The 56,393-nt window shown below is 59.1% G+C and carries 54 protein-coding genes (2 of these 54 cut by a window edge); 26 read left to right on the top strand and 28 right to left on the bottom strand.

Translation table 11 applies throughout. The features are described from left to right. A protein-coding gene (gene hemJ / locus AC5YUO_RS08025; protein WP_496152924.1) for a protoporphyrinogen oxidase HemJ crosses the window boundary here: on the bottom strand, positions 1-481 show its 5' portion. It extends 65 nt beyond the left edge of the window; the window shows 481 of its 546 coding nt (coding positions 1-481); it begins with the start codon at positions 479-481; its stop codon lies beyond the left edge, outside the window. Then, positions 478-1,512 (bottom strand): uroporphyrinogen decarboxylase, encoded by a 1,035-nt coding sequence (hemE, locus tag AC5YUO_RS08020; RefSeq protein WP_496152923.1) that lies wholly within the window; start codon positions 1,510-1,512, stop codon positions 478-480. Before hemE ends, hemJ begins: the two co-directional genes overlap by 4 nt. 408 nt (positions 1,513-1,920) lie before the next feature. Here hemE and AC5YUO_RS08015 point away from each other — a divergent pair, with 408 nt between their 5' ends. From AC5YUO_RS08015 to dnaQ, 5 genes are read left to right on the top strand one after another with little or no spacing between them, the layout of a single operon-like run. Beyond that, positions 1,921-2,742, top strand: coding sequence for a pyruvate, water dikinase regulatory protein (locus AC5YUO_RS08015; RefSeq protein WP_496152922.1), 822 nt, complete (start codon positions 1,921-1,923; stop codon positions 2,740-2,742). Positions 2,743-2,773: 31 nt separating this feature from the next. Continuing rightward, complete coding sequence (locus tag AC5YUO_RS08010) at positions 2,774-3,373, top strand: Maf-like protein (RefSeq protein ID WP_496152921.1); 600 nt, start codon at positions 2,774-2,776, stop codon at positions 3,371-3,373. After that, a complete protein-coding gene (locus AC5YUO_RS08005) occupies positions 3,366-4,226 on the top strand; it encodes a shikimate dehydrogenase (RefSeq protein ID WP_496152920.1) in 861 nt (286 codons plus the stop codon). Before AC5YUO_RS08010 ends, AC5YUO_RS08005 begins: the two co-directional genes overlap by 8 nt. Beyond that, a complete protein-coding gene (coaE, locus tag AC5YUO_RS08000) occupies positions 4,226-4,834 on the top strand; it encodes a dephospho-CoA kinase (RefSeq protein WP_496152919.1) in 609 nt (202 codons plus the stop codon). The genes AC5YUO_RS08005 and coaE overlap by 1 nt, the downstream gene beginning before the upstream one ends. After that, on the top strand, positions 4,827-5,525 hold the full coding sequence (gene dnaQ / locus AC5YUO_RS07995; RefSeq protein ID WP_400817331.1) for a DNA polymerase III subunit epsilon: 699 nt from the start codon (positions 4,827-4,829) through the stop codon (positions 5,523-5,525). The genes coaE and dnaQ overlap by 8 nt, the downstream gene beginning before the upstream one ends. 102 nt (positions 5,526-5,627) lie before the next feature. On the opposite strand, the gene secB is transcribed toward dnaQ, so the two are convergent. Both secB and AC5YUO_RS07985 read right to left on the bottom strand, forming a co-directional pair. After that, positions 5,628-6,110: a protein-export chaperone SecB gene (secB, locus tag AC5YUO_RS07990; RefSeq protein ID WP_003521154.1), complete on the bottom strand. Its 483-nt coding sequence runs from the start codon at positions 6,108-6,110 to the stop codon at positions 5,628-5,630. A 103-nt stretch (positions 6,111-6,213) separates the two neighbouring features. Then, entirely contained in the window at positions 6,214-6,762 is a 549-nt protein-coding gene (locus tag AC5YUO_RS07985) for an FxsA family protein (protein WP_496152918.1), read from the bottom strand. Positions 6,763-6,902: 140 nt separating this feature from the next. Here AC5YUO_RS07985 and AC5YUO_RS07980 point away from each other — a divergent pair, with 140 nt between their 5' ends. From AC5YUO_RS07980 to gyrB, 5 genes are all read left to right on the top strand, one after another. Then, positions 6,903-7,601 (top strand): Tim44/TimA family putative adaptor protein, encoded by a 699-nt coding sequence (locus AC5YUO_RS07980; protein ID WP_400817327.1) that lies wholly within the window; start codon positions 6,903-6,905, stop codon positions 7,599-7,601. Next, entirely contained in the window at positions 7,598-8,707 is a 1,110-nt protein-coding gene (gene mltA, locus AC5YUO_RS07975) for a murein transglycosylase A (RefSeq protein WP_496152917.1), read from the top strand. The genes AC5YUO_RS07980 and mltA overlap by 4 nt, the downstream gene beginning before the upstream one ends. After that, positions 8,707-9,276 (top strand): Smr/MutS family protein, encoded by a 570-nt coding sequence (locus tag AC5YUO_RS07970; RefSeq protein WP_496154827.1) that lies wholly within the window; start codon positions 8,707-8,709, stop codon positions 9,274-9,276. The genes mltA and AC5YUO_RS07970 overlap by 1 nt, the downstream gene beginning before the upstream one ends. Further along, entirely contained in the window at positions 9,273-9,638 is a 366-nt protein-coding gene (locus AC5YUO_RS07965; RefSeq protein ID WP_400817323.1) for a helix-turn-helix domain-containing protein, read from the top strand. The genes AC5YUO_RS07970 and AC5YUO_RS07965 overlap by 4 nt, the downstream gene beginning before the upstream one ends. A gap of 157 nt (positions 9,639-9,795) precedes the next feature. After that, positions 9,796-12,231, top strand: coding sequence for a DNA topoisomerase (ATP-hydrolyzing) subunit B (gene gyrB / locus AC5YUO_RS07960; RefSeq protein WP_400817321.1), 2,436 nt, complete (start codon positions 9,796-9,798; stop codon positions 12,229-12,231). A gap of 98 nt (positions 12,232-12,329) precedes the next feature. Here gyrB and AC5YUO_RS07955 read toward each other — a convergent pair whose 3' ends face one another. Continuing rightward, positions 12,330-12,932 carry a nitroreductase family protein gene (locus tag AC5YUO_RS07955; RefSeq protein ID WP_496152916.1) on the bottom strand — a complete coding sequence of 201 codons (603 nt, stop codon included), beginning with the start codon at positions 12,930-12,932 and terminating at the stop codon, positions 12,330-12,332. A 128-nt stretch (positions 12,933-13,060) separates the two neighbouring features. Between AC5YUO_RS07955 and AC5YUO_RS07950 the strand changes: the two genes are divergently transcribed. From AC5YUO_RS07950 to AC5YUO_RS07915, 8 genes are all read left to right on the top strand, one after another. Further along, positions 13,061-13,903, top strand: a complete 843-nt coding sequence (locus AC5YUO_RS07950; protein ID WP_496152915.1) for a fumarylacetoacetate hydrolase family protein — start codon at positions 13,061-13,063, stop codon at positions 13,901-13,903. 123 nt (positions 13,904-14,026) lie between these two features. After that, entirely contained in the window at positions 14,027-15,259 is a 1,233-nt protein-coding gene (locus AC5YUO_RS07945; RefSeq protein ID WP_496152914.1) for a polyhydroxyalkanoate depolymerase, read from the top strand. Between the two features lie 68 nt (positions 15,260-15,327). Further along, complete coding sequence (locus AC5YUO_RS07940; protein WP_496152913.1) at positions 15,328-16,095, top strand: M48 family metallopeptidase; 768 nt, start codon at positions 15,328-15,330, stop codon at positions 16,093-16,095. 102 nt (positions 16,096-16,197) lie between these two features. Next, on the top strand, positions 16,198-16,860 hold the full coding sequence (locus AC5YUO_RS07935) for a phosphoribosylanthranilate isomerase (protein ID WP_496152912.1): 663 nt from the start codon (positions 16,198-16,200) through the stop codon (positions 16,858-16,860). A 1-nt stretch (position 16,861) separates the two neighbouring features. Beyond that, a complete protein-coding gene (gene trpB / locus AC5YUO_RS07930; protein ID WP_496152911.1) occupies positions 16,862-18,082 on the top strand; it encodes a tryptophan synthase subunit beta in 1,221 nt (406 codons plus the stop codon). A 4-nt stretch (positions 18,083-18,086) separates the two neighbouring features. Continuing rightward, the gene (trpA, locus tag AC5YUO_RS07925) at positions 18,087-18,926 is read left to right on the top strand and encodes a tryptophan synthase subunit alpha (RefSeq protein ID WP_400817308.1); all 840 of its coding nucleotides are present in this window, start codon (positions 18,087-18,089) and stop codon (positions 18,924-18,926) included. A gap of 27 nt (positions 18,927-18,953) precedes the next feature. After that, positions 18,954-19,850 (top strand): acetyl-CoA carboxylase, carboxyltransferase subunit beta, encoded by an 897-nt coding sequence (accD, locus tag AC5YUO_RS07920; protein ID WP_400817306.1) that lies wholly within the window; start codon positions 18,954-18,956, stop codon positions 19,848-19,850. An 87-nt stretch (positions 19,851-19,937) separates the two neighbouring features. Continuing rightward, entirely contained in the window at positions 19,938-21,317 is a 1,380-nt protein-coding gene (locus AC5YUO_RS07915; protein WP_496152910.1) for a bifunctional folylpolyglutamate synthase/dihydrofolate synthase, read from the top strand. Positions 21,318-21,364: 47 nt separating this feature from the next. On the opposite strand, the gene trxA is transcribed toward AC5YUO_RS07915, so the two are convergent. The 12 genes from trxA to chvI all read right to left on the bottom strand — a co-directional run bounded on the left by trxA (position 21,365) and on the right by chvI (position 38,976). Next, entirely contained in the window at positions 21,365-21,685 is a 321-nt protein-coding gene (gene trxA / locus AC5YUO_RS07910) for a thioredoxin (protein ID WP_269347108.1), read from the bottom strand. A 77-nt stretch (positions 21,686-21,762) separates the two neighbouring features. After that, entirely contained in the window at positions 21,763-25,320 is a 3,558-nt protein-coding gene (gene addA, locus AC5YUO_RS07905) for a double-strand break repair helicase AddA (protein ID WP_496152909.1), read from the bottom strand. Next, positions 25,310-28,495, bottom strand: a complete 3,186-nt coding sequence (gene addB / locus AC5YUO_RS07900; RefSeq protein WP_496152908.1) for a double-strand break repair protein AddB — start codon at positions 28,493-28,495, stop codon at positions 25,310-25,312. The genes addA and addB overlap by 11 nt, the downstream gene beginning before the upstream one ends. Then, positions 28,492-29,229 carry a nucleotidyltransferase family protein gene (locus tag AC5YUO_RS07895; RefSeq protein WP_496152907.1) on the bottom strand — a complete coding sequence of 246 codons (738 nt, stop codon included), beginning with the start codon at positions 29,227-29,229 and terminating at the stop codon, positions 28,492-28,494. Before AC5YUO_RS07895 ends, addB begins: the two co-directional genes overlap by 4 nt. Before the next feature lie 14 nt (positions 29,230-29,243). Then, complete coding sequence (gene tsaE / locus AC5YUO_RS07890) at positions 29,244-30,755, bottom strand: tRNA (adenosine(37)-N6)-threonylcarbamoyltransferase complex ATPase subunit type 1 TsaE (protein ID WP_496152906.1); 1,512 nt, start codon at positions 30,753-30,755, stop codon at positions 29,244-29,246. After that, positions 30,752-33,397: a sensor histidine kinase gene (locus AC5YUO_RS07885; RefSeq protein ID WP_496152905.1), complete on the bottom strand. Its 2,646-nt coding sequence runs from the start codon at positions 33,395-33,397 to the stop codon at positions 30,752-30,754. The genes tsaE and AC5YUO_RS07885 overlap by 4 nt, the downstream gene beginning before the upstream one ends. Positions 33,398-33,605: 208 nt before the next feature. Further along, positions 33,606-35,006 (bottom strand): adenosylhomocysteinase, encoded by a 1,401-nt coding sequence (gene ahcY, locus AC5YUO_RS07880; RefSeq protein ID WP_400817292.1) that lies wholly within the window; start codon positions 35,004-35,006, stop codon positions 33,606-33,608. A gap of 128 nt (positions 35,007-35,134) precedes the next feature. Then, a complete protein-coding gene (locus tag AC5YUO_RS07875) occupies positions 35,135-35,410 on the bottom strand; it encodes an HPr family phosphocarrier protein (RefSeq protein WP_003492846.1) in 276 nt (91 codons plus the stop codon). Positions 35,411-35,421: 11 nt separating this feature from the next. After that, a complete protein-coding gene (locus AC5YUO_RS07870; protein WP_003505374.1) occupies positions 35,422-35,823 on the bottom strand; it encodes a PTS sugar transporter subunit IIA in 402 nt (133 codons plus the stop codon). A gap of 125 nt (positions 35,824-35,948) precedes the next feature. Continuing rightward, positions 35,949-36,413 (bottom strand): HPr kinase/phosphorylase, encoded by a 465-nt coding sequence (locus AC5YUO_RS07865; RefSeq protein WP_496152904.1) that lies wholly within the window; start codon positions 36,411-36,413, stop codon positions 35,949-35,951. Then, positions 36,403-38,193 (bottom strand): two-component system sensor histidine kinase ChvG, encoded by a 1,791-nt coding sequence (chvG, locus tag AC5YUO_RS07860; protein WP_496152903.1) that lies wholly within the window; start codon positions 38,191-38,193, stop codon positions 36,403-36,405. Before chvG ends, AC5YUO_RS07865 begins: the two co-directional genes overlap by 11 nt. 57 nt (positions 38,194-38,250) lie before the next feature. Beyond that, positions 38,251-38,976, bottom strand: a complete 726-nt coding sequence (gene chvI, locus AC5YUO_RS07855; RefSeq protein ID WP_003505377.1) for a two-component system response regulator ChvI — start codon at positions 38,974-38,976, stop codon at positions 38,251-38,253. A 338-nt stretch (positions 38,977-39,314) separates the two neighbouring features. Here chvI and AC5YUO_RS07850 point away from each other — a divergent pair, with 338 nt between their 5' ends. The 3 genes from AC5YUO_RS07850 to lysM all read left to right on the top strand — a co-directional run bounded on the left by AC5YUO_RS07850 (position 39,315) and on the right by lysM (position 42,023). Continuing rightward, positions 39,315-40,925 (top strand): phosphoenolpyruvate carboxykinase, encoded by a 1,611-nt coding sequence (locus AC5YUO_RS07850; RefSeq protein WP_496152902.1) that lies wholly within the window; start codon positions 39,315-39,317, stop codon positions 40,923-40,925. 127 nt (positions 40,926-41,052) lie between these two features. Next, complete coding sequence (gene arfB, locus AC5YUO_RS07845; RefSeq protein WP_496152901.1) at positions 41,053-41,487, top strand: alternative ribosome rescue aminoacyl-tRNA hydrolase ArfB; 435 nt, start codon at positions 41,053-41,055, stop codon at positions 41,485-41,487. 86 nt (positions 41,488-41,573) lie between these two features. Continuing rightward, entirely contained in the window at positions 41,574-42,023 is a 450-nt protein-coding gene (lysM, locus tag AC5YUO_RS07840) for a peptidoglycan-binding protein LysM (RefSeq protein ID WP_496152900.1), read from the top strand. 49 nt (positions 42,024-42,072) lie between these two features. Here the strand turns inward: lysM and coaA are convergent, their stop codons facing one another. From coaA to hisB, 7 genes are read right to left on the bottom strand one after another with little or no spacing between them, the layout of a single operon-like run. Continuing rightward, a complete protein-coding gene (gene coaA, locus AC5YUO_RS07835; protein WP_496152899.1) occupies positions 42,073-43,074 on the bottom strand; it encodes a type I pantothenate kinase in 1,002 nt (333 codons plus the stop codon). Beyond that, the gene (locus tag AC5YUO_RS07830; protein WP_496152898.1) at positions 43,071-43,394 is read right to left on the bottom strand and encodes a phosphoribosyl-ATP diphosphatase; all 324 of its coding nucleotides are present in this window, start codon (positions 43,392-43,394) and stop codon (positions 43,071-43,073) included. The genes coaA and AC5YUO_RS07830 overlap by 4 nt, the downstream gene beginning before the upstream one ends. 15 nt (positions 43,395-43,409) lie before the next feature. Further along, positions 43,410-44,186 carry an imidazole glycerol phosphate synthase subunit HisF gene (gene hisF / locus AC5YUO_RS07825; protein WP_496152897.1) on the bottom strand — a complete coding sequence of 259 codons (777 nt, stop codon included), beginning with the start codon at positions 44,184-44,186 and terminating at the stop codon, positions 43,410-43,412. Beyond that, positions 44,183-44,926 carry a 1-(5-phosphoribosyl)-5-[(5-phosphoribosylamino)methylideneamino]imidazole-4-carboxamide isomerase gene (gene hisA, locus AC5YUO_RS07820; RefSeq protein WP_496152896.1) on the bottom strand — a complete coding sequence of 248 codons (744 nt, stop codon included), beginning with the start codon at positions 44,924-44,926 and terminating at the stop codon, positions 44,183-44,185. Before hisA ends, hisF begins: the two co-directional genes overlap by 4 nt. Before the next feature lies 1 nt (position 44,927). Further along, on the bottom strand, positions 44,928-45,578 hold the full coding sequence (gene hisH / locus AC5YUO_RS07815; RefSeq protein WP_496152895.1) for an imidazole glycerol phosphate synthase subunit HisH: 651 nt from the start codon (positions 45,576-45,578) through the stop codon (positions 44,928-44,930). A 1-nt stretch (position 45,579) separates the two neighbouring features. Beyond that, positions 45,580-46,074 carry a DUF2628 domain-containing protein gene (locus AC5YUO_RS07810; protein ID WP_496152894.1) on the bottom strand — a complete coding sequence of 165 codons (495 nt, stop codon included), beginning with the start codon at positions 46,072-46,074 and terminating at the stop codon, positions 45,580-45,582. Positions 46,075-46,096: 22 nt separating this feature from the next. Then, on the bottom strand, positions 46,097-46,693 hold the full coding sequence (gene hisB, locus AC5YUO_RS07805) for an imidazoleglycerol-phosphate dehydratase HisB (protein WP_496152893.1): 597 nt from the start codon (positions 46,691-46,693) through the stop codon (positions 46,097-46,099). A gap of 200 nt (positions 46,694-46,893) precedes the next feature. On the opposite strand from hisB, the gene hslV reads away from it, so the two are divergent. The 4 genes from hslV to AC5YUO_RS07785 all read left to right on the top strand — a co-directional run bounded on the left by hslV (position 46,894) and on the right by AC5YUO_RS07785 (position 52,247). Further along, on the top strand, positions 46,894-47,418 hold the full coding sequence (hslV, locus tag AC5YUO_RS07800) for an ATP-dependent protease subunit HslV (protein WP_003521197.1): 525 nt from the start codon (positions 46,894-46,896) through the stop codon (positions 47,416-47,418). 74 nt (positions 47,419-47,492) lie between these two features. Further along, on the top strand, positions 47,493-48,800 hold the full coding sequence (gene hslU / locus AC5YUO_RS07795) for an ATP-dependent protease ATPase subunit HslU (protein WP_262516248.1): 1,308 nt from the start codon (positions 47,493-47,495) through the stop codon (positions 48,798-48,800). A gap of 195 nt (positions 48,801-48,995) precedes the next feature. Next, entirely contained in the window at positions 48,996-49,958 is a 963-nt protein-coding gene (locus AC5YUO_RS07790) for a DUF1402 family protein (RefSeq protein WP_496152892.1), read from the top strand. Positions 49,959-50,078: 120 nt separating this feature from the next. Beyond that, positions 50,079-52,247 carry a malate synthase G gene (locus AC5YUO_RS07785; RefSeq protein WP_496152891.1) on the top strand — a complete coding sequence of 723 codons (2,169 nt, stop codon included), beginning with the start codon at positions 50,079-50,081 and terminating at the stop codon, positions 52,245-52,247. 79 nt (positions 52,248-52,326) lie between these two features. Here the strand turns inward: AC5YUO_RS07785 and AC5YUO_RS07780 are convergent, their stop codons facing one another. Beyond that, a complete protein-coding gene (locus AC5YUO_RS07780) occupies positions 52,327-53,040 on the bottom strand; it encodes a L,D-transpeptidase (protein WP_269347083.1) in 714 nt (237 codons plus the stop codon). A gap of 183 nt (positions 53,041-53,223) precedes the next feature. On the opposite strand from AC5YUO_RS07780, the gene AC5YUO_RS07775 reads away from it, so the two are divergent. Further along, positions 53,224-53,709: an MmcB family DNA repair protein gene (locus tag AC5YUO_RS07775; protein WP_004444350.1), complete on the top strand. Its 486-nt coding sequence runs from the start codon at positions 53,224-53,226 to the stop codon at positions 53,707-53,709. Between the two features lie 6 nt (positions 53,710-53,715). Here the strand turns inward: AC5YUO_RS07775 and AC5YUO_RS07770 are convergent, their stop codons facing one another. The 3 genes from AC5YUO_RS07770 to hrpB form a co-directional block, all read right to left on the bottom strand. After that, on the bottom strand, positions 53,716-54,303 hold the full coding sequence (locus AC5YUO_RS07770) for an ActR/PrrA/RegA family redox response regulator transcription factor (protein WP_149741945.1): 588 nt from the start codon (positions 54,301-54,303) through the stop codon (positions 53,716-53,718). Positions 54,304-54,376: 73 nt separating this feature from the next. Next, a complete protein-coding gene (gene actS, locus AC5YUO_RS07765) occupies positions 54,377-55,684 on the bottom strand; it encodes a two-component system sensor histidine kinase ActS (RefSeq protein ID WP_496154826.1) in 1,308 nt (435 codons plus the stop codon). A gap of 29 nt (positions 55,685-55,713) precedes the next feature. Then, positions 55,714-56,393, bottom strand: partial view of an ATP-dependent helicase HrpB gene (gene hrpB / locus AC5YUO_RS07760; protein WP_496152890.1) — the end only. The gene runs 1,807 nt beyond the window's last position; only the last 680 of its 2,487 coding nucleotides appear in the window; its start codon lies off the right edge, out of view — the gene reads right to left on this strand; its stop codon occupies positions 55,714-55,716.

The following is a 56,393-nucleotide window of genomic DNA, read 5'->3' as shown; positions in this document are numbered from 1 at the left end:
TCATCAACCGCCAGTGACGGGCTGGTCGCGTATTTTCATCCCGCGCGAAACGTTTTGCACTGCGCGTGAAATAAACATGGGTCACGGTCAGAAGCACCACCAGCGCGATCTTGGCATGCAGCCAGCCACCGGAAAAACCATAGACCGACCAGGCGAGATAAAGACCCAATATCCAGGATATCATCATCGCCGGGTTCATGATCACCCTGATCAGCCGCTGCTCCATTACCTTAAAGGTTTCGGACTGCTGCGAACCGGCGGGTGCATCGGTGTGATAGATGAAGAGCCTCGGCAGGTAAAAAATCGCTGCCATCCAGGAAATGACGGCGATGATATGCAGCGCCTTGATCCAGAGATAGAGATCGGCCGGATCGGCATAAAATAACAGGGCGACGAAGGCAGCAAAGACACCGAGCGCGATACCGGCGCGCAAAGCCGCCCGGTTTCCGGAACGGGCGGAGGTCTGTTTTTCCTCGCTCATGCTCCCGCTCCGCCGGCACGCACCCGCTCCACAAGCCGGGTGACGTTTTCCGGGTCAGCCTGCGGGGTGATGCCATGGCCAAGATTGAAGATCAGCGGACCCTCTCCCAGAGCCTGCAGCACGGCATCTATACCATCCTGCAGCGCCTTGCCACCCGCCACCATCAGCATAGGGTCGAGATTGCCCTGCACGGGCCCTTCCTTCTGCAAATCCCTAGCAAAGCTCAGCGGCACCGACCAGTCGAGCCCGATGGCGTCTGCGCCCGTCTTGCGGCGATAATCTTTGAGAAGATAACCAGCCCCCTTGGCGAACGCGATGATCTTTGCCGAAGGCCGGCGGGCGCGCACCGATGCGATAATGCGGGCAACGGGTTTTATCGCATAATTATCAAATTCCTTCTCACCGAGCACGCCGGCCCAGGAATCGAAGATTTGAACCGCGTCGGCTCCGGCGTCGATCTGCGCAACCAGATAATCGGCGGAAACATCCGCCAGGAAAGCGAGCAGCTTTTCCATGGCGGCCGGCTCCTGATAACCGAACAGCCGCGCCGGGGCCTGATCCGGCGTTCCGTGTCCCGCAATCATATAGGTCGCAACCGTCCAGGGCGCGCCGCAAAAACCGAGAAGCGTCGTTTCATCGGGCAAAGAGGTGCGCAGACGGGAAACGGTTTCAAAAACGGGAGAAAGATGCGCCATGACATTTGCGGCATCCAGCGTCCCGATACCGCTGACATCGATCGGGTCCATAGCCGGACCCTTTCCTTCGCTGAAAGACACGTTGCGGTGAAGCGCGTCGGGTATCACCAGAATATCGGAAAAGAGAATGGCGGCATCGAGCCCGAACCGGCGAATGGGTTGGAGAGTGACTTCCGTCGCCAGTTCGGGATTATAACAGAGATCGAGGAAACTACCGGCGCTCCTGCGCGTTTCCCTGTACTCGGGAAGGTAACGACCGGCCTGCCGCATCAGCCATATAGGCGGCGGTGTGACCGTCCGCCCGTTCAACACCGTCATAACCTTGCGTTCGCTCATGGCACCCAGCTTCTAAAAAATAAAATCAAAGAGATTTAAAAGATTTTCTATTTCTTAGAGTCTGTGGGTAGCAAGGATTAAAATCATTCCAGTCGAAATGCCGCAGCCATAAAGTTTGGAACCTGCTTGCGGATATCATTGGCGGACTTACTCCGGAATAGTCTGTAAAACCAAAATTTTATCAATTATTTCAATTATTTATGTAATAACCGGAAAACGGTATGCCTGTGGATAGTCCGGGGAAAATTTTGGACAGTTTCCCATTCTTCCAACAATTCACAGCCGCGCCAGGGACGATTGAAGCCACTTGCGGATTGTGGAAAAACACCACCTTATTCACGTCGCGGTTTGGCCCGCAGGACAATTCGGGAATTTGTCCCGGTTTATCAACAGCGGGAGAAAAACAGCGTGGAGAACAAAAAAAGCTTCTTCCATCTGCACCTGATTTCGGACTCAACGGGAGAGACTCTGATGTCGGCCGGCCGCGCGGTCTCGGCCCAGTTTCATGCTTCCATGCCGGTAGAGCATGTCTATCCGATGATTCGAAACCAGAAGCAGCTCACGCAGGTCGTTGATCTCATCGACAAGGAACCAGGCATCGTTCTCTATACAATCGTCGATCAGCAGCTCGCGGAGTTTCTGGACCTGCGGTGCCATGCTATTGGGGTACCCTGCGTCAATGTCCTTGAACCGATTATCGGCATCTTCCAGACCTATCTCGGAGCGCCTTCCCGACGGCGGGTAGGTGCGCAGCATGCGCTGAATGCGGATTATTTTGCCCGGATCGAGGCGCTCAATTTCGCCATGGATCATGATGACGGGCAAATGCCGGAAACCTATGACGAGGCGGATATCGTCATCATCGGTATCAGCCGCACCTCAAAAACGCCGACCAGCATCTATCTCGCCAATAGGGGAATAAAGACGGCCAATATACCGGTCGTTCCCAATGTGCCTCTGCCCGACAGCCTCTATGCGGCCACCCGGCCGCTGATCGTCGGTCTCGTCGCAACATCGGATCGCATATCCCAGGTGCGCGAAAACCGGGAACTGGGCGCAACGGGCGGATTTGACAGTGGCCGCTACACGGATCGCGCCACCATCATGGAAGAGCTGAAATATGCACGTGCGCTCTGCGCCCGTAATAATTGGCCGCTGATCGATGTCACCCGCCGCTCCATCGAGGAAACGGCTGCAGCCATCCTTGCCCTCCGCCCAAGGACACGTTAATCCGAATCGCACCATTCGGAGCAGACAGTCGATGAAACAGGAACTGATCCTCGCCTCGTCCAGCGCATCCCGCCAGATGTTGATGCGCAATGCGGGGCTGACATTTTCGGCCATCCCGGCGGATATTGACGAGCGCGCGCTCGACGAGAAGCTGGAGAAAGAGGGAGCCAGCCCGGAAGAGGTGGCACTGGAACTCGCCAAGGCCAAGGCTCTTGCGGTCGGCGCGCTTTATCCGGATGCGCTGGTGCTCGGCTGCGACCAGACCATGGCGCTTGGCGCCCGCGTCTATCACAAGCCGAAAACCATGGCGGATGCGCAAGAGCATTTGCTGTCTTTGTCCGGCAAGATTCATCGCCTGAACAGCGCTGCCGTTCTCGTCCGACATGGCGAGGTGGTGTGGCAGATCGTTTCCAGCGCCGAGCTAAGCGTTCGGACCTTGAGTGCCGAATTTGTCTCCCGTCACCTGCAACGGGTGGGAGAAAAGGCCTTGAGCAGTGTCGGTGCGTACCAGCTCGAAGGGGAAGGAATCCAGCTATTCACCTCGATCGAGGGCGATTATTTCACGATTCTCGGCCTGCCGCTTCTACCGCTTTTATCGAAACTGCGCGACATGGATGTCATCGATGGCTGATTCACGTGAAACATTAACCATAAATGCCTTCGTTGTCGGCTATCCGATCAAGCATTCGCGATCGCCTATTATCCATTCCTACTGGTTGAAGAAATTCGGCATTGCCGGTTTCTACAAGGCCGTGGAAGTTGCCCCGGATGATTTTGCGAATTTCATGGCAATGCTGAAGCAAGGCAAACCGGGCACGGCCGTCGGCGGCAATGTCACCATTCCCCATAAGGAAGCGGCTTATCGGCTGGCAGACAGGCCCGATGTCCTGGCGGAAGAACTCGGTGCCGCCAACACTGTGTGGATGGAGGAGGGCGAACTCCGCGCCACCAATACGGATGGTTATGGTTTCGTCTCCAATCTCGATGAGCGGCATCCGGGCTGGGACAGGACCGACAGGGCAGTGGTTCTGGGCGCCGGCGGTGCAAGCCGTGCGATCATTCAGTCGCTGCGTGATCGCGGTATTGCCGAAATCCATGTCCTCAATCGTACCGTCGAACGGGCGCGCGAACTGGCCGACCGTTTTGGACCGCGAGTCTTTTCCCATCCCCAAGCAGCGCTTCATGAGGTCATGCAGGATGCCGGGCTTTTCGTGAATACGACGTCGCTCGGCATGGATGGAACGGAAGCACCGCATCTTGATTTTTCGCCGTTGGCCGCTCAGGCCGTCGTGACCGATATCGTCTATGTGCCGTTGAAAACCCCGATCCTGAAAATGGCGGAAGAGCAGGGCGTCGCAACCGTCGACGGGCTCGGCATGCTGCTTCATCAGGCAAAACCCGGTTTCAAGCGATGGTTCGGCAAAACGCCTGATGTCGATGAGGCCCTGCGTTCTCTCATCATTGAGGATATGGAGAAACATTGATGATCGTCATCGGTCTCACCGGCTCGATTGGAATGGGAAAAACGACGACGGCGAATTTGTTTGCGGGAGAAGGGGTTCCGGTTCTCGATTCGGATGAGGTCGTGCACGGGCTTTACCGGGCGGAAGCCGTTCCGCTGATCGAAGCAGCCTTTCCGGGTACGACCGTTTCCGGGGCAGTGGACAGGCAGAAACTCGGTGAGGTCTTGCGGGAGAATCCGGCTAATTTCAGCAGACTGGAGGAGATCGTGCATCCGCTGGTGCGTGTAAGGCAGGAGGCTTTTCTGGCGCAGGCGAGGAAGGACGGTCTGCAATTCGCCCTCCTCGATATTCCCCTGCTTTTCGAAACCGGGGCGGAAAGCCGCGTCGATAAAGTCGTGGTGGTCAGTTGTGCGCCGGAGATTCAGCGAGAGCGGGTTATGTCCCGTCCTGGCATGACGGAAGAGAAATTCGAAATGATGCTGGCCCGGCAGATGCCCGATGCAGAAAAGCGCCGGCGTGCCGATTTTATCGTCGATTCCGGAAATGGTGTCGAAGCGGCACGTGATCAGGTAAGAGAGATTTTGCAGAAACTGGCCGCTGAGTCGCGCCGCGGAGAGATGAATGCGTGAGATCATTTTCGATACGGAAACCACGGGCCTGGAATCGAAGCTGGACCGCGTGATTGAAATTGGTGGTATCGAGCTGATCAACCACTTTCCTACCGGTCGTACGCTGCATCTCTATATCAGCCCGGAAGACCGCAAGGTTCATCCTGATGCGCTTGCCGTTCACGGGATTACCGACGAGTTTCTGAAAGACAAACCCAAATTCGCCGAGGTCGTCGACCAGATTCGTGACTTCTTCGACGGCGCGCGCTGGGTGGCGCATAATGCCACATTCGACATGGGCTTCATCAACGCGGAATTCGCCCGTCTCGGTATTGAGCCCGTTGCCGCCGATCTGGTGACGGATACGCTTTCGCTCGCTCGCCGCAAGCACCCCATGGGACCGAACTCGCTGGACGCGCTCTGCCGACGTTACGGCATTGACAATTCCCACCGTACCAAGCACGGCGCGCTTCTCGACTCCGAGCTGCTTGCCGAGGTTTATATTGAAATGATCGGCGGGCGCCAGACGGCGCTCGGTTTTGGTTCGGCGGCCAAGCAGGAAACCATCATCGTCGAGGAAGACGTGCCGCTTGAGCCGCTGCAAAGGCCGCGGGCTTTGCCCTCGAGGCTGGATGCGGAAACGGTCGCTGCCCATGGCAAACTCGTTCTCGGCATGGGCGACAAGGCGATCTGGAACCGCTACCAGAATTGATGCCGGTCCAGGCACCTGAAATGATAAGCGCTGTCAAAGAAAAACCCGGGCATGAACCCGGGTTTTGTTTTGTCTGAATTCTGCAGCGCAGAGCCGCGTCATTTAGTTCGGTACGGCCTGAACCTTGGCCTTGGCCTGTTCCTCGGCAACGCGCTGGGCGAACATCTGCGCGAAATCGATCGGATCGATCATCAGCGGCGGGAAGCCGCCATTGCGGGTAACGTCCGCAATGATCTGGCGCGCGAAGGGGAACAGCAGGCGCGGGCATTCGATGAACAGCACCGGCAGCATATGCTCCTGCGGGAAGCCGGCAATGCGGAACACGCCGCCATAAACCAGCTCGGCCGCGAACAGCACCTTGTCGCCATCCTTGGCTTCCGCGTTCAGCGTCAGGACAACATCGAAATCCGAACCGGAGATCGGGTTTGCGTTGACGTTGACATTGATGTTGATCGACGGCGCATTGTCACGGGCCTGAAGCGAGCGAGGAGCCCCCGGATTTTCGAAGGAAAGATCCTTGATGTACTGGGCAAGAATATTGAGGGAAGGACTTACTGCGCCCTGTGCACCATTTTCAGCGGTCATTACGTTTCCTCACGGCGTGAATTCGTGGAAGGCGGTCTATCATTTCGACCGGGGCCTTACAACCCTTCGTGATCGGCTCTTCGTCACCCATTCCGCCCGGGGGTCAAGGTTTGGGCAGGTCGCGATCATCAGGTTTGCGCGACCATGGGGAGCCCTTCGGCTCCTCGCGGTGAAACTCCTCTTCGTCCAAGTCTACCACCTTCGAATTGCCCGCTTGTCCCGGGCCGTTGCGAAAGCCGGAAAAATCACCGGGGTTAGGATCGGATTGCCGGCCAGATTGCCGAAACGAGCCCGCCACGACGACACGCGGTCCGAAGGCTTTCCAGATAAACCGCCGCACGGCCGGCGACAGAAGCAGAAGGCCGAGAATGTCGGTAATGAAGCCCGGGATGAAAAGCAGGATTCCGGCAACGACGCGCATGGCGCCATTCACCAGCTCATCCGCCGGCTGCGCACCGCTTCGGCCTGCATCCTGAAGGTTTCTTACCATGCCGATGCCGCCCAGCCGCAGGATGAGCAACCCCAGAAACGAGGTGAACAGGACAAGCGCCAATGTCAGCCACAAGCCGATCGCCTTGCCGACGATGATAAAACCGGCAATTTCGAGGATGGGCATCATCAGGATGACGATGGGGAGAAAGGAAAAACGCATCTTCTAGCCTTGCGTGTGCATCTCTGGCAGATTGCCGGTTCCCGGGACACCGATGATTGAATCTGCACATTTGAATGATGATAAGATGCAGACTATATGAGGGTGTGGTTTTCGAATTTAAATGGCGGTTTTGGTAAAAGATGGGCTTCAGCGACTTTATCACATTGTTTTTTCTCGTTGCAGCGGTGCTGATCTTCTTTCAGCTGCGCAGTGTCCTCGGCCGTCGCACAGGCAATGAAAAGCCGCCATTCGACCCCTATAGCCCGCGCGACGTGGCAAAAGGCCCCGTCACGGAGGATAACAAGGTCGTGACCCTGCCGCGGCGCAATGAGGCCGACGACGAAAATCGTTTCGCCGAGGCGGATGCGCTTGCGCCCGTCGATACGCCGCTCAACGCTTCGCTGCGTGAGGTGATGACCAGGGATCCGTCCTTCGGGCCGAAGGAATTCCTGAACGGTGCGCGTATGGCCTATGAAATGATCGTCATGGGCTTTGCCGATGGCGACCGCAAGACGCTCAAGAACCTTCTGTCGAAGGAGGTCTTCGATGGTTTCGAAGCGGCGATTTCCGAGCGGGAAGGTCGCGGCGAGGTGGTGAAGTCCACCTTCGTGGGCATCGAGAAGGCAGATATTACCCAGGCCGGTGTGCGCGATTCCGAAGTGCAGATCACGCTGAGGATCGTCAGCCAGCTGATTTCGGCCACCTATGACAAGGATGGCAAGCTGGTGGATGGCGATCCGGATGCGGTTGCGGAGGTGGACGACATCTGGACCTTCTCGCGCGATATTCGCTCGCGCGATCCGAACTGGAAGCTGATCGCTACCGAATCCGAGCAATGACCGCGCCCTTTTCGATCGAAGAAGTTTCTTTCAGCGACCTGCCCGGATGGCGGCAAGACGATCCGGGCAAGCTTTTTCCGGCGATGGCGACGATCCTGTCGCATCTTCGGAGCGCAAAACCCTACAGGACCGGCGCGCTCGGGGTCACGGCGGCGGAACTGATCTCGCTTCTGGAAGTCGCTGAGAAGAGCGATGCAAACAGTCCTGAAATGGCGCGCCGGTTTTTTGAAACCAATTGCGTGCCTTTCAGGATTTCTCCATCTGAGGGAAAAAGCGGTTTCGTGACCGCCTTTTACGAACCCGACCTGGAAGTATCGTCTAAGCCCGACGACACCTGGCGTTATCCTATTTACCGGCGGCCGCCGGAACTTATCGATATCGACGATGCCAATCGGCCCTCCGGCTTTGATACGTCCTATGCTTTCGGCAGGGCGGATGAAAACGGTATTTCCTATTTTCCCGACCGCCGGGAGATCGATGAAGGGTATCTGGAGGGAAGGGGCCTTGAGATTGCCTGGGCAAGATCGAAGGTCGACCTGTTTTTCGTTCATGTCCAGGGTGCGGCGCGTCTGGTGTTTCCGGATGGTGCGGTAAAGCGCATCACCTATGCGGCCAAGGCCGGACATGCTTTTTCGCCGATTGGCCGTCTGCTGCTCGATCGTGGCGAACTCGATCCGAAAACCGTGTCGATGCAGACGATCCGCAAATGGCTTGCCGAACACCCGGACGAGGTGGATGGGGTGCTATGGCATAACCGCTCCTACATTTTTTTCCGGGAGGCGGATGTCGCCGATCAGGATATGGGACCGATTGCCGCCGCCAAGGTGCCGCTTGTCGCCGGGCGATCACTTGCCGTGGACCGGCTCATTCATACGTTCGGGCTTCCCTTCTTCATCCATTCACCGTCGCTCACCCATCTGGACGAGGGAAAGCCTTTTACCCGGCTGATGCTGGCGCTCGATACGGGGTCGGCGATCGTCGGCCCGGCGCGTGGTGATATTTTCACCGGCTCGGGTTTCGAAGCGGGAGAGCTTGCCGGCACGGTGCGCAATGAGGCCGAGTTTTATATATTGATACCGCGGGTTGCTGCGCAGAGGTATCGGTGATGAAGGGCAGTCGCAAGCTCGGTAAGGAAGAACGCATTCTGTGGGGAAAGGTCGCAAAAACCACGCGTCCGATCTCCGGCAGGCTGGAAGACTTGCTGGCTTTCGATGGCATGGAGGAACCTCTGGCGGAATCCGAGGTTTCGCAGGCAGGCAAAAGCACATTTCCGCGCATGCTTGTGGAGCCGGCCGAACCAACGCCGCTGGCGCCGGACAAAAAGCCGAAAATTCATCAGCCGATGGAAAAACCGGTCAAGCGCAAGCTCACCCGTGGCCGGCTGCCGCTGGAAGGGCGGATCGATCTGCACGGCATGTTCCAGAGCGAAGCCCATGCGGTGCTGCTTGATTTTCTGTTGCGCGCGCATGAACGCGGTTTGCGGCATGTGCTTGTCATAACGGGCAAGGGGCGTTCCATCGGCAGCGACGGTGCCTTGAAAAGAGCGGTGCCCATGTGGTTCTCCAAACCGGAATATCGTCACCTGATCTCGTCCTATGAGGATGCCTCGGCCAATCACGGCGGCGACGGCGCGCTCTATGTGCGGCTTTCGCGGCGGCGGAGTGAAAAATCATGACGCCCTTTGCGGAGGCCGTGCGGCAACTGCGGGAACGCAAGGGCGTAACGCAGAGGGAAATGGCCGCCGCTATCGGCGTATCGCCCGCCTATCTCTCGGCACTGGAACACGGCAAGCGCGGCAAGCCGAGCTTCGATCTGCTTCAGCGCATCGCCGGATATTTCAACATCATCTGGGACGAGGCGGAGGAATTGTTCTTTCTGGCCGGCTCGTCCGACCCGAAAGTGGTGATCGACACCATCGGTCTGCCGCCGCAATATACGGCTTTCGCCAACCGGCTGGCACGGGATATTCGCAAGCTGCCGCCGAGTGTGGTAGAGGAACTGTCAGCCGTGCTGCAAAAAAGCCGTTCTTGCGATTGAAACCCCTCTATCCCCTGCTTTATGCAGCATCCTGAAGCATGCGGCCTTTGGGATTGGGTGTAGAATTTCTATAGTCGCATGTCGGATTTGAGTGATTCGCTGGCTTCAGGCCCTCTCACTGGAAACCTGGCCCGAGAAAACTTTGGAAAGAGTATTTATGACCGAAACATCGTCAAGCGAAGTCGGCGCGAACGCGGAATATGGAGCCGATTCGATCAAGGTCCTCAAGGGCCTTGATGCCGTGCGCAAACGGCCCGGCATGTATATCGGCGATACCGATGACGGTTCCGGCCTGCACCACATGGTCTATGAGGTCGTCGACAACGCCATCGACGAGGCGCTTGCCGGTCATGCCGATCTGGTGACGGTGACGCTGAACGCCGACGGATCGGTGACGGTGACGGATAACGGGCGCGGCATTCCAACCGATATCCATTCTTCCGAAGGCGTTTCCGCCGCCGAAGTCATCATGACCCAGCTGCATGCGGGCGGCAAATTCGACCAGAACTCCTATAAGGTGTCGGGCGGTCTGCATGGCGTGGGCGTCTCGGTGGTCAATGCGCTTTCCGTCTGGCTGAAGCTCAGGATTCGCCGTAACGGCAAGCTGCACGAAATCGGCTTCACCCATGGTGTCGCCGATGCGCCGCTTTCCGTCATTGGCGAATATGAAGGCCGCTCGGGAACGGAAGTGACCTTCCTGGCGAGCCCGCAGACCTTCACCATGACGGACTATGATTATGGAACGCTGGAGCATCGCCTGCGCGAACTCGCATTCCTGAATTCCGGCGTTCGCATCCTGCTCACCGACAAGCGCCATTCTGATATCAAGCAGGAAGAGCTGCTGTATGATGGCGGCCTCGAAGCCTTCGTCCGTTATCTCGACCGCGCCAAGAAGCCGCTGGTCGACAAGCCTGTCGCCATCAAGGGTGAAAAGGACGGCATTACGGTTGAGGTCGCGCTCTGGTGGAACGACAGCTACCACGAGAACGTGCTTTGTTTTACCAACAACATTCCCCAGCGCGACGGCGGCACCCATATGGCCGGTTTCCGCGCGGCGCTGACCCGTCAGGTAACTTCCTATGCTGAAACTTCGGGCATCCTGAAAAAGGAAAAGGTGAGCCTGCAGGGTGAGGACTGCCGTGAAGGTTTGACGGCCATTCTTTCCGTCAAGGTTCCCGACCCCAAGTTTTCCTCGCAGACGAAAGACAAGCTCGTTTCGTCCGAAGTGCGTCCCGTCGTGGAAAGCCTTGTCAACGAAGCGCTTTCCACCTGGCTGGAAGAACATCCTTCCGACGCAAGAATCCTCGTGGGCAAGGTGGTGGAAGCGGCAGTGGCCCGCGAAGCTGCCCGCAAGGCACGCGAGTTGACCCGACGCAAGGGCGCTCTCGATATCGCCTCTCTGCCCGGCAAGCTTGCCGATTGCTCAGAGCGCGATCCGGCGAAATCCGAACTCTTCCTCGTCGAGGGTGATTCCGCTGGCGGTTCGGCCAAGCAGGGCCGCTCGCGCGAAACCCAGGCCATCCTGCCGCTGCGCGGCAAGATCCTCAATGTCGAACGCGCGCGTTTCGACAAGATGTTGTCCAGCCAGGAAATCGGCACGCTGATCACGGCGCTCGGCACCTCCATCGGCAAGGACGAGTTCAACGCCGACAAGCTGCGTTACCACAAGATCATCATCATGACGGATGCTGACGTCGACGGCGCCCACATCCGTACCCTGCTCCTGACCTTCTTCTTCCGCCAGATGCCGGAGCTGATCGAGCGGGGCCATCTCTATATCGCCCAGCCGCCGCTTTATAAGGTCACGCGTGGCAAATCCGTGCAATACCTCAAGGATGAAAAGGCGCTGGAAGAGTACCTGATTTCCATGGGTATCGAGGAAGCTTCGCTGACGCTCGGTTCCGGAGAAGTGCGCATCGGTGCCGATCTTCGCGAAGTCATTCTCGATGCGGTGCGCATGCGCTCGCTGATCGATGGGCTGCATTCGCGTTACAGCCGCTCTATCGTGGAGCAGGCCGCCATTGCCGGTGCGCTGAACCCCGAGCTTTCGGCCGACGCCGCCCGCGCCGAGGAAACCGTTGCCGAAGTGGCGCGGCGTCTTGACATGATCGCGGAAGAAACCGAGCGCGGCTGGTCCGGCACGGTGCTGCAGGATGGCGGCTTGCGCTTCGAGCGCATGGTGCGCGGCGTCAAGGAAGTCTCGACGCTGGATATGGGCCTGCTCGGTTCGGCTGACGCCCGTCATATCGATCAGCTCGCAGCCCGCACGCGCGATATCTATGCCACTTCGCCGGTCCTGCAACGTAAGGATGGCACCATGGAGCTTGCCGGTCCGCGCGCGCTTCTGGATGCGATTTTCGCCGCGGGCCGCAAGGGTCTTTCCATGCAGCGCTATAAGGGCCTCGGCGAAATGAATGCGGAGCAGCTTTGGGAAACAACGCTCGACGCCAACGTTCGTTCCCTGCTTCAGGTGAGAGTGAGCGACGCGACGGATGCCGACGGCCTGTTCGCCCGGCTGATGGGCGACGAAGTGGAGCCGCGCCGCGACTTCATCCAGGAAAATGCGCTGAGCGTCGCAAACCTCGATATTTAATCTCGTGGAGCGTTTCGCGAAACGATTCACGTGAAACGAAATTTTAACAAAAGGCCCGGCGGTTCATTTCCGCCGGGCCTTTTGTCATTCGGAGAATATCAATCAACCTTGCCGGTGAAGCGTCCTTCGAAGGCCACATCCGACAGGGGCAGTCGTTTACTCGGCACTTCCCGCTCCGCCAGATCATCAGGGAGAACGGATTTGTCGGTCAGTATGCCGATGGCAACCCCGGCCTCCACCTTGTAACCTTCCGGCACGTTCAGTTTTTCAACGATCTTGTCCTTCAATATGCCAGCCATGCCGTGGGCGTGGTAACCAAGCAGGTGGGCCTGCATGGCAAGCGAAAACCAGGCGGCACCTGCATCGAAGGAATGGGTCGCCGAAGGTTTTTTCTCGCCTTCGCGCGAGATGTTGTAGTCGCGGGAAATGACGAAGAGCAGCACGGAGGCGTTTTTTGCCCAGCGCTGGTTTCCTTCCATCAGCAGTTCCACGAAGAGCGGCCAGTCTTCGCTATCCTTATACGCATAGACAAACCGCCACGGCTGATAATTGGAGGCGGAGGGTGCCCAGTGCGCCGCATCCAGAATGGTCATCAGATGCTCTGCCGGCATGGGGCTGCCATTAAAGGCGCGCGGAGACCAGCGGTTGAGGAAAAGGGGATCGACGGGATATTCGGATTGCCTGTTATTGCTGTTCGTCACGGGCCGTGTCCTTTTGATTGCCGGGAAGGAAAAGGTATTTTTCGAAACTTGGCGCAGTCAAGGGGTGACAAGTATGAATGCATCGTTCATATATGCATCACCTTGTCTGACAACCGGGAGAGAGTTCCATGAAATTGATGCGTGTTGGCCAGCCCGGCCAGGAAAAACCAGCAATCCTTGACGCGGAAGGAAAAGTCCGCGATCTGTCCGCCCATGTGAAAGATATCGGCGGCGACGCGATTTCTCCCGAGGGCCTCAAGAAGATCGCCGCGATCGATCTTTCCACCCTGCCGGTGTTGAGCGATGAGCGCATCGGCGCTTGCGTTGCCGGTACGGGAAAATTCATCTGCATCGGCCTCAACTTCTCCGACCATGCTGCCGAAACGGGTGCCACCGTACCGCCGGAACCGGTCATTTTCATGAAGGCGACCTCGGCCATCGTCGGTCCGAACGATAACGTCACCATTCCGCGCGGTTCTGAGAAGACCGACTGGGAAGTCGAGCTCGGCGTCGTCATCGGCAAGACCGCCAAATACGTCTCGGAAGCCGATGCTCTCGACTACGTCGCCGGTTATTGCGTTTCGCATGATGTGTCCGAGCGCGCCTTCCAGACGGAGCGTGCCGGCCAGTGGACCAAGGGCAAGTCCTGCGACACCTTCGGCCCCATCGGCCCCTGGCTGGTGACGAAGGAAGAAATCGCCGATCCGCAGAACCTCGGCATGTGGTTGAAGGTCAATGGCCAGACCATGCAGGACGGTTCCAGTAAGACCATGGTCTACGGCGTCGCCCATGTGGTTTCCTATCTCAGCCAGTTCATGTCGCTGCATCCCGGCGATGTCATTTCCACCGGCACACCTCCGGGCGTCGGCATGGGCCTGAAGCCGCCGCGTTACCTGAAGGCTGGCGATGTTGTGGAACTCGGCATCGAGGGTCTCGGTTCCCAGAAGCAGACTTTTGTCGCCGACATCTGATCGCAAAGGCGTTCAACGGAAAGTGAGGCGCTGGCGGGAAACCGCTGGCGCCTTCGATTTTGTGCACCTGCGAAAAGCTGCTATGGTCAAAAAAAGAGCGTGATCGCGAGGGAGGCGTCATCAGTGTTCTACCACCTCTATGAAATGAACCACGCGGCCATGGCGCCGCTGCGCGCCGGTGCCGACATGATGCGCCAGGCCTGCAATAATCCGCTCAACCCGCTTTCCAGCACGGCGTTCGGGAGAAGCCTCGATGCCGGCTTCGAAGTCTTCGAGCGCCTGACGCGCCGTTATGTCAAACCGGAATTCGGCCTTGGCACGACGATTGTTGATGGCCAGACCGTAGCCGTTGCCGAAGAGATCGTCTGGTCGCGCCCCTTCTGCAATCTCGTTCATTTCCAAAAACAGCTTGATCCTGCCCGGCAACCGGATCCGAAAGTGCTGCTCGTGGCGCCGATGTCCGGCCACTATGCCACCTTGCTGCGTGGCACCGTGGAGGCGCTGCTGCCTTCGGCGGATGTTTACATCACCGATTGGGCCGATGCCCGCATGGTGCCGGTGAGCGAGGGCACTTTCGATCTCGATGATTACATCAGTTACGTCATCGAGATGCTGCGCGCGATCGGGCCGCGGGCGCATGTGGTCGCCGTATGTCAACCATCCGTGCCGGTATTGGCTGCCGTCTCGCTGATGGAAGCGGATGGCGACACGTTTGCGCCGGCATCCATGACGCTGATGGGGGGCCCGATCGATACGCGCATTAATCCCACCGCCGTCAACGGTCTTGCCAAGGCGAAGCCCATTGAATGGTTCCGCGACAATGTCGTCATGCAGGTTCCATGGCCGCAGCCTGCGTTTGGCCGCAATGTCTATCCCGGCTTCCTGCAGCTGTCCGGTTTCATGTCCATGAACCTCGACAAGCACATGACGGCGCACAAGGATTTTTACCTGAACCTTGTCAAGAATGACGGCGACTCCGCTGAAAAACACCGCGAATTTTACGATGAATATCTGGCCGTGATGGACCTGACGGCGGAGTTCTATCTGCAGACGGTGGAAACCGTGTTCATCGATCATGCGCTTCCGAAGGGGAAGATGCTGCATAGGGGCAGGGCGGTTGATCCCACCGCCATCCGCAATGTCGCATTGTTCACCGTCGAAGGAGAGAATGATGATATTTCCGGCGTCGGCCAGACGAAGGCGGCCCATGATCTCTGCCGGAACGTTCCTGAAGACAAACGCGCTCACTACATGCAGCCGGATGTGGGGCACTATGGCGTCTTCAATGGTTCGCGCTTCCGCAGGGAAATCGTGCCGCGCATGCTGGACTTCATCCGCAAGCATCAGGCTGCTTAGGGTTAGGTGGCGGGCGAGGTCATGCATTTGCGTGGCCAAGCGACCGACGAATCGGCTATGAAGGGCTCATGTTTTCGCTCCTCAGAAAATCCCTGAAGTCGCCGGCGCCCAAGAAGGCCGCGCCGAGCCAGCGCACCGTTGCGGTGGCGGGCCGGCAGATACCGATCAGCGTGAGGGAAAACCCGCGGGCCACGCGCATCACCTTGCGCATTGAGCCGGGCGGACGGGCGCTGAAGCTGACGATCCCGCTGGGACTGCATCACCGCCAGGTGGATGATTTTCTCGAAAGGCATCAGGGCTGGCTGGAAGGCAAGCTTTTGAAGTTCAGCCCTGATGACGGTCTGCGTCCCGGTGCGACCATCGATATCAGAGGCATTTCCCATTGCATCGAACATACGGGCAGCCTGCGGGGCCTGACCCACATTGCGAAAGACGCTGATGGTGTGGCTGTTCTGAAAGTCAGCGGTGCGCCGGAGCATCTGAGGCGGCGGATTGCGACCTTCCTGAAAAAGGAAGCGAAGGCCGATCTGGAACGGCTGGTTGCCATGCACGCCCGCGCCGCCGGCCGACCGGTGCGGTCCATCAGCATGAAGGATACACGCAGTCGCTGGGGTTCCTGTTCCCACGATGGAAACTTGAGTTTCTCCTGGCGTATCGTCATGGCCCCGGAAAGGGTCATCGACTATCTCGCAGCCCATGAGGTCGCGCATCTGAGCGAAATGAACCACGGCCCGAAATTCTGGGCGCTGTGCGAAAAGCTCTGCCCGCACACCAATGAAGCCAAGGACTGGCTGAAACGTCACGGCTCCAAACTTCACGCCATCGATTTTGATTGAAACAGGCGGCGTGCGTCGCCATCTGGATTCACGTGAAACATTCCATCAAAAAGGGATGCGATTTGGCTCGACTCTTGTCGCATTTCATGTCAGGTCGCGGGTATGAAACCGGATATCAAGATTTGCGGATTGAAGACACCGGAAGCGCTGGAGCGCGCCGTCCGGCGCGGCGCGTCCCATGTCGGTTTTATTTTCTTTGAGAAAAGCCCGCGCAACATCGAGCCCGATATTGCCGGCAGGCTGGCGGAAGCCGCCCGCGGTGCTGCCAAGGTGGTCGCCGTCACCGTCGATGCCGATAATGATTATCTCGATGAAATTGTCGATCTCGTAAGGCCGGATATCCTGCAACTGCATGGCAGCGAAAGCCCGGAGCGGCTGCTGAACATCAAGGCGCTTTACGGCCTACCTGTGATGAAGGCGATTTCCATCCGCGATGCCGCTGATCTTGCCAAAATCGACCCCTATATCGGCATAGCCGACCGTTTCCTGCTCGATGCCAAGGCGCCCGCCGGTTCCGACCTGCCGGGCGGCAATGGCGTCTCGTTCGACTGGACGATCCTGCGCTCACTTGACGAAAGTGTGGATTACATGCTTTCCGGAGGGCTGAACAAGGATAATGTCGCCGAGGCGCTGGCGGAAACCAGGGCGAGCGGGCTGGATTTGTCATCCGGTGTGGAAAGCGCGCCGGGCGTCAAGGATTTGTCCAAGATCGATGCTTTTTTCGATGTGGTGAATGATTGGTCGAAAGGCCCAAAGGGAGCTTGAAGTGAACGACACGCCAACACCCAATTCTTTTCGTGCTGGTCCCGATGAGGACGGCCGCTTCGGCATTTACGGAGGACGCTTCGTTGCCGAAACGCTGATGCCGCTTATCCTGGATTTGCAGGCGGAATGGGACAAGGCCAAGAGCGATCCCGAGTTTCAGGCCGAACTGAAATATCTCGGCGCGCACTACACCGGCCGCCCGAGCCCGCTTTATTTCGCGGAGCGTCTCACGGCGGAACTCGGCGGCGCGAAGATCTATTTCAAGCGCGAAGAGCTGAACCATACCGGCTCGCACAAGATCAACAATTGTCTCGGCCAGATCCTGCTGGCCAAGCGCATGGGCAAGACCCGCATCATCGCCGAAACCGGTGCCGGCCAGCATGGCGTCGCCTCGGCAACGGTTGCTGCACGCTTCGGCCTGCCTTGTGTCGTTTATATGGGCGCGACTGACGTCGCCCGTCAGGCCCCGAACGTATTCCGCATGAAGCTTCTGGGCGCTGAGGTAAAGCCGGTCACGGCCGGCCATGGCACGCTCAAGGACGCGATGAACGAGGCATTGCGTGACTGGGTCACCAATGTCGAGGATACCTATTACCTGATCGGTACCGCGGCCGGCCCGCATCCCTATCCGGAAATGGTCCGCGATTTCCAGGCGGTCATCGGCGAGGAAGCCAAGGCGCAGATGCTGGAGGCGGAAGGTCGCCTGCCGGATCTGGTCGTTGCCGCTGTTGGCGGTGGCTCCAACGCCATCGGCATCTTCCATCCTTTCCTCGACGACAAGAATGTCCGCATCGTTGGCGTCGAAGCCGGCGGCAAGGGTCTTTCGGGAGACGAGCATTGCGCCTCGATCACCGCCGGTTCGCCGGGCGTGCTGCATGGCAACCGCACCTATCTGCTGCAGGATGAGGATGGCCAGATCAAGGAAGGCCATTCGATCTCCGCAGGCCTCGACTATCCCGGCATCGGCCCTGAACATTCCTGGCTGAACGATATCGGCCGCGTCGAATATGTGCCGATCATGGACCACGAGGCGCTGGATGCCTTCCAGATGCTGACCCGCCTCGAAGGTATCATTCCGGCTCTGGAGCCGAGCCATGCTCTGGCCGAAGTCATCAAGCGCGCGCCAAAAATGGGCAAGGATGAGATCATCCTGATGAACCTTTCCGGTCGCGGCGACAAGGATGTCCACACCGTCAGCAAGTTCCTTGGAATGGATGTATAAGATCATGACTGCACGTATGGACAAGCGCTTTGCCGATCTGCGCGCTGAAAATCGCCCGGCCCTGATCACCTATTTCATGGGCGGTGACCCGGATTTCGAAACCTCGCTTGGCATCATGAAGGCGCTGCCGGAAGCGGGCGCCGACGTAATCGAACTCGGCATGCCGTTTTCCGACCCGATGGCGGATGGCCCAGCCATTCAGCTGGCCGGCCAGCGCGCGCTGAAGGGCGGACAGACGCTGAAGACCACGCTCGATCTCGCCCGCGAGTTCCGCAAGCAAGATAATGCGACGCCGATCGTGATGATGGGCTATTACAATCCGATCTATATCTATGGCGTCGAAAAGTTCCTGGACGACGCGCTTGCCTGTGGCATCGATGGCTTGATCGTGGTTGACCTGCCGCCGGAAATGGACGACGAACTTTGCATTCCCGCACTTGCGCGTGGCATCAATTTCATCCGCCTGGCGACGCCGACCACGGATGGCAAGCGTCTGCCGGCCGTCCTTAAAAATACCTCAGGTTTCGTGTATTACGTCTCGATGAACGGTATCACCGGTTCAGCGCTTCCCGATCCGTCGTTGATCTCGGGCGCTGTCGGTCGTATCAAGGCGCATACGGAACTGCCGGTCTGTGTCGGTTTTGGCGTCAAGACGGCCGATCATGCGAAGGCGATCGGCGCCGTGGCGGATGGCGTGGTGGTAGGTTCCGCCATCGTCAACCAGATTGCGGGCAGCCTGACCAAGGACGGGCAGGCGACCGCCGACACTGTGCCGGCCGTTACGACGCTGGTAAAAGGACTTTCAACGGGCGTGCGTGCATCGCGCCTCGCCGCTGCGGAATAAGCGCGCGGCCCAGTCAGGAGTAGACAGTTGAACTGGATCACCAATTACGTTCGGCCGCGGATCAATTCCATGCTCGGCCGCCGCCCGGAGGTTCCGGAGAACCTGTGGATCAAGTGCCCGGAAACGGGTGAGATGGTCTTCCACAAGGATCTGGAAGACAACAAGTGGGTCATCCCGGCTTCCGGTTACCACATGAAGATGCCGGCCAAGGCACGCCTTGCCGATCTTTTTGATGGTGGTATTTATGAGGCCTTGGCCCAGCCGAAAGTGGCGCAGGACCCGCTGAAATTCCGCGATTCCAAGAAATATACCGATCGCCTGCGTGACAGCCGCGCAAAGACCGAGCAGGAAGATACGATCCTTGCCGGCGTTGGTCTTCTGAAAGGCCTGAAGATCGTCGCCGTCGTGCATGAATTCCAGTTCATGGGCGGTTCGCTGGGCATTGCTGCCGGCGAGGCCATCGTCAAGGCCTTCGAGCGCGCCATCTCCGAGCGTTGCCCGCTCGTCATGTTCCCGGCATCGGGCGGCGCCCGCATGCAGGAAGGCATTCTTTCGCTGATGCAGCTGCCGCGCACGACGGTTGCGGTGAACATGCTGAAAGAGGCAGGCATGCCCTATATCGTGGTTCTGACCAACCCGACCACAGGCGGCGTCACGGCCTCTTACGCCATGCTGGGCGATGTCCATATTGCCGAACCGGGCGCGGAAATCTGCTTTGCCGGCAAGCGCGTTATCGAGCAGACCATTCGCGAAAAGCTGCCGGAAGGCTTCCAGACCTCGGAATATCTGCTGGAACACGGCATGGTGGATATGGTCATCGATCGTCGCGAAATCCCGGACACGCTGGCCAATCTGCTCAAGATCATGACCAAAGCGCCTGCTGACAATGCAAACGCCGTCATTCCGCTGGCCGCTTCGGCCTGAGGAAAAAAATATGTCGCCCGGAGGCATAAACTGCCTTCGGGATGATGCTATAACGTTGCCTGATCTGATTTTTGGGGCGGCGGAGAAATGGCAAACAAAACGCCTGAAAGGCGAACGGAAGACATGACGAAGCCCGCGATCGGTGAGGCCGAAAAGATCATTGAAGAGCTGATGCAGCTCCACCCCAAGGGGTTTGATCTTTCACTCGACAGAATTTCCCGTCTTCTCGAAAAACTCGGCAATCCGCAAAACAGAATGCCGCCGGTGATCCATGTGGCGGGCACCAATGGCAAGGGCTCGGTCAGTGCCTTTTGCCGGGCTTTGCTGGAAGCGGCCGGACTTCCTGTTCATGTCCATACCAAGCCGCATCTCGTCAACTGGCATGAGCGCTATCGTCTCGGCGTTGCCGGCGAGAGGGGCCGCTTTGTTGAAGACGCTGTCTTCGCGGATGCCCTGCGTCGCATCGAAGTTGCGAACGATGGGCAGAAGATCACCGTTTTTGAAATTTTGACGGCTGTTATGTTCCTGCTTTTTTCGGAGCATCCCGCTGATGCCGCGATCGTTGAGGTTGGATTGGGCGGTCGCTTCGATGCGACCAATGTGATCAATAACCCTGCCGTTTCCATTATCATGCCTATTTCGCTCGACCATGAAGCCTATCTCGGCGACCGCGTGGAGCTGATCGCCGCCGAAAAGGCTGGCATCATGAAAAAGGGTTCGCCCGTCGTCATCGGCCATCAGGAATATGATGCGGCGCGCGAAACGCTCGTCGCCACGGCCGAGCGGCTTGGTTGCCCGGTCTCCGTCTACGGGCAGGATTTTTCCGCCCATGAAGAATTCGGCCGCATGGTCTATCAGGATGAGTTCGGCCTGGCAGATGCGCCTTTGCCGCGTCTTCCCGGCCGCCATCAGCTCGCCAATGCCGCCGCTGCGATCCGCGCCGTAAAAGCAGCCGGTTTCGAAGTGACGGAACGGATGATCGAAAAGGCCATGACTTCAGTGGAATGGCCCGGCCGTCTGCAGCGCATCCTGACCGGCAAAATCGCTGAGATCGCCCCGAAGGGCGCGGAAATTTGGATCGATGGCGGTCATAACCCCGGCGCGGGTGAAGTGATTGCCGAGGCCATGGCAGGTTTTGAGGAAAAGACGCCGCGCCCGCTCTTCATCATCGCGGGCATGATCAATACCAAGGATCCGGTGGGTTATTTCAAGGCTTTCGCCGATATTGCCGAATATGTCTTCACCGTGCCGATCGGCGGCACGGATGCGGCGATCGACCCCGTCGTGCTTGCCCATGCCGCCTTTGATGCCGGTCTGGTGGCAGCGCCCACATCGTCGCTGACCCATGCGCTGGAGGAGCTGTCGCGCCGTGTGGATCCCGAAGGACCACCGCCGCGCATCCTGATCGGCGGATCGCTTTATCTTGCCGGAAACGCCCTTGCCTTCAACGGCACCGTTCCCCAATAAAAAAGCCCGGCAGTGATGCCGGGCTTTTTTCATTCCATGAAAACGGCTCAAGCGGCGCTGGAAATCCAGGCGGAAAGCGCAGTCTTGGGTGCAGCGCCTACCTTGATATCAGCCACTTCGCCACCCTTGAACATGGCGAGCGTCGGGATAGAACGAACGCCGAACTGGGCCGCCAGTTCCGGATTTTCGTCGATGTTGAGCTTCGCAACCTTGACCTTGCCGGCGAGCTCGGAGGAAATTTCCTCAAGGCTCGGCGCGATCATCTTGCACGGACCGCACCATTCGGCCCAGAAATCCACCACGACGGGTTCGGCGGATTCGAGGACTTCGGACTGGAAGTTGGCGGCATCGACTTTTACGGTAGCCATATCTGGCTCTCCTTTCAGCTAATCTTTTCCGCTATCGATGTGATGCGGGCGCGTCGAAATTTCAATGCCCCGGTATCTCACTTTGTCTTTATTGCGGCAAGGGCCTCTGCCATGGCATCGTCGCCAACCCGCACAAAAGCGGCATTTTCCGTATAGATCAGCGCACAGACAAATTCCTTGCCGGGATAAAGCGGCGCCAGAATTTCACGATAGATCGCAAGCTGCGCGACGTGCGAGAAGGGGATCTCGCGTGCTTCGCGCGGCGGTACGCGGTTCGTCTTGTAGTCGACCAGAATGACCCGATCACCCTCCACCGCCAGCCGGTCGATGCGGCCGGAGACGGCATAGTGCTGCCGGCCGAGGGTCATCGTGCCTATGATCGACACTTCCGCACGGCTGTTGGCGGAAAAGGCGGGTTGCACCGCCGGTTCGGACAGGACCCGCAAAACCGCCTGGATCAAATGTTCGCGCTCAGTGGCGGGCCAGAAACGCGCCGCGCGCTCGGCATAACGCCGGGCCGCCTCTCCCCGCTCGCTTTCCGCAAAATCCGGCAGGGCCTGCAACATGCGATGCACCAGCCTGCCCCTTTGCAGGGCAAGGCTGGAAGCGTCGGTCTTTTCCCCGAACAGCGGTGAACGCACGGCCAGATCGTCCGCACCGTCATCAATGATCGTCCCAGCACCGGAAGGGCTGAGTGGCCTCGGCAGGGAGGGTAGGGCAGGCAACGGTGTGAGGAGGCCGGCGGGAAGCGCGTGGTCTACTTCCTGCTGGGGTTCCGCCGGCTTTTGCGGGGCGGGCGCCGCGCGTGCTTCGGACTTGCGCCAGACAAGCCCCTGCCATTCCTCGCCATCGGCACTGAACAGCTGCGGCTGGCAATGATCCTGATTATCCGCAAGCGCCGCCTTGACGATAGCGTGCCAGCATTCGGGATTTTCCTTCTGGCCGCGATAACCGCAAACGACAAGATGATCGGCGGCGCGGGTCATCGCCACATAAAGCAGCCGGCGATATTCATCTTCCGCCGCCGTCTTCAGGCGTTCCTCATCCGAGCGAATGAGATGATTGGAAAAACCGCTGCCGGGCAACCAGACCGGAAAGGCATCGCCGTCCGCTTCCACGAAGCGCAGTTTCGGCACATGGCTGTGGTTAAAGGCTTTCGAGCCGCCATCGACGACAAAGACCACCGGAGCTTCCAGGCCCTTGGAGGCGTGAACGGTCATGATGCGCACTTCGCCGCGATCCTTGTCCTGCTCGCGTTTCACTTCAGGTGAATCGGTCTCCAAAACGGAAAGAAAGGCCTGAAGGCCGGGCAGGCCGGTTCTTTCGTGATCCAGCGCAAAGGACAGGAACTCGTCGAGAACGTCGCTCGCTTCGTTGCCGAGCCGGCCGAGGAATTTTTTGCGCCCGTCATGCAGGGTCAGAACCGCCGCGAAGAAATCATGCACCGTGGCGGTTTTCGAAAGTGATATGAAATGCCGAAGCTTGTCGGTGACGATGGATAGACGGCTGGTCTCTTCCTGCGAAAGGACTTGCAGCCTCTGCCAAACGCTCTCCGTTTCGGATCGGACGGCTGCGATCTCGAAGACATCGTCTTCCGTCAGGTTGAAAAGCGGGCTTTTCAGCAGCGCCGCCAGCGAAAGATCATCCTCCGGCAGCACCACGAACCGGCCGAGCGCCAGAAGATCCTGTACGGCGATGTGATCGGTCAGGCGGAGGCGGTCGGCACCGGCAACGGGAATGTTCTTGCGCCGCTTCAACTCGCGGGTCAGCGCATTGACGAAGGCAGCGCGTTTTCTGACAAGCACGAGAATATCGCCGGGTTCGACGGCGCGCTCCACGCCCTTTTCAATGATGGTTTCATTGCCGATCATATCGGCAATGCGTGCGGCGATGCGGCGGGCGACGATGGTGGCCGGCGCGGTTTCCCGCAGCGCATCGAAGGGGGCCGTCCAGTCCTCTTCATCATCAGTGGTTTCCGGTGCCACCATATCCCACACTTCCACGGTGCCGGGATGGCCGGCGCGGTTGGAGCGGTGTTCGACAGGCTCATTGTCGGCGCTGAGACCGCTCGCGTTTTTCGGGTCCGAAAAGACCTGATCGACGGCGGCCAGCACATCTTCGGTGGAGCGGAAGGAGAGCGGCAGGCGGATGCGATGAAAAGCCTGCTCCACCTGATCGACACGCCTTTTGGTCTCGTCACGCTCCTGCGAGAACCGTTCCGGCCGCGCGCCCTGAAAGGAATAGATCGACTGTTTTTCGTCACCCACGGCAAACAGCGTGCGCCGCCCCATGCGGGCGCTTTCACCGTTGAAGAAATCCGCCGCCAGCGACTGGATGATCGACCATTGCACCGGGCTGGTATCCTGCGCCTCGTCGACCAGAATATGGTCGATGCCCTGATCCAGCTTGTAATGCACCCAAGCGCCTGCCGTGTCGCGATTGAGCAGATTGGCGGCACGCTCGATCAGGTCTTCGAAATCCAGCTGGCTTCGCTGCTTTTTCAGGTCTTCGAAATCGCCAATCAACCGTTCGGCCAGCACAAGGGCACTTTTTGTCGCCGCCAGCATGCGCACCAGACGATAACGATTGCGGCAGGCCACGACATGGTTGCGCGCCAGCGTCAGCGCATCAACGAGATCAGGCGCGGATTTCTGCATGCCCTTGTTGATGACATAGGCATCCGATTTTTTCTCACCCTTGGCCGTCAGCAGCGCAGCCTCGATGAATTCCATCCGCCGCACCGGGTCCGTCTGCCGTTTTGCTTCCCTGAGCGCATAAGCGACCTCGATGACACGCGATCCGCCCACCTCATCGGCAAGCGTGAGATAGGTGTCGAGCGCCAGCCCGGAAAGGCCGGGCAGGGGCCAGAAGGCCGCCGCTGCGGTCTCCTCGGTCTCCCCGGCAGCAATCTGCATATCCTGCCGCAAACGGGCATCGAGGCCGCCCGCCTGTTTTGCCTCGTGCAGAAAGGTGCGAAGCGCGCTGCGATTGGCGATGATGGCGGAAAGCAGTGCTTCCAGCCCGCTTTCGTCGGCGAGATCGAGCACATAGGCAAGCGCCTGCGCCAATTCCCCGTCGCCCTCGGCGGAAACCGCCGTCAGAAGCGAACGGCGCGCCTCGGCCAGAAGCGTGGTGGCGGCGCGATCGTCGAGAACCGAGAAATGGCCGGCGACATTGGCCTCCAGCGGAAACTGGTGCAGCAGGGCTTCGCAGAAAGCGTGGATAGTCTGGATTTTCAGCCCGCCCGGGGTCTCCAGCGCCTTGGCGAACAGCCGCCGCGCTTCAGCTAGCTTGATACGATCGGGCACCTTGCCTTCGATGGCGGTGATGCGATCCTTGAGATCGGAATCCGGCAAAGTTGCCCATTCCGCCAGCCGGTCGAACACGCGGCTCGACATTTCAGACGCCGCGGCCTTGGTATAGGTGAGGCAGAGGATAGCCGAGGGGCGGCATCCGGCCAGAAGCAGGCGAATGACGCGCTGGGTCAGCACATGGGTCTTGCCGGAGCCGGCATTGGCCGACACCCAGGCGGAACTTGCGGGATCCGAGGCAAGCCGCTGCCGGGCACTGGTCCAGTCGATCCAGCTTTCCGGCGTATCGGCGGCGGGTCCGGCGTCGAAGGGATCAATCGTCATCGCCGTCTCCCGGTTCCGCCGTCGACCATTCCGAAACCCGGGCGAGATGATCATATTCCCCGCCATAGGATTGCTGTTCTTCCGGCACCAGCCGTGAGGCGAAACCGTTTTCACCGTCGCGCAGCGAGCGCACGAATTTGGCGAGTTGGTCGATCGATTCCGTCGCCAGTTCGATAGCGGATTTCGGTGGTCGTTTGCTACTTCGGCTGGAATGTTCGTTATTCACCTGATCGGCAAAAAAACGCTCGCCGGGCCGCAGGCGCACATAGATGAGATTGTCAGGCGTGGGTGAACCCGTTTCGCGGAAGGCGCCGCGCATCATTGCCGCCGCTTCCAGCGCCAGTTGCGGGTCGAGCAACGCCCGCGCCTGATTGACGGAAGGTGCAAGACCAGTCTTGTAGTCGATAATATCCGCCTGGCCGCCGGTCTTGATGTCGATACGGTCGGCGACGCCGGTCAGCCGGATGCCCGCCTCGGCGATCTCCTGCCCGGCCCGTGCTTCGAAGAAGCTGCGGCGGATGGAGGGTTGCCGTTCCTTCTCCCAATCGATGAAGGCGCGGGCCACCGCTGCAAAACGCGGACGCCAGATGACATCCACATGCACGGGCAGGTTTTCCGCGTCAAAACATTCGTCGAGAATGCGTTGCATCGCCTCAAGCGAGGCCGGTGTGCCCGGAATATGGCCCTCACGGGAATAGCGTTCAATAATCCTGTGATAGAGCGTACCGCGATCGGCAGCGTTCGGGTCGCGATTGAAGGGGTCGAGCGGATCGAGCTTCAGGATACGCCGGGCATAGATCGCATAGGGATCGCGCCGCAGCCGACCCACTTCGCTGAAGGAGTAGCTTTTTGGCTGCAGATCGGCCGGCGGTTTGGGGGCAGGGCGCTTTGCCGTCTCCTGATCGATGCTTTCATCCATCAGACCTGCCCAATGGCGATAGGTCTCGCCGCGCCTCCTCAGTTGTTCGGCGAAATTCTCGCCACCCAGAGCCAAGAGCCTTTGCAGCCAGCGGGAGGCGACGGCGGGGGTGGAGCCCTGCCTCAGCGCCCGGGTGTAAAAGATTTGCCTTGTGCCGTTCGCCATCTCGAAATCATGCGCGAGCTGGCCGATGCGCCGTTCCGGCGGCTCCAGCCCAATGGCTGTCTTCATGCTGCGGGACAGGAACGGATTGTTCGCCGTCTGGCCCGGCCAGAGCCCTTCATTGAGACCGCCTATGACGACGGTATCGACACTTTGCAGTCGCGCCTCGAGCGCGCCGAAGATGAAAATGCGCGGATGACGCATGGAGCGCGGCTTGATTGATTCGCCCGCCACAAGTGCTGCAAAAATATCAATCCATTGCGGCCCGTCCGCGTCGAGGATCTCACCGCTCTCCATCAGTTCCGCAAAGAGGCTTGAGAGTTTGTCTCCCGCCTCGCCGGACCATAATGCCGCCAGGTCACTGATGTCATCCGCACAGATGGCCTCGATCACTCGGCCTGTCCGCCCCGCCCAATCGGAAAGCGGCAATTTATCGGTGAAGGCGCGGCCGGAACGGTCACGACGGATGAGGGCCGAACCGAGCGGCTCCGTTGCAGTCGCGATCCGCCGCGCGAGATCGCGGGCCGCATCAACGCTCCCCTCTGGCAGCGCCACCCGCCAGGCGGGGGGGTGCCGGTCATCGCGCTGGGCCAGAAGCTGCGCATCCAGAACCACTTCGAGATTGCCTATTTCGGTTTCGACGCGACCACCGCGCAGGGCGATCAGTTCCAGTGCTTTCGAGGCCCTGGTAAAAGCGTCACCGGAAAGCCCGAAGCGGGCGAGGGGATGCTTCAGAAGCGAAATGATCGGCACCGGGTCTCCGGGCCTGAGAATGGCTTCCAGCGCCAGTTGCGTCAGCCCTGCCTGCGGCGTAGCCGAAAGCGGCGTACCGGCCGAATCGTCTGCTTCGATGCCAAAACGTTGCAACTCTGTCGCGACCCGCCGCGCCAGTCCGCGGTCGGGTGTTATCAGCGCCGCCTGGGACGGCCGCCCAGGACCCGGGGCCTCCAGCGCCAGTCGGAGCGCCACCGCGATGGCGGTCGCCTCTTCACGCTCGTTCGCGGACTCGATCAACGTAGCCGCCGCGAAGGCCTCTTCGAAAAAGCCGGGATCCCTGTCTTCGCGCCAGCGGTTCCAGTCGCTTGTGGACTTGGCGGGTGCGAGTGCGGCCGAAAATACGGCCGCCCGTTTTTCCAGATCAGGATCGAGAGCACCGATCTGAACCACCTCGTCCCTGAGCATGCCGAGCTTCTGCAGTAGCATATAAAGCCCGTATTGCGAGTGCGTGCGGCTCGAAGGATCGGTGGGGTCCTCGGCAATCGCCTGCCACTGTTCTTCCGGCATGGCAAGATCGAGCCCCGGTAGCACGACGGTACCTTGCGGCAGGGCGGCAACGGCGGCGATGAGATCGGCGGCGGCCGGAATGGAGCCCGTGGAGCCAGCAACGATGATCGGCCCCGTATCCGGCAAATTGGCAAGCCGGTCCGCCTCCGCCCGCAGGATGGCGTTGCGATGCCGGCCCGCGGAGGAACGGTTGAGTTCGGCAAGCCGCGCCGGCCAGAAAACGCTGGCGATCCTCAGGAAATCCGCCGTCAGCTGCCACCATTGCGCATGTTCGCCGGTATCGAGATGCTGAAGCGCCTCCCAATCCTTTTCTTCGGTATCCATCGCGTCGATCACCTCGCCGAGCGCACGCGCGAGCCAGATGGCGTCGGCGGGGCTGGCGGGGGCGACCAGCGGTGAATCCGAATGAATCGCCCGGATGGCGTCGGGCAGACTGTTGCGCCAGGCGAGGATGAGGCGTGCCAGTTCGATCAGCCGGCCGGTGCCGGAAATCGGTGGCGCCAGATCCATGATCTCAGGATTTTCGATATCGAAGAAACCGCTATCGTCATCCGTTTCACCGAGAGGCCGGATCAGCGGCAGGATGGCGGACCGGCCGCCCAGTAGATCGACGAATTCGGAGCGCAACACGCGGGCGGAGCGCCGCGTCGGCACATAGATCGTCACACTCGCTAGCGAAAGAGGATCGGTCGGATCATATCTATAGCCGGCTGTCAGCCGCCCGTCACACAGCGTTTCCGCGAGCGTCTTGAGGAACGGTGTTCCCGCAGCGATCGTCAGGACGCGCTTTGCGTGGTGGGTGAGCGTCATGCGAAACGTTTTTCCCTGAATTGCCGGATGATGCTTTCCGCGTCGTCAATCGCGTCAGGTGTTCCCACGGTGATCCAGTGGCCATCCAGAGAAAGCCCGAAAAGCCGGTCTTTTTCAATGGCGCGGTCGAAATAGATATTGAGGTTGAAAGCATCCGCCGGCGCGTCGTCAAGCAGCCGCGAATCGATGGCGATGGCGCCGGCATAAACCACCGGGTTAGCGTCACCGTCTTCATAACGCTTCAGCTTTCCGTCGCCGGCGAGGTTGAAATCCCTCTTGCCATTGTGGCCTGTGGTGCGATCCATATCGACGCAAAGCAGCGCCATGTCCATGCCGGCCGGGTCGAAGAATTGTGCAAGCTTGCGCAGATTGCTGACGGCGTTCAATTGTTCGCCGATCCAGAAAAGATCGGCGTTCATGACGAAGACCGGGCCGGGTTCCAGAAGCTTCAGGCCCTTGGCGAGCCCGCCGCCGGAATTCATCAGTTGCGTACGTTCATCCGAGATCAGAATTTCCGCATCGGTGCGATGTCCAAGGTGGGCGATCATCTGTTCGGCATGGTGATGCACATTGACGACGATTGTTTCAGCCCCGGCTTCGACAAGGGCGTCGAGTGCGTAATCGATCATCGGCTTGCCGGCGATCTTGACGAGCGGCTTCGGGATCGTATCGGTGATCGGGCGCATCCGCGTGCCAAGCCCGGCGGCCAGCACCATCGCGTTTTTGATCGTCATTATGGTCAACCGTGTTAGTCGTTAAAGTCCATGCCCATGCGGACACACCATTCTCGGAGTGGCGCGAGTTCGGGATGCGAAAGCGCGTCAGCGAGATAACGGAACGTCCTCGGCATATGTTTCATATAACCGGGTTTCTTGTCCCGTTCCAACAGCCTCACCCAGATACCGGCAAGCTTGCAGTTGCGCTGCGCCGACATGATGGCGAAAGCCTTGAGGAATGTGGCCTCATCGAAGGCAGGGGTGGTTTTTCTTTTGTCGAGATAATGCGAAAGCAGGCGGGTCTGCAATTCGGGGGAGATGGTGACCCGCGCATCCTGCACGATGGAAGCGAGATCATAAGCGGTGGGGCCGATCATCGCATCCTGAAAATCGATCAGTCCGACCTGACGGATGCCGTTGTTCTCAGCCTGCCAGAGAATGTTCGGCGAATGGAAATCGCGCAGCAGAAGCCCCATTTCGCAGCCGGCGAGGGCATCGATCAGGCCATCCCAGATGGCGTAATAATCCTGTTTTTCGCCCTCGGTGAGTGCTCCGCCGCGTTTATGGGGCAGATACCATTCCACCAGCAGCGAGACTTCGATCTTCATCGCCTGCCGGTCGAAGGGAGGAATGTCGTAGGTGCTGCCATCACGCATCGGCAGCAATGCCGGGCGCGCTGTCTGGTGGAGGGCGGCGAGACAGGCGACACTTTGAAGATAACGTTCTTCTATTGGTGTGCCATCGGCAGCCAGCACACCCTCCCGCCCGAGATCCTCCAGAAGGAGAATGCCCTGATCGATATCAGCGGCCAAAATCTCCGGCGCATAGAAACCGCTGTTTCGTAGATAGTCACCGATCGCCACGAAGGAGCGCGCATCCTGGGCAAGATGGACGATTTCCGCGTAAGTCTTGCCATCCGCAACGATTGCTCCCCGCATGGGGCGCCGCCAGTCCATCAGAATAAGGTCGGAGCCATCCGTGGAAATCGTTTCATAGGCGCGTGTGGAGGCATCGCCGCTCAGGAAACGGCGGGTCGCATCACCTCTGCCGTTTTTCGCCAGGAATTCACGAATGGCGAAAACACGGTCGAGCCGTGCTTTCTGTTGGGCGGGCGCCTCTATCACGGCCACGCGCCCATCACCCGAATGCGTCAGCCGCAGGGTGATCGTCTGCGCCGGCGGCAGAACCTCGGCGGCGATGTCAGGCCATTCGATCAGGCAGATACCGTCCTCCAGCATCTCGTCGATGCCGAGTTCATCCAGCTCCGAAACGTCTGAAAGCCGATAGAGATCGAGATGGGCGACTGGAATGCGGGTGGCGTATGTCTGGATGATGGTGAAGGTGGGGCTTGGAACTTCGAGATCGGGTTCATCCGCCATCGCCCGGATGAAGGCGCGGGCTAGCGTCGATTTGCCGGCGCCGAGATCGCCGATCAGCGCCAGGCAATCGCCGGGTTTCAGGGCCAAGGCAAGGTCTTCACCGAGCCTTATGGTGTCCTTTTCTCCCGCCAGCGAAATGGTGATCGGCAAGATGTCTTCGCTCATTCTGCGGCGATGGAATGCGGCCGTGAGCCGGAGGGAATGCGGCAGGTGACGATGGTGCCGTTGCCGGGCCGGCTGTCGATGCTGACGGTGCCATGATGCAGGCTGACGAAGCTTTCGACAATGGAAAGGCCAAGTCCCGCACCGGTTCGCCGCCCGCCATTGCCACGCGTCGCAAAGCGGTCGAACACCGTTTTCAGCATGTCTTCGGGAATGCCCGGTCCCTTGTCCGCAACGGAAAACACGAAGTCACCCTCGCTACGCTGGCAGGAAAGCTGAACCGAGGAGCCTTCGGGCGCGAAATTGATCGCATTGGTCAGGAGCTTGATGAGGATCTGCTTCAGCCGTTGGTGATCCGCCACCAGACTGCCGAGATGGGCAGGCGCGACGATCTCCAGCGAAATGCCGCTCTCCTGCAGCCGGTCGGCGATCTGCACCGAAACGTCGTCAAGCAGCTCGTTTAGATCATTATCCGAATAATTAAGCTGCATGATGCCAGCATCGACGGTCGCGAGATCGAGGATATCGTTGACGATGGTCAGGAGAACCGAAGAGGAGGTGGAGATATGGTCGAGATATTCCGCCTGCCGCTCCGTTAATTGGCCGATGCCGGGGGTCTTCAGGAGATCGGTGAAGCCGATGATATTGGTCAGCGGCGAGCGCAGTTCGTAGGACACATGCTGCACGAAATCGTTCTTCAGCTCGTCCGCCTTCAGGAGCGCGTCGTTCTTTTCCTTGAGCGCCCGCTCGGCGCGCACGCTGTCCGTCATGTTGACGAAGGTCAGCATGGTCTGCGCATCCGGCAGCGGAATGATCGCATAATCGAGTACGAGACCGGAAAGCAGCTCCAGCGTGCCCTGCCGCGACGGCCGTTCGTCATCGAAGCTGGTGATGAACTGGCTGAAGGCACGCCAGCCGTCCGGCCCGTCATAGGATTGAGCGCAGGCGGTTTCGATGGCGCGGATATGCGTGCCTGTTTCCGCCTGTTCGGCGGTCACACCCCAGAGCGCCCGGAATGCCGGGTTGGACAGGCGAATGCGCCCATCTGCGCCGAACACGGCGACACCTTCGGCCAGATGATCGATGGTTTCGCCCTGCACCTTGACCAAGGTGTTGTAGCGCATCTGAAGATCGACCTGCTCGGTCAGGTTTTCGAAAACCCAGGTCGCGCCACCCTGCGGATGGGCCGTGGCGATGACCCGCAGTGTCTGGCCGTTGGGCAGGTGCCACAGATCGGTCTTGGTATCGAGCGAACGATAGACGGAAAGCGCCGTCTCCTTCCAGTTCTTCCAGTTCAGCTGCTCGGGCAATTTGCCGGCGCTGCGCAGCCGGTCCAGAAGCTCTGAATTGTCGGGACCCGATTCCAGGAAAACCAGATCGAAACCCCACAGGCTGGCAAAAGCCTGATTGTAGAATTGCAGCCGCTGCCGGCCATCGAAAATGGCAACGGGCGTTGCCAGATGATCGAGCGTTTCGGCGTGGCTTTTCAGAACTCGCTTGAGTTCCTCGCCGATGGTTTCGGCTTCGGTGGCATCGATGGCGATCCCGGCAGACCCGCCCGCCGTCTTGATATCAACGACGTCAAAGAAGCTGCGATTGCCGGAAACGACGGTCGAAATGCGATCGTGATAGGGCGACTCCGGCGTCGCCGCCGCGCGTATCTTCTGCCGGGTGACGGTGTTCAGAAGTTCGCGCTTTTCCTGAATGGCCTGCTCGGCATCGCGCGCATCCACCGCATGAGCATAAGCGTGGTTGACCCAGGTGAGTTCACCTTCGCCATTGCGACGCCAGACCGGCTGTTCGATGGAATCGAGAAGTTCCTGAAATGTCGATACGGAGGCAAGCAGACGCTCGCGCTCCACCTGCAATTCGGCGAGTTCGGCGCGCAGATTGTTGAGCGCGATGAAGCGCGCAAAGGCATTGCCGCCGGAAACGCGTCCCTGAACTTCAATGACTTCACCGCGCTGCGTCTCGATGGTCAGATCGAAGCTCTGGGCGTGGCTGCGCAGTTTTTCGATGGATTTTTCAAGCTGGCTTGCGGAAGCCGGTTTCAGCCAGCGGCCGAATGCCAGAAAATCCTGGTCCGCCTGCGGCACACCGGTCTCAGCCGGCAGCTGTCCCAGAAATTCGGGCCGCTTGTCCGCGCCGTCCCAGATGACGATGCGGCGGCTCCTGTCGGAAATCAGCGCCTCGTATTTCGCGATCTTGTGGTGGGATTGCGCAAGCGCCTGACGGTATTCGCTGCTTTCCGCCTCGATATTGCCGCGCTGGCGCACCAGCCAGACGACGGAAAACAGCGTTGCCGAAAGCATGCCAACGAAAAGCGAATAGGTGATGGTTTCTCCAGAGGAGAATAACCGTGCGCCGGTCTTTGCCACAAGGCCGTCCTGCGCCATCGCAACGGTGGTAGAGCCGGTGAGAACCGTGCCTGAAAGCAGGACATGCGCCCGCGAAAAGCCGGTCCGGATCGCACGGATTACCAGCCGGCAACGTGCCAAAGCATTTCCAGAAAAAGTGGAGGCCGGTTTTCCATCCGGAAAGGCGCAGAAATGCTCCGACGCCTGCGCGCTCAATGCCACGCCCGCATGCGTGTTTTCAACGCGTTGAACTGTCTGCTCGCGCAGATCCGAATTGTGAACCGTCATCCCCGGTCTGTCTCCGTCCTATGTGCCGCATCTTCGACAAGACATCCCATTTCGTCCCCGCCGCCCTTTGGCGTGTCCGAATCAAGTCTGATGACAATACCGTCTTCATAAATCTGCGGAAAGGGAGCGCGCAAAAAAGATGCCGCGCGCTTTGTCAAGCGCACGGCATCTAGATATTGTGTAATTTCAGTGGATATTAACTATGATATTAATATCTGTAGTGTTCAGCCTTGAACGGACCTTCCTTGGAGATGCCGATATAATCTGCCTGCAGATCGGAAAGTTCGGTTAGCCGCACACCGAGCTTCTCGAGGTGGAGGCGCGCGACCTTCTCGTCGAGGTGCTTCGGCAGCACGTAAACTTCGTTCTTGTATTCGCCCTGCTTGGTGAAGAGCTCGATCTGGCCAAGCACCTGGTTGGTGAAGGACGCCGACATGACGAAGGACGGGTGACCGGTGGCGTTGCCGAGGTTCAGCAGGCGGCCTTCGGACAGGAGAATGATGCGGTTGCCTTTCGGGAACTCGATCATGTCGACCTGCGGCTTGATGTTCGTCCACTTGAGGTTACGCAGCGATGCGACCTGAATTTCGTTGTCGAAATGGCCGATATTGCCGACAATGGCCATGTCCTTCATCTCGCGCATATGCTCGATGCGGATCACGTCCTTGTTGCCGGTGGTGGTGATGAAGATATCGGCGGAGGATACCACGTCCTCCAGGCGAACGACCTCGAAACCATCCATTGCGGCCTGAAGCGCGCAGATCGGATCGATTTCGGTGACCTTCACGCGGGCGCCGGCGCCCTGCAGCGAGGCGGCAGAACCCTTGCCCACATCGCCATAACCGCAGACAACGGCAACCTTGCCGGCCATCATCACGTCGGTTGCGCGGCGAATGCCGTCGACGAGCGATTCCTTGCAGCCGTATTTGTTGTCGAACTTCGACTTGGTGACGCTGTCATTGACGTTGATCGCCGGGAAGGGCAGCAGGCCCTTCTTGCTGAGATCGTAAAGACGGTGAACGCCTGTCGTCGTTTCTTCGGTCACACCCTTCAGTGCGTCGCGCTGCTTGGTGAACCAGCCCGGCGAAGCCTTGAGGCGCTTGTTGATCTGCGCGAAGAGGATTTCCTCTTCTTCCGAACCGGGGTTGGAAAGAACATCCTCACCAGCTTCAGCGCGTGCGCCGAGCAGGATATACATGGTGGCGTCGCCGCCATCATCGAGGATCATGTTGGAGAGGCCGCCATCGGTCCACTGGAAGATCTTGTCGGTATATTCCCAATATTCCGTCAGGGTTTCACCCTTGACGGCGAAGACCGGAATGCCGGCTGCCGCAATGGCTGCTGCCGCATGGTCCTGGGTCGAAAAGATGTTGCAGGAGGCCCAGCGGATGTCCGCACCGAGTTCCCTCAGCGTTTCGATGAGAACGCCGGTCTGGATCGTCATGTGAAGCGAACCGGTGATGCGTGCGCCCTTCAGCGGCTTGCTTTCGCCGAATTCCTTGCGGCAGGACATCAGGCCCGGCATTTCGGTTTCGGCGATGTCCAGTTCCTTGCGGCCGAATGCGGCAAGGTTGATATCGGCGACGATGTAGTCCTTCTCAAGGCTCATGAGGTTCTCCAGATCAGAAACGCCACGCCTTGCGGCCCGGCTCTTAAACGTAGCAGCGGTTTAGCAGGCCACGAACGATCTGGCAATGATGATATAAAGAAGTCTTTATGTCTTTATATGGTTCTGGCTCAGGCTTCTTCGCCGAAGCGGTCGGCGACCAATGCCTCTAGTGCGGCCAGCGCCTCTTCCGCCTGGTTGCCGCTCGCCTCGACATAAACACTGCAGCCAGGGCTGGCCGCCAGCATCATCAGGCCCATGATGGAGGTGCCGCCAACGGTCATGCCATCCTTGGAAACCGTGATCGTCGCGTCGAAGCCTTCGACCATCTGCACGAATTTCGCAGAAGCCCGGGCGTGAAGACCGCGTTTGTTGATGATCGGTAGTTCCCGGGAGAATGGCGACATGGGCTGACTTCTTATTTGCCGCTCAAAACGCGGCTGGCGACGTTGATATATTTCCGGCCGGCATCGGATGCGTCCTGAAGGGCCTTGTCCATATTATCTTCGCTGCGAACGCCGGCAAGCTTGATCAGCATGGGAAGATTGACCCCGGCGATGACTTCGACATTGCCGTTATTCATGACGGAGATTGCGAGATTGGAGGGCGTGCCGCCGAACATATCAGTCAGAATGATGACGCCATTGCCATCATTGGCGCGTGCGACCGCGTCGATAATGTCCTGCCGGCGCTGATCCATGTCGTCTTCGGGACCGATACAGACCGTCTCGATCAATTTCTGGGGACCGACGACATGCTCCAACGCATGGCGAAACTCCTCAGCCAGCTTGCCATGGGTGACAAGCACTAGTCCGATCATGAAATGCTCCCTTGCACACGCACTCTCATTGCCGACTATCGCAACGCGGCAATCCTGTCCATCGGTGGGATTTCATCTTGATGAGGAAAATGCGAATCGCAAGCCTAAAATCGCCCGAATCATCGTCACTTCACATTCGTTTTAAAAAGATTCTGAGCAAGTGCAGCAAATTTTCCATAGGGCGTAAGACTTGCAAGCGGAATGCGCAGAAGTGGAAGATGCCCGCCGCAGGGCAGAAAAAACATTTCATCATCTTCGGGAAGTCTTGGATTTTCCGCGGAAAGAACTGTCGTGACCGCGAAATCTAGTGGCGCGCGCGCAATGCTTTTCATCGAAACAATGCCGCTGCCGCGCAGTTCCAGCAGGCCGGCGATCGTTTCCGGTCGCTCGGCGATGATCCTCTCATCCTCGCGATACACGAAAATCTGATCGTCCGCGATCAGTGCCGCCGGCAATCCGCACCGTTCAGCCTCCGTCAGAAAGCTGAAGGCAAGCTCGCTTTTGCCACTGCCGGAGGGGCCGGTGAAGAGGATGCCGGTATTTTGAACGACGATGGCGGTGGCGTGCAGGTTGGAGCGTTCAGCGTTCATGGGTTTCAGCCGCCGGCAGCGACAGGGTGAAGCGCGCGCCTGATATCACGCCATATTTGTCGACCACGTTTTCCGCCCGGAGGCTGCCGCCATGGGCTTCGGCGATCTGGCGGCTGATGGAAAGGCCAAGGCCGGAATTCTGTCCGAACCCTTCACTCGCCGGCCGGTCGGTATAAAACCGCTCGAAGATCCGGTCGATATCCTCGGCCTGAATGCCGGGTCCGTTATCCTCCACCTGCACGATGCATCGATCCTTGTGACGGGAAAGGCGCACGGTGATGCGGCCGCTTTCCTCGGCAACGAAAGAGCGGGCATTCTCGATGAGGTTGGTAACGATCTGGCCGATGCGCAGGTCATGGCCATTCACCACGAAGGAGGTTTTGCCGCCCGCTTTCCGGTCGGCAACATAGTCGATCGTCACGCTTTTCTTTTTGGTGCTTATCTGGCGGGATATATCCACCAGACCCTTCATCAGCACATCGAGATCGAGCGGCGAGGCGTCGGCGCGCGCCAGTTCGGCGTCGAGCCGCGACGCATCCGAAATGTCGCTGATCAGGCGGTCGAGGCGGCGCACATCGTGGAAGATGATCTCGGTCAGGCGCTGTTTCGACTCTTCGGTCTTGGCGCGCGGCAGGGTTTCCACGGCGCTGCGCAGCGAGGTCAGCGGATTCTTGAGTTCGTGACTGACATCGGCCGCGAAACTTTCGATGGCGTCGATACGGTCGTAGAGTGCCGTCGTCATTTCACGCAGCGCAATCGAGAGATTGCCGATTTCATCCTGGCGCGCCGAGAAATCCGGAATTTCCTCACGCGTTCTCGCCCCGCGGCGTACGCGGATCGCCGCCGCCGAAAGCCGCCGGAGCGGGGTGGCGATGGTGGAGGACAGAAGCAGCGACAGCACGATATTCACAAGCGTGGCGATGCCGAAGACGCGCATGATGGCCAAGCGCTCCGCATGCACGATCTTGTCGATATCACCCGCCTGCGTGGAGAGCAGCAGAACGCCGAGCACGGCCCGGAAGCGCTGCACCGGCACGGCGACCGAAACGATCAGCTCGCCCTTTTCGGTCACACGCACGACCGCGCCGCGAACACCCGTCAGCGCATTCATCACTTCCGGATAGATCGATCCGTCACCGCCAGGCGCTTCCTTGTATTGCGGCAGGCTGCTCGGCTGCAGCATGCGGTTGAACATGCTGGTGAACCAGTCGCCCCAGGTCTGTGTCTCCGGCGTTACCGGCGGCAGATCGAAGCGCAGAACTTGTCCGCGCGAATAAAGATGTCGGGAATCAAGTAGTAGATTGGCGTCGGCATCGAACAGCCGTGCGCGGGTGCGTGTCGGTGAAATCAGCCGCCGCAGCACCGGCGCCACCCGCTCCGGATTGATCGGGAAACTCAGGTCCTCATCATTGGGGGCAGGGGTGATGCTCTGCCCCGCCTGCAATTCGAGCAGCTTTTCCGGATTGATGGTGATCGAATTGGTATCGACCGAGGCGGAAGCCGAGACCGCGCCGGCGATGATCTCGCCCTGCGTCAACAGGCTTTCCACGCGCGCGTCGATCAGCCCTTCGCGGAACTGGTTGAGATAGAGAATGCCGCCGACCAGAACCACGGTTGCGGCGACATTGAAGAAGAGGATACGGCGCGTGAGGCTGGAAAATACCGCATTGCCGAAAATGCGCCGGATGATCGTCAGCGGATGGATACGATGGCGGCGTTCGCTGCCGCGTTCTTCGGCATCGTCGCTGTCCGAGACGGTTTCCGGCGTTTTCTTCAACACGTATTCAAGTCCTCACCACCCCGGTTCGGGCGGTCCCTTCTGCTCGATTCGGCTTGTTCAAGCCGCTTCGCGGAAGCGATATCCTACGCCATAAAGCGTTTCAATCATATCGAAGTCGCCATCGACCAGTTTGAACTTCTTGCGAAGACGCTTGATGTGGCTGTCGATGGTGCGGTCATCCACATAGACCTGTTCGTCATAGGCGGCATCCATCAACGCGTCGCGGCTTTTCACCACGCCCGGCCGCTGTGCCAGGGAATGCAGGATGAGGAATTCGGTCACCGTCAACGTCACCGGCTCACCCTTCCAGGTGCAGGTGTGGCGTTCCTGATCCATGGCGAGCTGCCCGCGTTCCAGCGTGCGCGCCTGCTGATCGGCGGTCGGCTTCAGCACGCTGCCGGTTGCGGCGGACGCCTCACGGCTGCTGGCGCGGCGCAGGATCGCCTTGACGCGTTCCACCAGAAGGCGCTGCGAGAACGGCTTGGTGATGAAGTCGTCGGCGCCCATCTTCAGGCCGAACAATTCGTCGATCTCCTCATCCTTGGAGGTGAGGAAGATCACCGGCAGGTCCGACTTCTGGCGAAGGCGCCGCAAAAGCTCCATGCCGTCCATGCGTGGCATCTTAATATCGAAAATGGCGAGCTGCGGCGGACGGGCGATCAGCCCGTCAAGCGCGGAGGCGCCGTCCGTGTACGTTTCGACCCGGTAGCCTTCGGCTTCGAGCGCGATCGATACCGAAGTCAGAATATTCCGGTCATCGTCGACAAGCGCGATCGTCTGCATGTAGTTGGTCTCCATCGTCATTTTCTCGTAACTCCCGACATTCACCCAGCCAGGTTGTGCGCCGCGAGCCACTCTCTTGAGTATAAAGGTGGAACAAATTGTGGCAAAGGAAAACTCGCCCTGAAATCGCGGGGGCGAGGCGAGAGGATTTCGTAAAGAGGCTGCGGCTGGATTTTAATGCGCCTTCAACCGATTTAAAAAGAAATAAAATCTTTTAAATCGATTAATATATTGAAATCACTAAGTTTTTTAAAGTCTGGCTCTTGCGTTTCCAAAAGCTGCCACGTATTTTCCGTGAAAATTTCAACGGCCTTATCGTCATTAACAAGGAACGCGTCATGAACGAGCTTGGGGTTCATAATCCTGCCAATGGAGTTGCGGAACTCGGACTGGGCGAGGCCTCCCGCGTCTTTTATAACCTCAATGAGAGCGAATTATACGAACACGCGATCCGCAATGGCGAAGCCGAACTGACCATCGATGGTGCGCTGCGTGCCGTCACCGGCCAGCATACGGGCCGCTCGCCGAAGGACAAATTCGTCGTTCGTGATGCTTCCACCGAAAACACCATCTGGTGGGACAACAACAAGCCGCTGTCGCCGGAAAATTTCGAGTTGCTGCGTCAGGACATGCTGGCCCATGCCGCCGGCAAGACGCTTTACGTGCAGGACCTGATCGGCGGCGCCGATGAAGAAAATGCACTGCCGACCCGCGTCATCACCGAGCTTGCCTGGCATTCGCTGTTCATCCGCAATCTGCTGATCCGTCCGAAGCGGGAGACGCTGTCGAGCTTCAGCCAGAAGCTCACCATCATCAACCTGCCAAGCTTCAAGGCCGATCCGGCTCGCCACGGCGTGCGGACGGAAACCGTCATCGCCTGCGATCTGACGAATGGCCTCGTCCTCATCGGCGGCACGTCCTATGCCGGTGAAAACAAGAAGTCGGTCTTCACGGTGCTGAACTACCTGCTGCCGGCCAAGGGCGTGATGCCGATGCATTGCTCCGCCAATGTCGGTCCTGAAGGTGATTCTGCCGTGTTCTTCGGCCTCTCCGGCACCGGCAAGACCACACTCTCCGCCGACCCGGCACGCACGCTGATCGGTGATGACGAGCATGGTTGGGGCGAACACGGCATCTTCAATTTCGAAGGCGGCTGCTATGCCAAGGCGATCAAGCTTTCGGCGGAAGCCGAGCCGGAAATCTACGCCGCGACCAATCGTTTCGGTACGGTTCTCGAAAATGTCGTGCTGGACGAAAAGCGTGTTCCTGATTTCAACGACAATTCGCTGACGGAAAACACCCGCAGCGCCTATCCGCTGCACTTCATTCCGAATGCATCGGAAACGGGCATTGCCGGCCATCCGAAGACGATCATCATGCTGACGGCGGATGCCTTCGGCGTGCTGCCGCCGATCGCCCGGCTGACGCCGGAACAGGCCATGTACCACTTCCTCTCCGGCTACACCGCCAAGGTTGCCGGCACGGAAAAGGGCGTGACCGAGCCGGAAGCCACTTTCTCCACCTGCTTCGGCGCACCCTTCATGCCGCGCCATCCGGCGGAATACGGCAATCTTCTGCGTGAGCTGATCGGCAAGCACGGCGTTGATTGCTGGCTGGTCAATACCGGCTGGACCGGCGGTGCCTACGGCATCGGCAAGCGCATGCCCATCAAGGCGACGCGTGCGCTTCTGACCGCAGCCCTGACCGGTGACCTGAAGAATGCAGAATTCCGCACTGACGCGAATTTCGGTTTCGCCGTGCCGCTGTCGCTCGACGGTGTCGATGGTGCGATCCTCGATCCGCGTTCCACCTGGGCCGATGGCGCAGCTTACGACGCGCAGGCGAAGAAGCTGGTGTCGATGTTCGTTTCGAACTTCACCAAGTTCGAAGATCACGTCGACAGCAAGGTTCGCGATGCAGCCCCGGGCCTTCTGCTCGCGGCTGAATGAACAGAGCCTCATTCGTGAGGAGGAGGGGACCCGGCCTAGTGCCGGGTTTCTTTTTGTCGGGTTCTTTCATTTTGTCCGCTGTTTTCATTTTTCACGTTCTGTGGCATCACCGGCGCGGAGAAACATCATGGCCAGCGACCCGCTTTATATCAGCAATCGTATCACCATTGCCGGCTGGGAGCTGACGGAGCAATTCGTGCTGGCCGGCGGACCGGGCGGCCAGAACGTCAACAAGGTCTCGACGGCGGTTCAGCTGTTTTTTGATATTGCCAATTCACCGTCTTTGACGGATCGGGTGAAAACCAATGCGATCCGCCTTGGTGGCAGGCGGGTTTCGAAAGACGGCGTGCTGATGATCGAGGCAAGCCGGTTTCGCAGCCAGGAGCGCAATCGCGAAGATGCACGCGAGCGGCTGAAGGAACTGATCCTTGAAGCTGCGGCCCCGCCGCCACCTGTGCGCAAGGCCACCAAACCCACCAAGGGTTCAGTCGAACGCCGCCTCAAGGCAAAGTCCGGCCGTTCCGACATCAAGAAAATGCGTGGCAAGCCCTCGGGCGATTAGGCCTCGGCTTGGCGACGAATGTTTCGCCCTTGTCACAGAGCTTCAAATATCGTCTGGTAATCCTCCCTACAACCAAGGAGGGTACTATGGGTCTGTTCAATTTCATCAAGGAAGCGGGAAAGAAGCTTGGTATCGGCGGTGATGATGCCCCCGATGTCGAGGCGGTGAAGAAGGAACTCGCCTCCCACGATCTCGGCACGGACAAGGTTCAGGTCGAGGTAGTGGATGACAAGGTCGTTCTGAAGGGCGAAGTGGCCGATCAGTCGGTGTTCGAAAAGGCGGTCATCGCAGTCGGCAATACGCTGGGTATTTCCAAGGTCGAAGCCGGCGAGCTGACGGTGGCCGAAGCGCGGGCGAAGGAACCGGTTTTCTACACGGTCAAGAAGGGCGACAATCTCTGGAAGATTGCGGAAGCCCAATATGGCAAGGCCAATGGTGCGAAGAACAACATCATCTTCGAAGCCAACAAGCCGATGCTGACCCATCCCGACAAGATTTATCCCGGACAGGTTCTGCGTATTCCTGAGCTTGCGTAATAACGGCTTTTAACTGCCGCAATGGAGATGCCGCCTTACGCGGCATCTTTTACAACTTGCGAAGCGCTACCGTGTCGATCAGGTGGTTTTTGCCCTTGCGCAGGATAAGATCGGCGCGTGGGCGCGTCGGCACGATGTTCTGGCGCAGGTTCTTCAGGTTGATGTTCTGCCAGAGGCCTTCGGCAATGCTGAGCGCCGCTTCTTCACTGATCGAGGCATAACGGTTGAAGAATGAGTTGGGATCGCGGAAGGCGGTTTTTCTCAGATTCATGAACCGGTTCACATACCAGTTGTGAATGAGGCCCTCATCGGCGTCGATATAGATAGAGAAATCGAAGAAGTCGGAAACGATCGGAACGATCCGCCCGCCCGCCGGCAGATCACGCGATTGCAGCACGTTGATGCCTTCGAAGATCAGAATATCCGGCTGGTCGATGACCGTGAATTCGTTGGGTAGGACGTCATAGGTCAGATGCGAATAGCGCGGCGCTTTAACATTCGGTTGGCCCGCCTTGATAGCGGACAGGAAACGTAAGAGCGCACCGATATCGTAGCTTTCCGGAAAGCCTTTGCGCTCCATAAGGTTTTCACGCCGTAGAACCTCATTCGGGTAAAGAAAGCCGTCTGTCGTGATGAGATCGACCTTGGGGCTGGAGGGCCAGCGCGCCAGAAGCTCTTTCAGGATACGCGCCGTCGTCGATTTCCCAACCGCCACGGAGCCGGCAATGCCGATGACGAAAGGCGTCTTGTTGACATCGGCCATATTGAGAAAGCGGTTGCGTTGTTCAAACAGCAGCTGCGACGCTTCCACATGCGATGACAGGAGACGCGACAGAGACAGGTAGATGCGCCGCACTTCGTCCAGATCGATCGGGTCGTCCAGCGAGCGCAGACGTTTGACCTCGTCGGCGGAAAGCGTCAGTGGCGTATCGGCGCGAAATTTCGACCATTCTTCCGAACTGAAGAAGTGGTAGGGCGAATATTCGTCCGGTCGGAAATGATCGAGTGTGCTTGGCATGCCTCTCTCCCCGCTGCCTGCCTCGACCTTCATGAGTTAGGCCTCGCTGCCTTTTCCGCAAGGCCGGTTTGCCCGGTCCGGCGCTCCAGCTCGGCAAAAACGTCGCTCAAGGGAATATCGGCGATCCTCAGCACCACCAGCAGATGGTAAAGCAGGTCGGCGGCCTCGTTCTTCAGCCCGTCACGGTCTTTCGCGATGGCTGCGATGACGGTTTCCACCGCCTCTTCGCCGAGTTTTTTCGCTGCACGTTCCTGGCCCGCCGCAACCAGCTTGGCCGTCCAGGATTCATCGGGAGAGGCAGCGGCGCGTGTCGCGACGATGCGTTCCAGATCGGAGAGGGAAAATGCGCTCATGGGAAGTTCCTGCAATCAGTCGAGACGCATGGCGATGCCATGCTCGGCCATGTAGCTCTTGGCTTGCCCGATCGAATAGGTGCCGAAGTGGAAGATGGAAGCGGCAAGCACTGCAGTTGCGTGGCCGTCACGAATACCCGCTACCAGATCGTCCAGCGTGCCGACGCCGCCAGACGCAATGACGGGGACGCGAACCTGATCGGCAATGCTGCGCGTCAGGCCGATATCGTAACCGTTCTTGGTGCCGTCGCGGTCCATCGAGGTGACGAGCAATTCGCCAGCGCCGCGTTCAACCATCTTGATGGCGAATTCCACAGCATCGATGCCCGTCGGCTGGCGTCCACCATGGGTAAAGATTTCCCAGCGGCCAGCTTCCCCGTCCTTCGAAACTCGTTTCGCATCGATGGAGACGACAATGCACTGGTTGCCGAACTTGTCGGCCGCCTGCGCAACGAAATCCGGATCTTTGACCGCTGCGGAATTGATTGAAACCTTGTCTGCGCCGCAGAGGAGCAGCTTACGAATATCCGCGACGCTGCGAACCCCGCCACCCACCGTCACCGGCATGAAGCAGTGGTCAGCGGTGCGCGAGACGACATCGAAGATCGTATCGCGATTGTCTGAGGAGGCAGTGATGTCGAGGAAGCAGAGTTCATCCGCACCCGCCGCATCATAGGCTTTTGCCGCCTCGACGGGATCGCCGGCGTCGATCAGGTCGACGAAGTTCACGCCCTTGACGACACGTCCGTCTTTCACATCGAGGCAGGGAATAATGCGGGCTTTGAGGGTCATGCGTTTACCTCCTTCGCGGCCTTGATGAGGGCAAGCGCCTCGGCGGGGTCGATGCGGCCGTCATAAAGCGCGCGGCCCGAAATCGCACCCTCGAGCTTTGCGGCATCTGGCTGGAGCATGCGCTTGATGTCATCGATAGAGGCAAGGCCGCCGGAAGCGATGACAGGGATCGACACGGCTTCGGCCAGTTCCAGCGTCGAGGCCCAGTTGATGCCGGCCAGAATGCCGTCACGATCGATATCGGTATAGATGATGGCGGCAACGCCGGCACCTTCAAAGCGCCTGGCGAGTTCGATGACGCCGAGTTCGGAGGCTTCCGCCCAGCCTTCCACAGCAACCTTGCCGCCCTTGGCGTCGATGCCGACAGCGACCTGGCCGGGGAAACGCTTGCAGGCTTCGATGACCAGAACCGAATCGCGCACCGCGACGGTGCCGAGAATGACACGGGCAAGCCCGCGGCTCAGCCAGGCCTCGATATGATCGAGCGTGCGAATGCCACCGCCCAGCTGTACCGGGTTTTTCGTGGCTTTGAGAATGGCATCGACGGCCGCGCCATTGACCGTTTCTCCGGCAAAGGCACCGTTGAGATCGACCACATGCAGCCATTCAAACCCCTGGTCCTCGAAGGCCTTCGCCTGCGCGCCGGGGTCGGTGTTGTATACGGTGGCCTGGTCCATATCGCCGAGTTTCAGGCGAACGCACTCACCGTCCTTGAGATCGATTGCGGGAAAAAGAATCATGTCAGGGCTTCCAGCGCAGGAAATTGGAAATCAGGGCGAGGCCGAGCGTCTGGCTTTTTTCCGGGTGGAACTGCGCGCCCGCCATATTGTCGCGGCCGACGAAAGCCGTCATCGCGCCACCATAATTGGTGGTGGCGATGACATCCGTCGAGTGCTTGGCCGCCAGATGATAGGAATGCACGAAATAAGCATGCAGCCCATCCGCGCCGGTCTTGATGCCGTCGAACAGCGGGTGGACGTGGCGGATTTCCAGCGTGTTCCAGCCGATCTGCGGGATCTTGAGGCTGGCGTCGGACGGCGTCATTTCCACGACGTCACCTTCGATCCAGCCGAGCCCGGTGCTGACCGTCTTTTCCAGTCCGCGCGATGACATCAGCTGCATGCCGACGCAGATGCCGAGGAAGGGATGGGCTTTTTTCTCGACAGCTTCGATGAGCGCTTCATGCATGCCGGGCACGGCATTGAGACCCGCGCGGCAATCCGCATAGGCGCCGACGCCCGGCAGGACGATGCGATCCGCCGAAGCGACGTGATCCGGCTTGTCGGTCAGGTCGATGGTTGCGTTGATGCCGGCCTCGCGGGCGGCACGCTCGAAAGCCTTGGTGGCCGAACGCAGATTGCCCGAACCGTAGTCGATGATCGCGACACGCATGTCAGCGCCTTCCATTCAAGTCGAAAAGAAACGATCCGGCGGGATCGTTGGCGAAGTTTTTGTCACCGCTCTTTTGCGGCGAGGGGGTCCAGACCGGCTGGGACAGCTGTTCCGCCGTGCCGGCATTTTCGGAGAGGCTGGAGAAATATATGTTTTCCGCACTCGAAAGATCAGGGGCGGAAACGACTGACGTCAGCGTCCAGCCTTTGCGGATCAGGTGCCGAACGAGAAAATCGCGTCCCTCCAGCGCCGTGATAAGCCCGATGGCGAAACCGCAGAGAATGCCGACGGGTTCGAATCCGGCTAACATCGAGATTTGCCCGGCGAGAAGCGTGGCGATGACGACGAGAGCCGTCGCCAGCCACAGCCGGTTGACGGCGAGCCATAACCAGGGCGCAATGAGAGCCAGCCAGACGAAACGGTCTGCGATGAAACGGGTCGTCTTGTGGTCCCTGTCCGGCCCGTTGGGGGCTTCCAGAACGAGATAGCTTGTCATGGGCTTCCTGACAGCTTTGGCGTCAGGCCAGCATGCCCTTCGTGGAGGGAACGCGGCCTGCCTGCCGGGGGTCGATCTCGGTTGCCGTGCGAAGAACGCGGGCAACGGCCTTGAAGCATGTTTCGGCGATATGATGGTTGTTGGCGCCGTAATGGTTCAGGATATGCAGCGTGATACCGGCATTCTGGGCCAGCGCCTGAAAGAACTCGCGCACCAGTTCGGTATCGAAAGCCCCGATCTTCGGCGCGGAAAAATTGACGTTCCACACAAGGAACGGCCGGCCGGAAATATCGACGGCAGCCTTGGTCATCGTCTCGTCCATTGCGAGATCAAGCGAGGCGTAACGGGTAATGCCACGCCGGTCGCCGAGCGCCTTGGCAATGGCCTGGCCTATGGCGATGCCGGTATCTTCCACGGTGTGGTGGTCATCGATATGCAGGTCGCCCTGAACCTCGATGTCCATGTCGATCAGCGAATGGCGGCTGAGCTGGTCCAGCATATGGTCGAAAAATCCCACGCCGGTGGAAATTTTCGATTTGCCGGTGCCGTCGATATCCACGCGCACCGAAACCGAGGTTTCGTTGGTCTTGCGGATAATCTCGCCTTTACGTTCTGCCATTTTGGCCGCTCCGTGAAAATGTTGCCGTTCCTTATCAGCACGGGACACAAATATCCAGTTGTTCCATCGTCTTGCATGACAAGTCGAAAACGGCCTGCCGCGCCGAAGATTGCAATCGTGAAAAGCAAACTTACATAGAACCGCAGAGGGCCGCATCCCGGCCCGTTAACCCCAGGCCCGTCAGGGCAGACAGGTGTTTGATGACAACAATTATTACAGTCAGGAAGGGCGGCAAGGTCGTCATGGCTGGCGACGGGCAGGTAAGCCTTGGCCAGACCGTGATGAAAGGCAATGCCCGCAAGGTTCGCCGCATCGGCAAAGGTGAGGTGATTGCCGGTTTTGCCGGTGCGACGGCGGATGCCTTCACGCTGCTCGACCGTCTCGAAAAGAAGCTTGAGCAATATCCCGGCCAGCTCATGCGTGCCGCCGTGGAACTCGCGAAGGACTGGCGCACGGATAAATATCTGCGCAATCTCGAAGCGATGATGCTGGTGGCCGATAAATCGACCACGCTTGCCATCACCGGCAATGGTGATGTGCTGGAACCGGAACACGGCGCGATCGCCATTGGCTCCGGCGGCAATTATGCCTTTGCTGCCGCTCGCGCCATGATGGACACGGACAAGTCGGCCGAAGAGGTAGCGCGCCAGTCGCTCGATATTGCCGCCGATATCTGCGTTTATACCAACCACAATCTCGTCGTCGAAACGCTCGACGCCGAATAAGCATATTTCTCACCAATGGGTCCTGCGGGCCGGGCCGGAATGGCCGGCCGGAACAGGAAAGCCGAGAGGATAGAATGACCACTTTTTCTCCCCGGGAAATCGTCTCGGAACTCGACCGTTTTATCATCGGTCAGCATGAGGCCAAGCGTGCGGTCGCGATTGCGCTGCGTAACCGCTGGCGCCGCCAGCAGCTCGATGAGAGCCTGCGCGATGAAGTCATGCCCAAGAATATCCTGATGATCGGGCCGACCGGTGTCGGCAAGACGGAGATTTCCCGCCGCCTCGCCAAGCTGGCAGGCGCGCCCTTCATCAAGGTGGAAGCGACAAAATTCACCGAAGTCGGTTATGTCGGTCGCGATGTCGAGCAGATCATCCGCGATCTGGTCGAGATCGGCATCGGCCTCGTGCGCGAAAAGAAGCGTGCCGAAGTGCAGGCGAAGGCGCATCAGAGCGCAGAAGAGCGGGTGCTCGATGCGCTGGTTGGCGCAACCGCGTCGCCTGGCACGCGTGAAAGCTTCCGCAAGAAGCTGCGAGATGGTGAGCTCGACGACAAGGAAATCGATATCGAAGTGGCCGATAGCGGCTCGGGCATGCCCGGTTTCGAAATTCCCGGCATGCCGGGCGCCAATATCGGCGTTCTGAACCTGTCGGAAATGTTCGGCAAGGCCATGGGTGGGCGCACCAAGAAAGTGCGGACCACGGTGTCGAAATCCTATGCCGATCTCATCCGAGACGAATCCGACAAGTTGCTCGACAACGACATGATCCAGCGCGAGGCGGTGAAGTCGGTCGAAAATGACGGTATCGTCTTTCTTGACGAGATCGACAAGATCGCCGCCCGCGACGGTGGCATGGGCGCCGGCGTCTCGCGCGAAGGCGTACAGCGCGATCTCTTGCCGCTGGTTGAAGGCACAACTGTTTCGACGAAGTACGGACCGGTGAAGACCGACCACGTCCTCTTCATCGCATCGGGCGCTTTCCATGTGGCGAAGCCTTCGGATCTCCTGCCGGAGCTTCAGGGCCGTCTGCCGATCCGCGTCGAGCTGAAGCCGCTGACCAAGGAGGATTTCCGCCGTATCCTGACGGAGACGGAAGCAAGCCTCATCCGCCAGTACAAGGCGCTGATGGCGACGGAAGAACTGGACCTCGATTTCACCGATGATGCCATCGATGCGCTGGCCGATGTGGCCGTTCATCTCAACTCGTCGGTCGAAAATATCGGTGCGCGCCGCCTGCAGACCGTGATGGAGCGCGTTCTCGACGAGATCTCCTTCAACGCACCCGATCGCGGCGGCTCGGCCGTCAAGATCGATCAGGAATATGTCCGCAAACATGTTGGCGATCTCGCCGCCGATACGGATCTGTCCCGCTATATTCTCTGAGAATTTCGGAGATCGACAAAAGAAGAGTGCGGTCATATTTGCCGCACTCTTTTATTTTATCTGCCTCATCTCGCATTCAGCCCGCATTTTGTTTATGGGAAGGGCTGCATTCCGGTTGGAACCGCTTTCGTGGAATGATCCGGTTTTCCCGCTTGTCATGCCGGTAATGGCCGGCTCGAGAAAAGGCAGTCGCTCGTGCGCAAAACTCTTCTGGCATTTGCCGTGGCTCTGGCGGTTTCCGCCGTTTCGTCTTCTTATGTCGAGGCCGCGACGGTTGTTCCACCGGGCAATCGCAATGCCGAACAGCCGGGCGTTCCCGGCGCCTCCGCAAAAAGAACCAAGGCATCCAACACCTCCTTCGAGCGCAAATACCAGAAGGTCATCGACCTTTTGTCGTCCGACAAGGCGTTGATCGCCAAGATAAAGTCGACGGCCGGGCGGTATGGTATCGATCCGATCCACATGATCGGCGCGATCGTCGGCGAGCACACCTATAATGTCGATGCCTATGACCGGCTGCAATCCTATTACGTCAAGGCGGCCTCCTATGCCGGCAACAGCTTCCGTTTCGGCTACAAGGACGAAACCATCGCGCAGTTTCTGACCCACTCGCAATTTGCCAAATGCCAGTCGAAGAAGGATTCCTACAGCCTCTGGAACTGCCGTGAAGACGTCTGGGAAGACAGTTTCCGCGGCAAGACCGTCGATGGTGTGGCCTATCCGAACAACCGCTTCAGCGCCGTCTTCTTCCAGCCTTTTTATGCCGGGCAGACCTTTGGTCTCGGTCAGATCAACCCGCTGACGGCGCTGATGTTGTCCGACATGGTGTCGAGAACCTCCGGCTACGAGAAGCTGGATGAGAACGATGCGGGTGCCGTTTATACCGCGATCATGGACCCGGATCGTTCGCTTGCCTTCATGGCGGCCTCCATCCGCAAGTCGATCGATGATTACCGGTCGATCGCCGACATGGATATTTCGAAAAATCCGGGCGTCACTTCCACACTCTATAATGTAGGCGGTTCGCAGCAGCGTGCGGCGGCCCTTGCCCAGAAGAACCGCCAGCGCACCGCAGGCGAGCAACCCCTGTTGCCGGAAGAAAATTATTACGGCTGGCTGGTGAATGACCGCATCAGGGATCTGCAGGCGCTTTTGTAGAAAAAGACGACTATCGGCCGCATTGTTTCCAAAACGGAAATAATATTTGGCTGCCTGCCGCAATTGACGAGCGACCGTCTCAGCGTCCAATCTGTGCCTTCAGAATATAAGGAGGCGCATGTGAGCCGCACGGATAAATTCGGTCTTTCCATCGACGACAGGCTGTATGCCTTTTTGACGGACGAGGTGCTGCCGGGCACCGGTCTTGATAGTGAGACCTTCTTTGAGGGTTTCTCGGCCATCGTCCATGAGCTTTCCCCGAAGAACCGTGAGCTGCTTGCCAAGCGCGATGCGCTGCAGGAAAAAATCGATGGCTGGTACCAGCAGAATGGTGCGCCCTCGGATTTCGACGCCTATGAGGCCTTCCTGAAGGAGATCGGTTATCTGCTGCCGGAAGGTCCCGCCTTCAAGGTGGAAACCAGCAATGTCGACCCTGAAATTGCCGTCGTCGCCGGTCCGCAGCTCGTTGTTCCCGTCATGAACGCGCGTTATGCGCTGAATGCCGCCAACGCCCGCTGGGGTTCGCTTTATGACGCACTTTACGGCACGGATGCCATTTCCGATGCCGACGGCGCGGAAAAGGGCAGGGGCTACAATCCGAAGCGCGGTGACAAGGTCATCGCCTGGGCTCGCAATTTCCTTGATGAATCCGCACCGCTCGAGACCGGAAGCTGGTCCGACGTCACAGGCTTCGAGATCGTTGACGGTCTTTTGCAGCTTTTCATCGGTGATGCCACGACCGGTCTCAAGGATGCGGCCCAATTCAAGGGTTTCAGCGGTGAAGCGGCAAAGCCCGCCACGATCCTGCTCGGCAAGAATGGTTTGCACACTGAAATCGTCATCGATCCCTCGACCGAAATCGGCAAGAGCGACAGAGCGGGCATTTCCGACGTCATTCTCGAATCGGCACTGACGACCATCATGGATTGCGAGGATTCGGTCGCTGCCGTCGATGCCGAAGACAAGGTGCTGGTCTATGGCAACTGGCTTGGCCTGATGCGCGGCGATCTGACGGAAGCCGTCTCCAAGGGCGGCAAGACCTTCACCCGCCGCCTCAACCCGGATCGTTATTATACCGCTCCCAATGGTTCCGCACTCACGCTGCCGGGCCGTTCCCTGATGCTGGTGCGCAATGTCGGTCATCTCATGACCAATCCGGCGATCCTCGACCGCGATGGCCGCGAGGTACCGGAAGGTATCATGGATGCCGTCGTCACGGCGTTGATCGCCCTTTACGATGTCGGCCCCTCCGGGCGACGCCAGAATTCCCGCGCCGGCTCCATGTATGTGGTCAAACCGAAGATGCACGGGCCGGAAGAGGTCGCTTTCGCCAACGAGATATTCTCCCGCGTCGAAAACCTCGTTGGCATGGCGCCGAACACCATGAAGATGGGCATCATGGATGAGGAGCGTCGCACCACGGTCAACCTCAAGGAAAGCATTCGCGCGGCGAAGGATCGCGTCGTCTTCATCAATACCGGCTTCCTCGATCGCACCGGTGACGAAATCCACACCTCGATGGAAGCGGGCCCGATGATCCGCAAGGGCGACATGAAGCAGGCCGCCTGGATCGCGGCTTATGAAAACTGGAATGTCGATATCGGCCTCGAATGCGGCCTTTCCGGCCATGCCCAGATCGGCAAGGGCATGTGGGCCATGCCGGATCTGATGGCGGCCATGCTGGAGCAGAAGATCGCGCATCCGAAGGCCGGCGCCAATACCGCCTGGGTGCCGTCGCCGACGGCGGCGACGCTGCACGCAACGCATTACCACAAGGTCGATGTCGCGGCCGTTCAGGAAGGATTGAAAAGCCGCGGCCGTGCGAAGCTCTCCGATATCCTGTCGGTGCCGGTCGCGCCGCGCCCTAACTGGACGCCGGAGGAAATCCAGCGCGAGCTTGATAATAACGCCCAGGGCATTCTCGGTTATGTCGTGCGCTGGGTCGATCAGGGTGTCGGCTGCTCCAAGGTGCCTGATATCAACAATGTCGGCCTGATGGAGGATCGCGCCACGCTGCGCATTTCCGCGCAGCACATGACAAACTGGCTGCGCCATGGCGTTGTGACGGAGGCCCAGATCGTCGAGACCATGAAGCGCATGGCCGCCGTGGTGGACACACAGAATGCCGATGATCCAGCCTATCTGCCGATGGCATCCGATTTCGACGGATCGGTCGCATTTCAGGCCGCCGTCGAGCTCGTGCTGAAAGGTCGGGAGCAGCCGAACGGCTACACCGAACCGGTTCTGCACCGCCGCCGGCTGGAATTGAAAGCCAAGCAGGCGGCCTGAAGCCGCAGCCCAGCCTTTCCATAAACAAAAAAGCCGCCGGGAAATTCCACGGCGGCTTTTTCTTGATCTGGTGTAACCCTTACTGGATCACGACGACCTTGGTGCTGCGGCCGGGACGGACGCGGCTGTAGAGATCGATCACATCCTGGTTGATCATGCGAATGCAGCCGGAAGAGGCGGCGGTGCCGATCGAGGCCCATTCGGGCGAACCGTGGATGCGGAACAGTGTGTCCTGTCCCTTTTCGTTGAAGAGATACATGGCGCGTGCGCCGAGCGGGTTGCTGAGGCCCGGGCCCATGCCGGCCTCGACATATTTCGCAACTTCCGGCTTGCGGTCCGCCATTTCCTTCGGCGGATGCCACATCGGCCATTCCTGCTTCCAGGCCACATAGGCTTCACCGGCCCAGGCGAAACCAGCCTTGCCGACGCCGATGCCGTAACGCACAGCGCGGTTGCCGGAGAGAATATAATAAAGATAACGCTCGCGCGTATTGACGATGATGGTTCCGGCGCGTTCGGACGTCTGGAATTCGACGATCTGGCGGCGGTACTTCTCGTTGACACGGTTGATCGGAATGGCCGGAAGCGCATAACCCGCATCGGTCACGGGACCGTAGACATCGTTGAAGATCTGGACCGTTTCGACTTTTGCCGGAACGGGGTCAGCAACCGGTACTGACGCCGCGATCTTGCCGGAGGTCGGAGCGGAGGATTGGGAGGTAGTTTCGGCGCAGCCGGCCAGAGCCAGTGCTGCCGTCAGACCGAGTGCGGTCAATGGGGTACGGATGCGCATGTCGTTCTCGCGGAAAATTCGCCAAATTGTGCGAAAGAGTAGGCTTAATTGGATAAATCGGTTATTTTCCATTCAGCCGCTCTTGGCAAGCCGTTGCGCCGCCGCGAAACGGTCGGGCATTTAAAATTGCCGGTTGATTGCCTTTTTGCAACAATAAGCCAAACGCTTCAGCAGCCTTTATCCATGACTATTCTTTCCGTTACCAACAATAATCCGTTAATAGATGGTCGCCAGTCGGACAAGGCGATGCTGGTGCGCCGCGGCGTGCAGGTGCTTCTGCACGAGATGCGCCATTCGGTGCTGCCCGAATTGCCGCTTGCAAGCGGGCGGCGGGCCGATCTCATCAGCCTGTCGGTCAAGGGTGAGATCTGGATCATCGAAATCAAATCTTCAATCGAGGATTTCCGCGTCGATCGCAAATGGCCGGAATACCGGCTGCATTGCGACCGGCTGTTCTTCGCCACCCATCCGGAGGTGCCGACCGACATATTTCCGGAGGAATGCGGGCTCATCCTGTCAGATGGTTACGGAGCCCACATGCTGCGCGATGCGCCGGAGCATAAATTGCCGCCGGCGACCCGCAAGTCGGTGATGCTGGATTTCTCGCGAACCGCCGCGACCCGGCTGATGCTGGCGGAATGGACGACCGGCCGCAGCTTCGGAGAATGATTTCCGTTATTTCGGGGCGCGTTTGGCGAGAATGCGCTGCAGCGTTCGCCGATGCATGTTGAGACGGCGTGCCGTTTCCGAAACGTTGCGCTCGCACATTTCATAAACGCGCTGGATATGTTCCCACCGAACCCGGTCTGCCGACATCGGGTTTTCGGGTACTTCGGTCTTTTCGCCCTTGCGCTGCGTCAGTGCATTGAACACATCGTCCGCATCGGCGGGTTTGGCGAGATAATCCAGCGCCCCAAGCTTCACGGCAGTAACGGCGGTGGCGATATTGCCATAACCGGTCAGAACGACAATCTGCGTATCGTCCCGGTTCTGCCTGATGGCCTCGATGACTTCCAGACCGTTGCCATCCGCAAGCCTCAGGTCGACAACCGCATATTTCGGCGGTGCAGCCCTGGACCGGGCAATGCCGTCGCTGACCGTTTCGGCGGTATCGACGGTAAAGCCGCGTGTTTCCATCGCCCGGGCAAGCCGGCGCAGAAACGGGCCGTCATCATCAACGATCAGCAGCGATCTGTCGGGTCCGATCGGGTCGATGTCGTCCGTTGGCGCGCTGGTGGAGTTGTTCTGGTCTTCTGTCTTCATGTTTCCGGCCTTCCGGCAACTTCATCGGCTTGGTTTTCTTCTTCTTATCGCCGCTTCAACGTGGATGGTAAAGTCAACGGCTTCTTTTATCGTCCATAAGCGCCCGAGGCCAGACGATTGTGACCCGTGCTCCGGTTCCGCTTGTGCCGCGATTTTCAAAGGTGACGCTGGCGCCGGAGCGCTCCAGCAGGGTCTTGGCGATGAAAAGCCCAAGCCCGAGCCCGCCTGCCCGTGTGTCGTTGTGACGTTCGGTCACATAGGGCTCGCCAATGCGGGCAAGCACGTCATGGGCGTAACCCGGCCCATCGTCTTCAATGATGACGGAGATGGTCTGCTGATCGTAATCCACCGTCACGGTGACTTTTTCCCGCGCATAATCCACACCGTTTTCAATGAGATTGCCGAGACCATAGATGATACCGGCGTTGCGGATGCCGACCGGCTCATCGACGCGATTGTTCTTATCGACGAGCTCGAGGCGGATGCCGAATTCCCGGTGCGGTGCCATCACCTCCTCAATCAGCGAAGAGAGGGGCAGGCGGCGCATGTGCTCCTCATTGTCGGCGGAAAGCGAGGTGAGGCGGCGCAGAATATCGCGGCATCTTTCGCTCTGGCTGCGCAGCAATGCTATATCTTCGCCAAACTTCTCGTCGTTTCCGAGTTCCCTCTCCATTTCCTTGGCGACGACGCTGATGGTGGCGAGCGGCGTGCCCAGTTCATGCGCCGCGGCGGCCGCCAGCCCGTCCAGCTGCGAGAGATGTTTTTCCCGCTCCAGCACGAGTTCGGTTGCGGCCAGCGCATCGGCCAGCTGATTGGCCTCATGCGAAACGCGATAGGCATAAAAGGCCGCGAAAGAGGTCGTGGCGATGATTGCCACCCAGGTTCCGACATGCAGCAGAAGCTGGATCGGCAACACTTCGCCGGGATACCAGGGAACCGGAAACGGCGAAAAGGCGATCGCCGTCGAGCAGATGACGGCAAAGCCGAGCAGGATGAGCGAATGCCGAAGCGGCTGCGAGGCGAAGGCGATGATGACCTGCACGCAGATCAGCGGTGCGAAGGGATTGGAAAGACCGCCGGTAATATAGATCAGCGCTGTCAGTTGCAGCAGGTCGAAGGCCAGCAGCAATGTCGCTTCCCAGGGTTCCAGACGATAGGTAGAGGGAAAACGGGCGGTGAGGAACAGGTTGGCAAGCGCCAGCGCTGCAATGAGAAGGCCGCAAGCGAGAAGCGGCAGGGGAAAATTCAACCCGAAAGCGACGAACAGGATCGTTGCCGTCTGTCCGGCAACCGCCAGCCAGCGCAGCCAGACAATGGTTTGTAACCTTATCCTGCGGCTGGCACGGCCAAGCCTCGTGGTTTCGATCGGATGGCCAGCCACCGTCTTCTCCTTTACCCTGTTCATCATCGTCATGTTCCGCGCGGTTTAGCGCGGCTGGTCGGCAAGGCCGATGCCGGGTCCTCCGGCCAGGGATGGCGCGGATAACGCCCGCGCATATCCGCCCGCACATCCTTCCAGGACCCCGCCCAGAAACCGGGAAGATCGCGTGTCGTCTGTATCGGCCTGTGTGCCGGCGAGGTCAATTCCAAGAGCAGCGGCAATCGCCCCTGTGCGATGGACGGGTGGGCTCTCAGCCCAAAAAGCTCCTGCACACGAATGGAAAGCGTTGGTTCGCTGGCGTCGTAACGGATGGGATGCCGCTGACCTGTCGGTGCCTCGAAATGCGTCGGCGCCAACCTGGCGAGATCGCGCGCCACCTCATGGGGCACCAGAGACAGGATCCCTTCGGAAAGGCTGCCGGGCCGGATATCCTGCAGGCTGCGCGCCCCGTGTTGGAACGGAACGAACCACTCGTCCAGCCGCGAAAGCAAAGCCTCATCGCTGACATCCGGCCAGGGCTCCCCGATGCTGGCATTCAGAAAACCGATCCTGTCGCGCAACTGCAGCGTCTCTTTCGAAAAAGGAAGAATGCCGATGCCGAATTCCCGAACGCCATTGGCGAGCGCCTGTGCCGCCTGTTCACCCTCGGGTCTGGGCAGGGGTGTTTCATCGAGGATGATGGCGCCAAGGCGTGTCACCTTTCGCGCGC

The sequence above is a fragment of the Agrobacterium sp. LEGMi-208b genome (assembly GCF_059511785.1).
The sequence above is the reverse complement of the archived record's forward strand: the minus strand, read 5'-3'. Positions and strand labels throughout refer to the sequence as shown.

What these genes read in the sequence shown, in the direction of transcription:
- AC5YUO_RS07980 (WP_400817327.1), top strand. Translation starts at nt 6,903, where the DNA reads ATGGGCTTCAGCGACTTTATCACATTGTTTTTTCTCGTTGCAGCGGTG.
- AC5YUO_RS07970 (WP_496154827.1), top strand. Translation starts at nt 8,707, where the DNA reads ATGAAGGGCAGTCGCAAGCTCGGTAAGGAAGAACGCATTCTGTGGGGA.
- AC5YUO_RS08010 (WP_496152921.1), top strand. Translation starts at nt 2,774, where the DNA reads ATGAAACAGGAACTGATCCTCGCCTCGTCCAGCGCATCCCGCCAGATG.
- hisH (WP_496152895.1), bottom strand. Translation starts at nt 45,578, where the DNA reads ATGCGTGTCGCGATCATCGACTACGGTTCGGGCAATCTGCGTTCGGCC.
- trxA (WP_269347108.1), bottom strand. Translation starts at nt 21,685, where the DNA reads ATGGCTACCGTAAAAGTCGATGCCGCCAACTTCCAGTCCGAAGTCCTC.
- hisB (WP_496152893.1), bottom strand. Translation starts at nt 46,693, where the DNA reads ATGGCAGAACGTAAAGGCGAGATTATCCGCAAGACCAACGAAACCTCG.
- AC5YUO_RS07950 (WP_496152915.1), top strand. Translation starts at nt 13,061, where the DNA reads ATGAAATTGATGCGTGTTGGCCAGCCCGGCCAGGAAAAACCAGCAATC.
- AC5YUO_RS07965 (WP_400817323.1), top strand. Translation starts at nt 9,273, where the DNA reads ATGACGCCCTTTGCGGAGGCCGTGCGGCAACTGCGGGAACGCAAGGGC.
- hisA (WP_496152896.1), bottom strand. Translation starts at nt 44,926, where the DNA reads ATGATTCTTTTTCCCGCAATCGATCTCAAGGACGGTGAGTGCGTTCGC.
- coaA (WP_496152899.1), bottom strand. Translation starts at nt 43,074, where the DNA reads ATGAAGGTCGAGGCAGGCAGCGGGGAGAGAGGCATGCCAAGCACACTC.
- AC5YUO_RS07940 (WP_496152913.1), top strand. Translation starts at nt 15,328, where the DNA reads ATGTTTTCGCTCCTCAGAAAATCCCTGAAGTCGCCGGCGCCCAAGAAG.
- addA (WP_496152909.1), bottom strand. Translation starts at nt 25,320, where the DNA reads ATGACGATTGATCCCTTCGACGCCGGACCCGCCGCCGATACGCCGGAA.
- lysM (WP_496152900.1), top strand. Translation starts at nt 41,574, where the DNA reads ATGGGTCTGTTCAATTTCATCAAGGAAGCGGGAAAGAAGCTTGGTATC.
- ahcY (WP_400817292.1), bottom strand. Translation starts at nt 35,006, where the DNA reads ATGAGCCTTGAGAAGGACTACATCGTCGCCGATATCAACCTTGCCGCA.
- AC5YUO_RS07780 (WP_269347083.1), bottom strand. Translation starts at nt 53,040, where the DNA reads ATGCGCATCCGTACCCCATTGACCGCACTCGGTCTGACGGCAGCACTG.
- tsaE (WP_496152906.1), bottom strand. Translation starts at nt 30,755, where the DNA reads ATGAGCGAAGACATCTTGCCGATCACCATTTCGCTGGCGGGAGAAAAG.
- AC5YUO_RS07850 (WP_496152902.1), top strand. Translation starts at nt 39,315, where the DNA reads ATGAACGAGCTTGGGGTTCATAATCCTGCCAATGGAGTTGCGGAACTC.
- AC5YUO_RS07810 (WP_496152894.1), bottom strand. Translation starts at nt 46,074, where the DNA reads ATGACAAGCTATCTCGTTCTGGAAGCCCCCAACGGGCCGGACAGGGAC.
- AC5YUO_RS07865 (WP_496152904.1), bottom strand. Translation starts at nt 36,413, where the DNA reads ATGAACGCTGAACGCTCCAACCTGCACGCCACCGCCATCGTCGTTCAA.
- AC5YUO_RS07985 (WP_496152918.1), bottom strand. Translation starts at nt 6,762, where the DNA reads ATGCGTTTTTCCTTTCTCCCCATCGTCATCCTGATGATGCCCATCCTC.
- chvI (WP_003505377.1), bottom strand. Translation starts at nt 38,976, where the DNA reads ATGCAGACGATCGCGCTTGTCGACGATGACCGGAATATTCTGACTTCG.
- coaE (WP_496152919.1), top strand. Translation starts at nt 4,226, where the DNA reads ATGATCGTCATCGGTCTCACCGGCTCGATTGGAATGGGAAAAACGACG.
- hemE (WP_496152923.1), bottom strand. Translation starts at nt 1,512, where the DNA reads ATGAGCGAACGCAAGGTTATGACGGTGTTGAACGGGCGGACGGTCACA.
- hslU (WP_262516248.1), top strand. Translation starts at nt 47,493, where the DNA reads ATGACCACTTTTTCTCCCCGGGAAATCGTCTCGGAACTCGACCGTTTT.
- arfB (WP_496152901.1), top strand. Translation starts at nt 41,053, where the DNA reads ATGGCCAGCGACCCGCTTTATATCAGCAATCGTATCACCATTGCCGGC.
- hisF (WP_496152897.1), bottom strand. Translation starts at nt 44,186, where the DNA reads ATGACCCTCAAAGCCCGCATTATTCCCTGCCTCGATGTGAAAGACGGA.
- AC5YUO_RS07770 (WP_149741945.1), bottom strand. Translation starts at nt 54,303, where the DNA reads ATGAAGACAGAAGACCAGAACAACTCCACCAGCGCGCCAACGGACGAC.
- mltA (WP_496152917.1), top strand. Translation starts at nt 7,598, where the DNA reads ATGACCGCGCCCTTTTCGATCGAAGAAGTTTCTTTCAGCGACCTGCCC.
- AC5YUO_RS07895 (WP_496152907.1), bottom strand. Translation starts at nt 29,229, where the DNA reads ATGACGATCAAAAACGCGATGGTGCTGGCCGCCGGGCTTGGCACGCGG.
- gyrB (WP_400817321.1), top strand. Translation starts at nt 9,796, where the DNA reads ATGACCGAAACATCGTCAAGCGAAGTCGGCGCGAACGCGGAATATGGA.
- AC5YUO_RS07875 (WP_003492846.1), bottom strand. Translation starts at nt 35,410, where the DNA reads ATGTCGCCATTCTCCCGGGAACTACCGATCATCAACAAACGCGGTCTT.
- AC5YUO_RS07830 (WP_496152898.1), bottom strand. Translation starts at nt 43,394, where the DNA reads ATGAGCGCATTTTCCCTCTCCGATCTGGAACGCATCGTCGCGACACGC.
- AC5YUO_RS07885 (WP_496152905.1), bottom strand. Translation starts at nt 33,397, where the DNA reads ATGACGGTTCACAATTCGGATCTGCGCGAGCAGACAGTTCAACGCGTT.
- hslV (WP_003521197.1), top strand. Translation starts at nt 46,894, where the DNA reads ATGACAACAATTATTACAGTCAGGAAGGGCGGCAAGGTCGTCATGGCT.
- AC5YUO_RS07935 (WP_496152912.1), top strand. Translation starts at nt 16,198, where the DNA reads ATGAAACCGGATATCAAGATTTGCGGATTGAAGACACCGGAAGCGCTG.
- AC5YUO_RS07915 (WP_496152910.1), top strand. Translation starts at nt 19,938, where the DNA reads ATGGCAAACAAAACGCCTGAAAGGCGAACGGAAGACATGACGAAGCCC.
- secB (WP_003521154.1), bottom strand. Translation starts at nt 6,110, where the DNA reads ATGACCGCTGAAAATGGTGCACAGGGCGCAGTAAGTCCTTCCCTCAAT.
- dnaQ (WP_400817331.1), top strand. Translation starts at nt 4,827, where the DNA reads ATGCGTGAGATCATTTTCGATACGGAAACCACGGGCCTGGAATCGAAG.
- AC5YUO_RS07870 (WP_003505374.1), bottom strand. Translation starts at nt 35,823, where the DNA reads ATGATCGGACTAGTGCTTGTCACCCATGGCAAGCTGGCTGAGGAGTTT.
- trpA (WP_400817308.1), top strand. Translation starts at nt 18,087, where the DNA reads ATGACTGCACGTATGGACAAGCGCTTTGCCGATCTGCGCGCTGAAAAT.
- addB (WP_496152908.1), bottom strand. Translation starts at nt 28,495, where the DNA reads ATGACGCTCACCCACCACGCAAAGCGCGTCCTGACGATCGCTGCGGGA.
- AC5YUO_RS07775 (WP_004444350.1), top strand. Translation starts at nt 53,224, where the DNA reads ATGACTATTCTTTCCGTTACCAACAATAATCCGTTAATAGATGGTCGC.
- AC5YUO_RS08005 (WP_496152920.1), top strand. Translation starts at nt 3,366, where the DNA reads ATGGCTGATTCACGTGAAACATTAACCATAAATGCCTTCGTTGTCGGC.